A 55952-nucleotide genomic window follows, 5' to 3' on the forward strand; every position below is an offset into this window, starting at 1 on the left:
TGCCGCGACCCTGTTCATGGCGACCTTCCTCGGCGTTCCCGTCTCGACCACCCACACCATCACCGGGGCCATCGTCGGCGTCGGCGCCGCCCGCCGCCTTTCGGCGGTGCGCTGGAACGTCGCCAGCTCGATCGTCTATGCCTGGGTGATCACGATGCCGGCCTCGGCCATCGTCGCCGCGCTGAGCTGGTGGGCGGTCAAGATCTTCCTCAGGTAACCAGCTTCAGCCCGACAATCCCGGCGACGATCAGCCCGATGCTGGCGAGGCGGAACGCGGTGGCCGGCTCGCCGAACAGGACGATGCCGAGCGTCGCGGTACCGACCGCGCCGATGCCGGTCCAGACTGCATAAGCGGTTCCAATCGGCAGCGATTTGAGGGCGAGCCCGAGCAGGATGATGCTGCCGGCCATGGCGCCGAGCGTGAGGACCGACGGAACGAGCTTGCTGAACCCCTCGGTGTATTTGAGGCCGATCGCCCAGGAGACCTCCAGCAGACCGGCGACGAACAGGATGCTCCAGGCCATGACGACCCTCCATTCAAGGCAGGGTCGTCCCCGCGACTGGCGTGCTGTGGGAAGGGAAGGCCGTCCCTCCCAACCTGATCTTGGGCCCGATATGGGACTGGCCGGAAGGCTCCGCAATCACCAGATGAGGCTTGATCAGGCTCATTTTCCCTGCCAAACGCTGCCGCAATGTCCGACATCGCCACCACAGCCGAATCGACGGCCCGTTCCTCGCTTGCCGCTGAAGTGTCGCGGCGGCGTACCTTTGCCATCATCTCGCATCCGGACGCCGGCAAGACCACGCTGACCGAAAAGCTGCTGCTGTTCGGTGGCGCCATCAATCTGGCCGGCCAGGTCAAGGCCAAGGGCGAGAGGCGCAACACGCGTTCGGACTGGATGAAGATCGAGCGCGAGCGCGGAATCTCGGTCGTGACCTCGGTCATGACCTTCGAGTTCGAGGGCCTCGTTTTCAACCTGCTGGACACGCCGGGTCACGAGGACTTTTCGGAAGACACCTATCGCACGCTCACGGCGGTCGATTCCGCCGTCATGGTGATCGACGCCGCCAAGGGCATCGAGGCGCGCACCCGAAAGCTGTTCGAGGTATGTCGTCTTCGCGACATCCCGATCATCACCTTCATCAACAAGATGGACCGCGAGAGCCGCGACGTGTTCGAGCTCCTCGACGAGATCGAGAAGACGCTGGCGCTCGATACCACGCCGATGACCTGGCCTGTCGGCCGCGGCCGCGAGTTCCTCGGCACCTATGACGTCGTCAATGGCGGCGTGCGCCTGCTCGAAGGCGGCGGTGCCAAGACCGGCGCGGCGCAGCAGATCGAGATCGCCGAGCTCGCCAAGCTCAACGCCAATCTCGACGTGTCAGCGGTCAAGGACGAGCTCGAGCTCGTCACCGCGGCTTCAAAGCCGTTCGAGCTCGAAGCGTTTCGCGAGGGCCATCTGACGCCGGTCTATTTCGGCAGCGCGCTACGCAATTTCGGCGTCGGCGACCTGCTGCAAGGGCTCGGCAAGTTCGCGCCCGAGCCGCGCGCGCAGGAGAGCGACCAGCGCAAGGTCGAAGCCACCGACCCGCGCATGAGCGCCTTCGTGTTCAAGATCCAGGCCAACATGGATCCCAACCACCGCGACCGCATCGCCTTCGCGCGGCTGTGCTCCGGCAAGCTGAGCCGCGGCATGAAGGCGAAGCTCGTGCGCACCGGCAAGAGCATGCCGCTGTCGAGCCCGCAATTCTTCTTCGCGCAGGACCGTTCGGTTGCGGACGAAGCCTATGCCGGCGATGTCGTCGGCATTCCCAATCACGGCACGCTGCGCATCGGCGATACGCTGACCGACGGTGAGGATTTCAACTTCGTCGGCGTGCCGAGCTTTGCGCCGGAAATCGTCCGCCGCGTGCGTCTCACCGATGCGATGAAAGCCAAGAAGCTGAAGGAAGCGCTTCAGCAGATGTCGGAAGAGGGCGTGGTGCAGGTGTTCCGCCCGCGCGACGGCGCGCCCGCGTTGGTCGGCGTCGTCGGCGCTCTCCAGCTCGACGTGCTCAAGGCGCGGCTGGATGCGGAATATTCCCTCCCGGTCGAATTCGAGGTCAGCGAGTTCCAGCTCGCGCGTTGGGTCTCCTCGGGCGACCGCAAGAAGCTCGATACCTTCATCGCTGCCAACACCTCCAGCATCGCCGACGATGTCGACGGCGATCCCGTCTATCTGGCGCGGAACGAGTTCTATCTCGGCTACACAAGGGAACGGGCCGAGGGCATCGAGTTCACCAACGTCAAGGACGTCAAGAAGAAGGGCTAGGGTGTGGCTCCGTCCCACCGCTGTCATGCCCCGCGCAGGCGGGGCATCCAGTACGCCGCAGCCTCTCGGCTCAATCACAATCGCCTCTGGGATACTGGGTCGTCCGGTCAAGCCGGACGACGACACCGCGTGTACGCGCGAGCATGTGAACGCTTGCAGGCTTGACGGCTTCTCCGGCGATGCCACGTTCTGGTCATGTGGCGCGGCATCCTTGTTTTCTTCCTGCTGGCGATCTCGACGATCGCCGCGGACGCGCGGCCCAGGCAAATCAACCCAATTCCGTTTTCGCACGAGCCGTGCAGCGTCCTCGACGGCAGGCCCTGCACGCCGTCCTACTGCAGCCCGCTCGAGCCTGGTCCCTGTATTCCCGAGATCGACTATCCCTATGGCCAGAATCTCCAGCTCACGATCCAAAGCGTACCGTCAGAGGCGGATCGCGCCAAATACCAGAAGCCGGATCATGATCTCGACACGATCGGCGATCTCTTCGCCGAACTGCGCAGCTGCTGGTCGCCGCCAACGGACAATGCGCACGCGGGCATGCAGATCGCCGTGCGTTTCAGCTTCAACAAATCGGGCGGCCTGATCGGCCCGCCGCGCCTGACCTTTGCGACCGCAGGCGTCCCCGCCGAGACGAGAACCTCCTACCTCAATGCGATCAATTCATCGTTGAACGCCTGCCTGCCGCTGAAATTCACCGGGGGTCTTGGCGGTGCCCTCGCCGGGCGGCCGATCGCGATCCGATATGTCGACAATCGCGAGATCGGCAAGTAGCGCATCAGTTGCGACCCGCGGCCAATCGATGATACGCCATGGGCTGGGGCGCTGGTTGAGGGGAGAATCTCGTGGGTCTGCTGGTGATGATCCTGGGGCTTGCGCTGTTTTTTGCGGCGCATGTGTTCACGACGAAACGCGAGGCGCGCGCGCAGGCCATCGCGAGACTGGGCGAGGGGACCTACAAAATCCTCTATTCGCTTGCCTCGCTCGCGGGGCTCGCGCTGATCATCTGGGGCTTCGCGCATTACCGTGCGACGGGCTGGATCGACGTCTGGTATCCGCCGAAGGCGCTGAAGCACATCACGCTCGCGCTGATGTTGCCCGCGGTCATCCTGGTGGTTGCGTCCTATCTGCGCGGCCGCATTTACGCGACGCTGAAGCATCCGATGCTGGCCGGCATCAAGCTGTGGGCGGCGGCGCATCTTCTGGCCAATGGCGATCTCGGCTCCATCATCCTGTTCGGCTCCTTCCTGGGCTGGGCGGTGTATGATCGTATCACGCTGAAGCGTCGCACCGATGGCGGCGGTCCGCCGATTCCGGTGGGCGGCGTCACCAACGATCTGATCGCGATCGCGGTCGGGATCGTCGCTTATCTGGCGCTGGCTTTTGCGTTCCATCCGGTCGTGATCGGCGTTCCCGTGATGGGTGGATAGCCGATCAGCACAAGACGGGACCGCATGCCCTGCGCGGAAAGTGACAAAGTAACAAGAGCAACAAGCCAAGGCATTCCGATGGACTGGTCGCATTCTCAGATCCCGCCAATGCGGTTCGAGGCGCGCTTCGGCGATCGGGTCGTGCCGGCATTTTGCGATCGGCCGTCGAGCCTATGGGCGATGATTGCGGACGCCTGCGCCCGCAATCCCGACGGCGAAGCGCTGATCTCAGGCCATGTCCGGCTGAGCTGGCGGCAGGCCGCGGAGCAGGCTGCGCGGATCGCGGCGGGATTTCGCAAGCTCGGATTGCGGCGCGGCGATCGTGTCGCGATCCTGCTCGGCAACCGGGTCGAATTCCCGCTGCTGCTGTTTGCTGCCGCGCATGAGGGGCTCGTCACGGTGCTGCTCAGCACACGGCAGCAGAAGCCGGAAATCGCTTATGTGCTCGCCGACTGCGGCGCCAAAATCCTGATCCACGAGGCGGCGCTCGCGGAGCGGCTGCCGGACGTGCGGGATGTGCCCGATGTGATCCACCGTATCGCGGTCGATGACGATCCGGCTCGGTCGCATTTCGCGGTGCTCGTCGACAGCGCGCCGGCCCCGGCGCCGGTCGAGACGAGCGAGGAGGACACCGCGATGATCCTCTACACCTCGGGCACGACAGGCAAGCCGAAGGGCGCGATGCTGGCCCATTGCAACATCGTCCATTCCTCGATGATCTTCGTGTCCTGCCTGCAATTGACGGCGGCCGACCGTTCGATCGCGGCAGTGCCGCTCGGCCACGTCACCGGCGTCGTCGCCAACATCACGACGATGATCTGCTGCGGCGGCGCGCTGATCATCATGCCGGAGTTCAAGGCCGGCGAATATCTCAAGCTCGCCGCGCGCGAGCGCGTCACCTACACGGTGATGGTGCCGGCGATGTACAATCTCTGCCTGCTCCAGCCCGATTTCGAGAGCTACGATCTGTCGAGCTGGCGCATCGGAGGCTTTGGTGGCGCGCCGATGCCGGTTGCCACCATCGAGAAGCTCAAGGCGATCATTCCGGGCCTCGAGCTGGCGAACTGCTACGGCGCGACCGAGACGACATCGCCGTCCACGATCATGCCGGGCGAGTTGACGGCAACCCACATCGACAGCGTTGGCCTGCCGTGTCCCGGTGCGCGCATTCTGGCAATGGGCGCGGACGGGCGTGAGCTGCCGCCTGGGGAAATCGGCGAGCTCTGGATCCAGAGTGCCTCCGTCATCAAGGGCTATTGGAACAACCCAAAGGCCACGGCCGAAAGCTTCACCAGCGGGTTCTGGCATTCCGGCGATCTCGGCTCGATCGATGTGGAGGGATTTGTCCGGGTGTTCGACCGGCAGAAGGACATGATCAACCGCGGCGGCCTCAAGATCTATTCGGCCGAGGTCGAATCCGTGCTGGCCGGCCACCCGGCCGTGGTCGAGAGCGCGATCGTCGCCAAGGCGTGCCCGGTGTTGGGCGAACGCGTTCACGCCGTGGTGGTGGCGCGCGCGCCGGTGGACAGCGAGGCCTTGCGCGCCTGGTGCGCGGAGCGGCTGTCCGACTACAAGGTCCCGGAGAGCATGATGATCACAGCGGAGCCGCTGCCGCGCAATGCCAATGGCAAGGTACTGAAGCGGCAGCTGCGGGAGCTGTTGGGATCCTGACCCGGGGAGGCGGTCTCTCCGGGCTGTCCCGGGTGGTTAACGCCTTGATCGGGCTCGCTTTGCCTTGCCACCGCCATATCGTTAGGGTACCTCGCCGCCACGTGGGGACGGGATTCCTGACGCGAACGCCTTGGCGCGCGCACCCGGACGGGCATGGGATTAGCATAAGTGTCTGAATTATTTGACGAAGTCGACGAGGAAGTACGTCGCGAACAGCTCAAGAAGCTGTGGGACAAGTATTCGATCGTCTTCATCGCCCTGATGGTGCTGATCGTCGCCGCCGTGGGTGGCTGGCGCGCTTACCAGTATGTGGAGGCCAAGAAGGCCGCCGAGGCCGGCGCCGCCTTCGAAAAGGCCGCCGAGCTGTCCGAGCAGGACAAGCATGCGGAGGCCGAGGCGGCCTTCACCGAGCTCGCCGCAAAGGCTCCATCGGGCTATCGCACCCTGGCGCGGCTGCGTGCTGCGGCCGAGGCGGCGGCCCGCGACACCAAGGCGGGCGCCAAGCTGTATGACGACATCGCCGCCGACCACAGCGTGGGCGGCGAGTGGCAGGATCTGGCGAAGATCCGCGCCGCCGGTCTCCTGCTCGACAGCGCCGGTTATGCCGACATGCAGCAGCGGCTGGACGCCTCCACCGCGCCCAAATCGACCTTTCGTCATACCGCCCGCGAGATGCTGGCGCTGTCGGCCTGGCGCAACAACGACATGACTGCGGCCCGCAAATGGCTCGACGCGATTGCCGAGGATGGCGAAACGCCGCCCGGCTTGCGCTCGCGCGCCGAGGCGCTGCAGGCCCTGCTGCCGCCCGTAGCGAAGAGCTGAGCCGAGAGCTGAGACGAGATACCGATATGCGCCGTACGTCACGCTTGATCGCAGCCGCCGTCCTGATCGCCTTCACGGGCGTGCTGGGCGGTTGCTCCAGCTTCGATCCGAGCGACATGCTCGACTTCCTCGATACCAAGAAGAAGCTGCCGGGCGACCGCAAGCCGGTGTTCCCGGAAGGCGTGCCGGGCCTCGAGCAGGGCGTTCCGAAGGATATGTACAAGGGCGCGCAGCAACGGCCCGATCCGAACGGACCCGCCGTCGCGGCTCTGCCCACCGAGCCTCCGCCCGAGCCGGCCAAGCCGGCGAAGGGTGCCAAGGCGAAAAAGACCAGGCAGCCCGCCAGCGCTGCCGTTGCGCCGGCTGAGGTGCCCGCCGGCGAAGTCGATGGCGAGGCCCAGCCCGAGGCCGCGCCGCCCGCGGCCACGCCGCCGCCCAGGCAGAAGATCGTGCGCAAGCGCACCACCGCGCCGCCGCCCGATCAGCCCGTCCAGCAGGCGCAACCGACCCAGACCACCCAGCAGCAAACGCAGGGCGCCTTCCCGGCGCCGATGCCCAGCGGCAGCTTCTCGCGCTAGAGCATGATCCGGAAAAGTGTGAAGCGGTTTTCCGAAAAGATCATGCTCAAACAATTGTCTTCATTTCATTGACAGGCGCGGCTCCGGCAGCGCACGAATGACCCATGTCCTTTAAGATTGCCATTATCGGCCGACCCAATGTCGGCAAATCGACGCTGTTCAACCGTCTGGTCGGGCAGAAGCTCGCGCTTGTCGATGACCTGCCCGGCGTCACCCGCGATCGCCGCGAGGGCGAGGCCAGGCTCGGCGATCTCGACTTCACGATCATCGACACCGCCGGCCTCGACGAGGGGGCCAAGGGCTCGCTGACCGCCCGCATGCAGGAGCAGACGGAGGCCGCGATCGCACAGGCCGACGCGCTGTTCTTCGTGATCGATGCCCGCATGGGCCTCACGCCCAACGATCGCGCCTTCGCCGATTTCGCCCGCAAGGCCAACAAGCCGGTGCTGCTGGTCGCCAACAAGAGCGAAGGCAAGCATGGCGATGCCGGCGCGATGGAGGCTTTCGCGCTCGGCCTCGGCGATCCCATCCAGATCTCGGCCGAGCACGGCGAGGGCCTCGGTGAGCTCTATGATGCCCTTCGAGAGCTGATGCCGGAGCCCGTCGAGGAGGATGACGTCGAGGACGACGAGCCGCTGACGGAGGAAGAGGCGGCCACGCGTCCGATCCGGGTTGCCATCGTCGGCCGGCCCAACGCCGGCAAGTCGACGATGATCAATCATCTGCTCGGCGAGGAGCGCCTGCTGACGAGCCCGGAGGCCGGCACCACGCGCGATTCCATCGCGGTCGAGATCAACTGGAAGGGTCGCGAGTTTCGCGTGTTCGACACCGCGGGTCTGCGCCGGCGCTCGCGGATCGAGGAGAAGCTCGAGAAGCTCTCGGTCGCCGACGCACTGCGCGCGGTGCGCTTTGCCGAAGTCGTCGTGATGATGATGGATGCGCAGAACCGCTTCGAGGAGCAGGATCTTCGCATCGCCGACCTGATCGAGCGCGAAGGTCGCGCCGTCGTGCTCGCCGTCAACAAATGGGACCTGATGGAGAGCAAAGGCGGCGGCGCGATCTCGAACCTGCGCCGCGATGCCGATCATTTGCTGCCGCAGATCAAAGGCGTGCCGATCGTCGCCGTCTCCGGCTTGATGGGCGAGGGCGTCGATCGATTGATGCAGGCGATCCAGGATGCCTATGCGCTTTGGAACAGACGTGTGTCGACGGCGGCGCTGAACCGCTGGTTCGAGGAGGCGGTCCAGGCCAATCCGCCGCCGGCCGTGTCCGGCCGACGCCTCAAGCTGAATTACATCACGCAGACCAAGGCGCGTCCGCCGAGCTTCGTGCTGTTCTGCTCGCGTGCGGACGCGGTGCCGCAGTCCTATCTGCGCTACCTCACCAACTCGCTGCGTGAGGCCTTCGAGCTGCCGGGCACGCCGGTGCGTATCACCTTGCGCGAGAAGGCCAATCCCTTCGCCCACAAGCGCAAGCGGCCGTCGTGAGCAACCAAGCCGGCGAGGCGATGGCGCAGGGCGCTGCGCCAGTCCGGCGCGGTGCGGTCGCCTTCATCTTCGTCACCATCCTGCTCGACATGCTCGCGCTCGGCGTGATCATGCCGATCCTGCCAAAACTGATCGAGAGCTTCGTCGACAACGACACGGCGCACGCGGCCCGCATCTTCGGCCTGTTCGGCACCGCCTGGGCGCTGATGCAATTCGTGTTCTCGCCGGTGCTCGGCGCGCTGTCGGATCGCTTCGGGCGGCGGCCGGTGGTGCTGCTGTCGAATTTCGGGCTCGCGGCCGACTATGTGCTGATGGCGCTGGCGCCGTCGCTGGTCTGGCTGTTCGTCGGCCGGGTGATCTCAGGCATCACCTCGGCGAGCATCTCGACCGCCTTTGCCTATATCGCCGACATTACGCCGCCGGAGCGGCGCGCAGCGGTGTTCGGCAGGATTGGAGCTGCGTTCGGCGCCGGCTTCGTGCTGGGCCCGGCGCTGGGTGGTCTGCTCGGCGATATCGATCCGCGCCTGCCGTTCTGGGCCTCGGCGGCCCTGAGCTTGGCCAATGCGCTCTATGGGCTCTTCGTCCTGCCGGAATCGCTGGCGCCGGACAAGCGCGCGCCGTTCCGCTGGAGGAGCGCCAATCCGCTCGGAGCGCTCCGCCTGCTGCGTTCGAACGTGGTGCTCGCTGCGTTGTCCGTCGTCAACTTCATCGCGCAGGTCGCGCATGTCGTGCTTCCCTCGACCTTCGTGCTCTACGCCACCTATCGCTACGGCTGGGATTCGAAGACCGTGGGATTGACGCTGGCGATGGTCGGCGTCTGCGCCATGGTGGTGCAGGGGCTCGCGATCGGTCCGATCGTGCGCGTGCTCGGCGAGCGCAACGCCTTGTTGATGGGCCTGTGCTGTGGCGCGGTCGGCTTCGTGATCTTCGGCGCAGCGCCGACCGGACCGCTGTTCTGGATCGGCATTCCCGTGATGTCGCTGTGGGGCATTTCGGGCGCCGCCATGCAATCGCTGATGACGCGGCTGGTCGCGCCCGATCAGCAGGGCCAGTTGCAGGGCGCGACCGCGAGCGTGCAGAGCGTGTCGCAGCTCGTCGGTCCGTTCCTGTTCACGCTGACGTTTTCATACTTCATCGGCGCCAGCGCGCCGTGGCAGCTGCCCGGCGCGCCGTTCCTGCTCGCGGCGGTGTTGATGGTGGCGTGCGTGGCGATCGCGGTGCGGGCGCTGGGAGCGGCGAAGACGGTTGCGTAGGGTGGGCAAAGCGAAGCGTGCCCACCGCCTTGTTCGGTTGTCGAGAGATGGTGAGCACGGCGCTTTTGCGCCTTTGCCCACCCTACGGCACCTATGCTCTTACTTCTTCACCAGCGGGCACTCGCTGTCCTTGAGCGGCTTGGCCGCATCTTCCGCCGGGATGGTCGCGACCAGCTTGTAATAATCCCACGGTCCCTTGGATTCTTCCGGCTTCTTCACCTCGAACAGGAAGGCGGGAATGATCCGGCGTCCGTCCTCGCGCAGCGGGCCCTTGCCGAACAGCGGATCGTCGGTCGGGATCTCCTTCATCTTGGCGACAACTTTGGCGCCGTCGTGCGGATTGCCGCCGAGGGCGTCCATCGCCTTCAGAAGATGCAGCACGGCCGCGTAATTGCCGGCCTGCGTCATCGAGGGCATCGCCTTGTTGGCGACCTTGTCCTGGAAGCGCTTCGAGAAGGCGCGCGTGCCTTCGTTGAGGTCCCAATAGAAGGATTCGGTGAAGGTCAGGCCGTGCGCGGTCTTCAGGCCGAGCGAGTGGACGTCGTTGATGAACAGCAACAGCGCCGCGAGCTTCTGGCCGCCTTCGACGATGCCGAACTCGGCCGCCTGCTTGATCGAGTTGGTGGTGTCGCCGCCGGCATTGGCGAGACCGACGATCTTCGCCTTCGAATTCTGCGCCTGCAGCAGGAAGGAGGAGAAATCCGACGTGTTGAGCGGATGCTTGACGCCGCCGAGCACCTTGCCGCCGTTCGCGGTGACGACCGCGCTGGTGTCACGCTCGAGCGCGGCACCGAAGGCGTAGTCGGCGGTCAGGAAGAACCAGCTGTCGCCGCCGGCCTTGGTCAGCGCCTTGCCGGTACCGTTGGCGAGCATGTAGGTGTCGTAAGTATAGGAAATGGTGTTGGCGTTGCAGGCCTTGCCGGTGAGGTCGGCACTGGCGCCGCCATTGTTGAGCAGGACCGCGTTCTTTTCCTTGACGACGTTGCTGACGGCCAGCGCCACGCCGGAGTTCGGGGTGTCGGCGATCACATCGACCTTCTGGGTGTCGATCCACTGCCGCGCGATGTTGACGCCGACGTCCGGCTTGTTCTGGTGGTCGCCGCTGATCACCTCGATCTTCCAGCCCTTGGCGCGGAGACCGGAATCTTCCACCGCCATGTTGACCGCCGCCACGGCGCCGGGGCCGCCGATGTCGGCATAGAGGCTGGACATGTCGTTGAGCACGCCGATCGTGACGGATTTTTCCTGGGCGAAGGCGGATGTGGCAAAACCGAAGGCGGCACAGGCCAGAAGAGCCGCGGAGCGGCGCGCGAACGTCGTCGTCATAAAAGCTTTCCTCCATTGTCAAACATGCGGACGGCTCTCTTGAATGGGAGCCTTGTTCCGGCTGATGGCTCTACCGTGTCCCACGGCCGGCGGCAATGCGCCTAAAGCCGGATGACGCTGCGTCGCAGCGTCATCCCTCCGTTAACTTTTGGGCAAAATGCGTCGAGACGCTATTTCAGCGCGTCCGATGTCAGCTTGAATTTCTGGATGCGCTTTCCGGTGTCGACCTCGGCGGTATAGACGTTACCCTTGGCGTCGATCGCCATGGCGTGCACCCAGTGGAATTGTCCGGCATTGCGGCCGTTGTGCCCGAAGCTGCCGACCACGCTGCCGTCGTCGCGCCTGATCACCCTGATCTCGTTGTTCTCGCCGTCCGCGCTGAGCAGCCAGGTCTGCTTCGGATCGGGCCAGATTGCGACGTCCCACACCGCGCCATTGCCGAGGGTGTTCTTCTCGAAGAAGAATTCCTTCACGAAGGTGCCGTCCGTCTTGAACACCTGGATGCGGTTGTTGATGCGGTCGCAGACATAGACGAGACCGTCATTGGCGAGCTTCACGCAGTGGACGGGATTGCCGAACTGCTGGGACACCGGCGCCTTGGGATCGTACGCCGCCTGCTTGGTGTCATCAGGCTTGTTGCCGTAGGCGCCCCAGTGCCGCTTGTAGGCGAGGGTCGTTGCGTCGAACACGATGACGCGGCGGTTGCCGTAGCCGTCGGCGACATAGATTTCGTTGGCGGCCTTGTCGATCGCGGTCTCGGCGGGTTTGCCGAGCTGTGTCGTGTCGTTGCTGCCGAGGCTCGGCGCGATCTTGCCGATCTGGGCGACGAACTTGCCGTCGAGCGTGAATTTCAGGATCGCGTTGTCGTTGTCGGCATTGCCGCCGACCCAGACGAAGCCGCGCTCGTCGACCTCGATGCCGTGCTCGCGGCCGACCCATTCATAGCCTTCGCCCGCGCCGCCCCACGATCGCAGCAGATTGCCGTCGCTGTCGAATTCGAGCACCGGCGGCGCCGACACGCAGCATTTCGAACGCGGCGGAGTGAGGCTCGCGCCTTTCTCGTCGTCGGTGAGGGAGCGGGGGCGATGGATCACCCAGATGTGGCCCTGCCAGTCGACGGTGATGCCGCCGACCTGGCCGAGGATCCAGTTGTTCGGCAACGGCTTTGGCCAGGAAGCATCGACTGCGAAGGTCGGGACATCGCTGGCGGTCGCCGCACCCGGAAGCGCAAACGCGACGGCCGCGATCAGGACAGAGAGGACGCGAGAGACATTTGCGAGCGCACGCTTAAAGCTTGCGCGATTCCGCCATGGTGCCATAGCAACCTCCCTTTTTTGGCCTGCGGCTTGCTGCCGCTTGAGCGCGGGCAGTCAATCGCGGGGAGGCCGTCAAGTCAATCAGGCCGGCGAGCGGAAGCTCATCAGGCTGCGGGTCTTGTAGTCGTAGAACTTGCCGGTTTCGGTCCAGTCCGGCGCGCACATCGGCACGATGAATTCGGCGACCTGCTCGGCTGTATCGAGCGTCGCCGGATCTTCGCCCGGCATCAGCGTCGCGCGCATGCGGGTGCGGACGGGGCCCGGATTGAACAAATTGACGCGCAGTTTCGTATTCGCGGTCTCCTGTGCCCAGGCGCGCGCCAGCGTTTCCAGCGCCGCCTTGGACGCCGCGTAGGGACTGACATAGGCGGTCGCCTTGTTGGCAGCGCCGGACGTGACGAACACCGCGCGGCCGGCGTCGGACTGCTTGAGCAGCGGCTCCATGCAGCGGATCAGCTGGAAGTTCGCGGAGACGTTGACCGCCATCACGTCGGTGAAGGCCTTCAGCTCGATATGGCCGATCGGCGAGGAGGGGCCGAGCACGCCGGCATTGCCGACGAGGATGTCGAGCTTGCCGTAACGCTCATGCAGGCCGGCGCCGAGCCGCGCGATGCCGTCGGAATCGGTGAGGTTGAGCGGCACCAGCGTTGCGGTGCCGCCGTCCTTGCGGATCTCGTCGTCGAGCTCTTCCAGCCCGCCCTGCGTGCGCGCCACGGCGACGATATGCGCGCCGGCCTTGGCCAGCGCCCTGGCCGTGGCGAAGCCGATGCCGCGCGAGGCGCCGGTGACGAGAGCGATGCGGTTGGCGAGGGGATTTGTCATCAAGAGGTTCTATCCAGCGTCGTCCTGGCGAAAGCCAGGACCCATACGCCGTGACGTTTATGGCTAGGGAAGATGATTGTCACACCTTCTTCGAACCAGAGAGGCCTGTGGTAATGGGTCCTGGCTTTCGCCAGGACGACGGCCGTCAGCTCGCCTCCGCCAGCAGCGACAATTGCCGCGGCTGCTGCTCGGTCTGGGTCTGGTCGGTGAGGTGGGTCGGATAGGCCCCGGTGAAGCAATGGTCCGAGAATTTCGGATTGGCGGGGTCGCGGCCGGGCTCGCCCATGGCGCGGTACATGCCGTCGATCGAGAGGAAGGCGAGCGAATCGGCGCCGATGATCTCGCGCATCTCTTCGAGCGAATGCGTCGCCGCAAGAAGACCCCCGCGGTCCGGCAGGTCGATGCCGTAATAGTCGGGATAGAGGATCGGCGGCGAGGCGAGGCGGAAATGTACTTCCTTGGCGCCGGCATCGCGCATCATGCGAACGATCTTCTTCGAGGTGGTGCCGCGCACCAGCGAATCGTCGATCAGGATGATGCGCTTGCCTTCGATCGCGGCGCGGTTGGCCGAATGCTTCATGCGCACGCCGGACTCGCGGATCGCCTGGGTCGGCTGGATGAAGGTGCGGCCGACATAGTGGTTGCGGATGATGCCGAGCTCGAACGGCACGCCGGAATGCTGGCTGTAGCCGACCGCGGCGGGCACGCCGGAATCCGGCACCGGCACCACGACGTCGACCGGCACGTGGCTCTCCTTGGCGAGCTGCGCGCCGAAAGCCTTGCGCACCTCATAGACGGAGCGGCCGTGGACGATGGAATCCGGACGTGAGAAGTAGATGTACTCGAAGATGCAGGGCCGCGGCGCAATCGGTGGGAACGGCTTGTGAATGTCCTGGCCGCTCTCGTCGAACACGATGACTTCACCGGGTTCGATGTCGCGCACGAAGCGCGCGCCGATGATGTCGAGGGCGCAGGTCTCGGACGTCAGGATTGGGCAGCCGTCGAGATCGCCAAGCACCAGCGGACGGATGCCGCGCGGGTCGCGCGCGCCGACCAGCTTTTTGTTGGTCAGCGAGACCAGCGCATAGGCGCCCTCGATCTCGCGCAGCGCGTCGACATAGCGCTCAATGAAGCGGCTGCGCCTGGAGCGCGCGACCAAATGCAGGATCACTTCGGTGTCGGTGGTCGACTGCATCATCGCGCCGCTTTTCACGAGCTCGCGACGCAACGTCAGGCCGTTGGTGAGATTGCCGTTGTGGGCGACCGCAAGGCCGCCGGCGTTGAGCTCGGCGAACAGCGGCTGCACGTTGCGCAGGATGGTGGCGCCGGTGGTGGAATAGCGGACATGGCCGACTGCCATTGTGCCGGGGAGGCGGTCGATCACCTCGCGGCGGGAGAAGGTGTCACCGACGAGGCCGAGGCGGCGTTCGGAATGAAAGCGGCCACCGTCATAGGAGACAATGCCGGCTGCTTCCTGACCACGGTGCTGAAGGGCGTGGAGGCCGAGCGCCGTGATGGCGGCGGCATTGGGGTGGCCGTAGATGCCGAAGACGCCGCATTCCTCGCGCAGCGTATCCCCCTCCAGATCGTCTTGAAGTTCCAGCGCGGCCGGGCCGAGATCAAGTAGGGCGTCCTGGTCAGGATTTCGCATCTCGTCCGAGCCTCTCGTTAGGGCTTAATCATCGCGCCGCGGGTTTCTCGATCAGCTTTTTAAGGCTGTCACGAGCCGGTTTGCTGTATCCGTCGCCACTGCCCGAAGGCTGCTGCTCGGAATCAGTTTGCTCTTCATCTGGTTTGTTTTTCTTGAATCTCTTCAAGATGGTGTTCTCGGGGTCGTCAGGCAAGAGGGCCATCAGCCAATCCCCGGTTCCCTGGAGCACCACGCGGGATTTGGCCCCTGTGACCCAATCCGGGCGCTGCTTGTCCGGTACCAGCCAGGTGAAGAACAGGAAGGCGACCACGACGATCAAAAGCCCGCGTGCCAGCCCGAACAGGAAGCCGAGGGTGCGGTCCAGCGCGCCGATGCGCGAATCCAGGATCATGTCGGAGATCCGGACCGTGATCACGGAGACCACGACCAAAGTGCCCACGAACACGCCAGCGACCACGACCACGCTCGCGACGGTATCGTTGTTGAAATAGGTCTTTGCGGTCGGCAGCAGCTTCGAGAATGAGTAAAGGGTGACGATCGCCGCCGTGCCCCAGGCCGCGATCGACAGGATTTCGCGCATGAAGCCGCGAACCATGGCGAGCAGGCCCGAAATCAGCATCACACCGAGCAGGATCAGGTCGAGGATGGTTACTGGCATCGGCTGGTCTGGTCCGCTCGTACTTCAAGGTGCTCAGCGAATCGGTGTTTGGCCGCCCGCCCTAAGTGAGGGCCAGACGACGTTCCCGGCAAGGCCGCAACCACGCAATCCCATGCTGCTTTTGTGACGGCTGTATAGCGGCGAGGGCGGGGCACGTCACCACCGGCTAACCCTCTCCGCGGCGGAATCTTGCCGGTGTGGCATTTTTCTCTGCCGGTGCGCTCGAGTCGCCTCGCCGGGAGCCGCGCGCGGCGATCTCGGCGACCAGCGTCGTCAGGCTGTTGATCGCGTTCAGCGACAGGCCGGCATCGCCGGCGGCTTCGCCCCGAGCCGATTCGGGCAGGACGGCACGCTGAAAGCCGAGTTTTGCCGCTTCTTTCAGCCTGGCCGGGGTCTGCGCCACCGGGCGCACCACGCCGGACAGCGAGATCTCGCCGAAATAGACCGCATCGGTGGGTAACTGCGCATTAACCAGGGAAGACACCAGCGCCGCCGCAGCGGCCAGATCAGCCGCGGGCTCGTGGATGCGCAGGCCGCCCGCGACGTTCAGATAGACGTCGTGGCCCGACAGCTTGACCCCGCAATGGGCTTCCAGCACCGCCAGCACCATCGACAAACGGCTCGGATCCCAGCCGACCACGGCCCGTCGCGGGGTGCCGAGCGAGGTTGGCGCCACCAGCGCCTGCAATTCGACCAGAACGGGCCTTGTGCCCTCGATGCCCGCGAAGACTGCGGTGCCGGGCGTGCCGAGATCGCGCTCGGACAAAAACAGCTCGGAGGGGTTGGTGACTTCGCGCAGGCCGAGCCCCGTCATCTCGAACACGCCGATCTCGTCGGTCGGACCGAAACGGTTCTTCACGGCACGCAGGATGCGGAATTGCTGCGAGCCTTCGCCCTCGAACGACAGCACCGCATCGACCATGTGCTCGACCACGCGGGGGCCTGCGATCTGTCCGTCCTTGGTGACATGGCCGACCAGGATGATGGCCGCGCCGGTCCTCTTGGCAAATCGAATCAGGGCCTGCGCCGAGGCGCGCACCTGCGTCACCGTGCCGGGTGCCGATTCCACCGTGTCGGTCCACATCGTCTGGATCGAATCGATCACGATCAGCCGGGGCACCGCGCCCTCGGACAGCGTCGAGACGATGTCCTCGACCGACGTCTCGGCGGCGAGCTGCACCGGCGCGTCCGACAGCCCGAGCCGTTCGGCGCGCAGCCGAACCTGCGCGACCGCCTCTTCGCCGGAGATGTAGACGACGCGGTGCCCGGCGCGCGCGAGCAGGCTTGTGGCCTGCGTCAGCAGCGTCGACTTGCCGATGCCGGGATCGCCGCCGACCAGCAGCACCGAGCCGCGGACGAAGCCGCCGCCGGTCACGCGATCGAGCTCCGTCATGCCCGAGGACAGGCGCGGAGCGTCCTGGGTTTTTCCGGACAGGCTCTCCAGCGCGAACGTCCGCCCCTTGCGCTTGGAGCGGATCGACACCGGCACGCTGCCGGTCGTGTCCTCCTCCGCGAGCGTATTCCACTCGCCGCAGGACTCGCACTTGCCCTGCCAGCGGTTATAGGCCGCGCCGCAGTTCTGGCAGACGAAGGAAAGTGTGTTCTTGGCCATGGGGACAGCGAGTTAGGGGACAGCGAGTCGGGGGTTTCAGGTTTGCTGATAGCACGGAATGACGGGTCGAGAGCGTGAGTCCGAGCGGACCGCATATCGCAACTCGACCCGCCCGATACACCCTTTGTTAGCTCTATGCCGCCGCGTCCGGCCGGACTTTGCCAAATATTAGCGGACGCGGGTCCAGTTTCGGAACCGATACGGGATGGCGAAACGAATGACCGGACTCTTGCGGATATTGCTGGCTTTCGGCATCGCCTGCGGCGTTGTGATGCCGTCTGGCGGCGCTATTGCGGCCGATGCGAATCGTCTCAACGTCGTCTTCGTCAACCCGGGCAAGACCGGCGAGGTCTATTGGGACATGGTTTCGCTGACCATGCAGGCCGCCGGCCGCAAGCTCGGCGTGCATGTCGAGGTGCTGACCAGCGAGCGCAATTACCGCACCATGCAGGAGCTCGGGTTCGGCGTGGTGGCACGCAGCGACAAGCCCGACTTTCTCATTCTCTCGAACGAGGAATCCGCCGCCGTCCCGATCATGGAGGCAGCCGAGGCCGCCGGGATCAGGACGCTGCTGCTCTCGAACACGCTGATCGGCGACGATGCGGCGCGTCTTGGACCGCCGCGTCAAAAGCTCAAGACCTGGCTCGGCGACATCACGACGGATCTTCAGACCGCGGGCGCGCGGATGGCCAATGCCCTGATCGACGCGGCGCGTGCCGAGAAATGGCAGAGCCCGGACGGCAAGATCCACATTCTCGGCATCGGTGGCGACGAGATCACGCCGGCCTCGATCGCCCGCAACGCGGGTCTCAAGCTCGCGGTGGACACAGCGCCCGACGTCGTGGTGGATCGGATGCTGTTCGCCAACTGGACCCAGTCGGAGGCCGAGCATGTCACCACGAACTATCTGAGCTGGGCCGCGCGCAAGGAGATCCGGCCTGCGGGCATATGGGCCGGAAACGATCCGATGGCGCTCGGGGCGCTTCGCGCGGTGATCGCTGCCGGCCTCAAGCCCGGGTGGAACATCCAATTGGTCGGCCTCAACTGGTCGGAGGATGCGCTGCGCGAGATCAAGGCGGGCCGCCTGCTCCTGACCGACGGTGGGCACTTCCTGCTCGGTGGCTGGTCGATCGTTCTCTTGCGCGACTACGCCGATGGCTGCGATTTTGCGGACGTATCACCCCGTGTCGAGGTCAAGACGTCCGCCATCACGCGCGACAACCTCGCTGCGGTTGGTGACCTCATCACCACGCGTGCCTTCGACCGGATCGATTTCGCGCGTTTCAGGGCCAAGACAGGGCGCTGCGGCCAGTACGACTTCTCCGTCGATGCGCTGATCTCGTCGCTGACTCCTGTGGAAGGTGCTGCCGACTGATGCGAAACGCCGACGACATGACCGATCCGGATCGCAAGCAGCAGGCGGTGCCGCCGCGCTTGCGCTCGGTCGTCCGCGCGATGATCTGGGCCACCGTCCCCGTTCTGTTGCTGGTGCAATTGCTCGCCTCCGCCGGCGTCGAGGCCTCGAGCTTCTGGTCGCAGATCAGGCAGCTCGACGCGCGCATCGCCCGCGTCGCGGAGAGCCGCGCCGAGCTGATCGCCGAACCGCTCTGGAAGATGCGCTACGACCAGGTCACGAGCGTGCTCAACGAGATCATGCACGACGAGAGCATCGCCGCGGCGGCCGTTTACGACGATACCGGAATCGCGATTGCCCGCGTGGTGGCGCGCCCGGCGGGGCAGGCGGTCGCGGAGATCTCGCGTCCGATCAACTACAGCAATGGCAACATGGCGGTGCAGGCCGGCCGCATCGCGATCGTATATTCGCATGCGGCGCTCTATGCGGACACGGGCAGCCGTCTGGTGCTGCTGTTGGTCGTTGGCCTGTTGGCAACGTTTGCGACCCTGATCGCCATGCGGATCTCCGCCAACCTCTTCATCGGCAGGCCGCTGGCGGCAATGATGTCCGCGATCCAGCGCAGCAAGCAGGATGGCCGCGCCTATCCGGCGGAAGTCAAGTCCTCAAACGAGTTCGGTCAGCTCGCGCATGCCTTCAACGCCATGCAGCACACGACGTCGGGTGCGCTCGACCGGCTCGGGCACATGGCCGCGCACGATCCGCTCACGGGGCTGCCCAATCGCCGCTCGCTATCCGAGCACCTCGTGACCCTGAGTCACGATGCCGGCTCGCCGGACGCGCTGATCGCGCTCTGCTTCATCGATCTCGACGACTTCAAGGGTATCAACGACACCTTTGGCCATGATTCCGGCGACAAGTTCCTGGTGCACATTTCCGAGCGCCTTCGTGGTGCGGTCGAACCGCAAGATTGGGTGGCGCGGCTCGGCGGCGATGAATTCGTCGTCATTCGACCCGAGGTCAGCAACGAGGAGGCCGCGCACAAGTTTTCGCGCCACTTGCTGGATGCGATTTCCGAGCCGATCCGGCTTCACGACAAGCAGGTCGTGCCGCGTGCCAGCATCGGTCTTGCCGTGCGCCGTGCCGGAGATCCCGAGCTTTCGCACCTGCCGGCGCTCGCCGACATCGCGCTCTACCATGCCAAGAGCAAGGCGCCCGGCACGGTCGCGGTGCTCGACGAAGCGCTTCAGCGCGACTATCGCCGCCGCCGGGAGCTCGAACTTGCCATTCCCACAGGCTTCGACGAGAGGCAATTCGAGGTCTGGTATCAAAGCCAGGTCGATCTCGAAAGCCATGACATCGTCGGCCTGGAAGCGCTGATCCGCTGGCGCCATCCGGAACACGGCGTGATCGGTCCGGGCGAATTCTTGCCGCTGATCGAGCGCAGCGGCAACAATGCGCGGCTGACGCGCTATGTGCTCACCGACGCCTGCCGCGCCCTGCAACATCTGGCTGCGGCCGGCAGGCCGCATATCCGGATCGCGATCAATCTGCCGCCGTCCGAGCTCGCCGACCATTCGTTCGCCGCCGAGCTGCGCGCGACCTGCGCGCGCTTTGAAGTCGCGGCATCATTGCTGGAGCTCGAGATCACCGAGGGATCGCTGATCAACAACATGACCAGCGCATCCGAGACGCTGCACCGGCTGCGGCGCCTGGGTGCCACCATCGCGCTCGACGATTTCGGCACCGGCTACAGCTCGCTCGCCCATCTCAGGCGGTTTCCGCTGGACAAGGTCAAGATCGACAAGGCCTTCATCAACGAGATCCCTGACAGCGCGGAAGACAAGGCGATTGTTGGCGTGATCGCATCGCTCGCCGGCACGCTGGGCCTCACTTTGGTGGCCGAAGGCATCGAGCGCGCCGAGCAGGCCCAGGCCATGCGCGAGATGGGCGTGAGGTTCGGGCAGGGCTTTCTCTATCATCGGCCGCAGCCACTCGAGGCCGTGTTGCTATGGCTCGAGGGACGGCCGGTCCACCACAGCCGGGTCCTCGACGACAGCCCGTCGATCGCGCCCGAGTTTGCCGTCTGAGGCAGCGCGGCTACGGCTGCGCCGCATTCCACAGCATGGAGAGGCCGGCGGCGATCATGATCGCGTCCATCACCACGCGGAACATCTCCGGCTTCAGGCGCAGCACGAAGCGTTTGGCGATGAAGGCGCCCGCCATCAACGAAGATCCAGCGATCAGGCCTTTGACGAACACATCGCCAGTCAGCGCGCCGAACCGTTCGAAGGTCACGGATTTCGCGGCATAGAGCCCGAGCGAAGAAGCCGCTTCGGTGGCGAGGAAAGCGCCCCGGGACAAGCCATAGAACAGGAATAGCGGGACGCTGAGCGGGCCGGTGGAGACGACGATGCCGGTGAGATAGCCGATGACGACCCCGCCGATCGCCAGATGCCAGAGATTGGCCTTGAGATCGTGCCGCGCCAGCCAGTGTCGCACCGGCACCATCGCGATCAGGAAGACGCCGATGGCGAGATCGACGGCGTGCGAGGGCAGGGCCAGCAGCGTCCGCGCGCCGAGTACGGCGGCTGGAATGCCTGTCACCGAATAGGCCGCGCAGGCCTGCCAGTCGACCTCGCGCCACCAGGCCAGGATCCGTGAGAAGTTGGCCATGACGGCGGCCACCGCAATGATCGGCACCGCCTCCTTTGGCCCGTAAGCATAGACCAGCACCGGCATCAGCATGATCGACGAGCCCGTGCCGACGATGCCGGAAATGGTGCCTGCGACGAGGCCGACGATGAGGACGAAGAGGAAAGCCAAAACGGTCTCCACGAATCGGGAGAGTTTAGACGTGGCCAGCGGCGGGGGCGATCCGCGAGGCGAGGGAACCCAATCTTGCCGACGAGAGCCCGGCGTTAACCATCGCCGACAGTTCCAGTCTGAGCGAAATCGCTTCGAAGTTTCTTAAATCTTACTGGATACCTCTCGTGGGCATAGTGACCTGGGGGACGAGGTATGGGTAAGCGGGTCAAACGCGGAAAGGCGCAGACGTTCGCAATCCCGATGGCCGCGAGACTTGCAATCGGCGCCGTGGCCGTTGCCGCGTTGGGGTACGGTTTGCTGTCTCGACCGACGAACGTGCAAGCGACACGAAAGCCGTCCGCGCGCGAAGCCCAAGCGTCGTCAACTCCGGTTTACGTCGCAACGCCGGTTCATGCATCATCGTCACCTCCCACTCCGGCTTCGGCTCCACCTCCGGCCCCGGCGCCTCTGGTCGAACCGCCCAAAGCTGCCGACGTTCCCGGAGCATTTGTTCGGCAGGTGGTTGACTACGCCAGCCGCCAGACGCCGGGCACCGTGATCATCGATACCAAGAACACCTTCCTCTATTTCGTTCTGAACGACGCACAAGCACTGCGCTACGGCATCGGTGTTGGCCGCGAAGGTTTCACATGGTCCGGTGAGCAGACCGTGGCTCGCAAGGCAGAATGGCCCGATTGGCATCCGCCTGCGGAGATGGTCTCGCGTCAGCCTTATCTGCCGCGGTTCATGGCAGGTGGCCCCGGCAACCCGCTCGGCGCTCGGGCGATGTATCTGGGCGACACCGAATATCGAATTCACGGCACCAACAAGCCCGATACGATCGGGAAGCGGGTCTCGTCCGGCTGCATCCGACTGACCAATGAGGACGTCGTTGACCTCTATGATCGCGTGAAAGTCGGCGCGAAAGTGATCGTGCTTCCGACAACCGTTGCCCGCCGACCACCCCAGGGAGCGCCGGCCGACGCCGCTTTCCGATTGCCGGACCCGGCATCGCCGTCGAACCGGCCATCGGCAACTCGCGCGCAGATGCCGTCGCCTGGACCGAGGATCGCCGAGGCCCAGTAACGCGTCCTCCGTCGCCATCCTGCAACTGAGGACAAGGCGCCAATGCAAGGCGCCTACGAGGTCAGCTCCTGGCCCATCGCACGGTTTGCGTGTCGGGCGAAGTGTCTCGACCGGTGAAAATCTGCGTTTCGCAGTATACGTAACCCATTGATTTGCCAGCGGTCGGCTACTGTGCATGGGGTTGTTTTTCACGTTTTTAGTGGGTTGGCGCGGCAAGTCGGTGCTCGCAGCATGTGGAGCAAGGCCGGCTGCGCGCTGCTGACAGCATGTTGGCAGCAGGGTCCGGCTACGACCATCTCCTGACAAAACGGAGAGCGGGTCATGCCGATCGAGGCAAGCTGTCATTGCGGTGAGACGGTGTTCGAGGTGACGGAGGCGCCCTCGAGCGTGACCCGTTGCACCTGCTCGCTTTGCGCCAAGCGCGGCGCGTTGTGGGCCTATTACACGCCGGCGCAGTTTCGGCTGCTGTCGCCCGCGGAGAACGTCGCGACCTATCTCTGGGGCAGCCGCACGGTCAAACACCATTTCTGCGCAAGCTGCGGCTGCGGTACCTATTCGGAGTCGCCGGACTGGTCGACCGGCAAGCCCGATTTCGACAATCCGAGGGTCGCCGTCAACGCGCGCCTGTTCGACGAATTCGATCTGGAGGCCGTGCCGGTGACCATGATCGACGGCAAGAATTTATGGTGAGCATGCGCTCTCGCGCATGTCTGCTGCTCGTCAGTGCTCTTGAGGCACTCTTGAAAAGCTGATCTGTTTCCGCCCGACAGAAAAGGGGAGGAAGCCGATGATGCGTCTTTTCGCGCGAGTGATGCTCGCGATGTGTCTGGCCGTTGTAGTCGGCTTCCATGCCCAGGCGCAGACCAAGCCCAAGGTCACGACATCAGGACCGGATTTCCCCAAGACCGCGCTGTTCGTCGGCAACAGCTTCTTTTACTACAACAACGGCATGCCCGGGCATCTCTCCTTCATGGAGCGGGCTGCGTATCCTGAAAACAAGGCGGCCTATCGCAACACCATGGCAACGATCGGCGGCTCCGGCCTCGATTGGCACGACATGGAGAACCTGCTGCGGGCGGGCGGCCTCGGCGCCTATTCGTTCGACGAGCAGAATAACGTCGTCTTCAACAAGCCGGGCAGGCAGTACGACGCCGTCGTGATGATGGATTGCAGCCAGTGCCCGATCCATCCGCAATTGAAGGACGCGTTCGCGACCTTCGCGAGGAAGGACAGCGAGATCGTCCGCGCCCACGGCATGCGGCCGGTCCTGTTCATGTCCTGGGCTTACGCCGACAAGCCTGAGATGACGGAAGCGTTGGCCGAGGCCTACACGATCGCAGGCAATGCCAATGATGCGCTGGTGATCCCCGCGGGTCTTGCTTTCGCGCGCGTGCGCAAGCTGCAGCCCGAGCTAAATCTGTATGCGCCGGACAAGCGGCACCCGAGCCCCGCAGGCACGTATCTGGCGACCTGCGTGACGTTCGCCGCGCTGACGGGCCGCTCGCCGGTCGGCAATTCCTACACGATGGGACTGGACGCGCCGACGGTGGAGCTGCTGCAAAAAGCAGCGTGGGACACAGTGCAGGAGTATTACGGGCTTTGACCTAGCGCAGCACGACCCACGCCGGTGCGTGGTCGCTCGCGCCTTCCTCGCCGCGAACCTTCTTGTCCACGCCGGCTTTTGCGAGGCGTGAGGCGAGGGCAGGGCTGAGCAGGAGATGATCGAGCCGCAGGCCCGCATCGCGCGGCCAGCGGTTTCGCTTGTAATCCCAGAAGGTGTAGATGCGCTGCTCCGGGTGCAGTTCGCGGATCGCGTCACACCAGCCTTGTGCCAGCAGCGAGGCAAAAGCCGCACGGCTCTTCGGCTGGATCAAGGCATCCTTGTCCCACGAGCGCGTCGGATAGATGTCGATCTCATCAGGCGCAACGTTGTAGTCGCCGGCGAGCACCACGGGCAGCTCCTGCTTGATCAACGTTTTGGCGTGGCGCTTGAGCCGCGCGAACCAGTCTAGCTTGTAGTCGAATTTCGGTCCCGGCTGCGGATTGCCGTTCGGCAGGTAGATGCTGGTGACGATGACACCGCGTACCGCGGCCTCGATGTAGCGGGCTTCGTGATCGGCAGGCTTTCCCGGCAAGCGATCGCGGGTGAGAACGGGCTCGGCATTGCGGGCCAGAATCGCGACGCCGTTCCAGGTCTTCTGTCCACACCACACAGCGCCGTAACCAGACTTTTCGATCGCGGCTGCCGGAAATTCGCCATCACTTGCCTTCAACTCCTGAAGTGCGACGACATCGGGCTTCGCCGTTCGCATCCATGCCAACAGATTGGGCAGGCGGCGATTGATGTTGTTGATGTTGAACGTCGCGATCTTCATGTAGAGCTACCGGCTCCTGCCTTCCGCTTCCGGAGAAACAATGTCCAAGTTGAGCTTTGCCGTCATAGCCGTCGCCGTTGCGTTCTCCGGGGGCGCCTCGGCACAATCATCCGATCCGCGCGGCGCGTGCAAGGCGGACTATGACAAATTCTGCGCCGGCCTTGCGCCGGGGGGCGGCATCGTCGCCTGCCTCAACGGCAAGCGCGATCAGCTCAGCGCAACTTGCAAGACGGCGCTGGACAGCAGGAAGAAGAAGTAAGCGGCGCGCCGCTCAGCCCCGCAGCGGCGGCGGGCTTGCGGGCTGTTCGATCGGTGGCGGAGCGGGCGCCTGCTGCTCGACTGCCTGCGCGGGAGCCGGCTTGGCCAGCGGCTCCACCACATTCCCGCCTTTGTAGATGCGGGCGTAGCGGCGGCCGAGGCTGGTCAGCACCTCGTAGCCGATCGTTCCGAAATGATGCGCGAGCTCGTCGACGGTGATGCCCTCGCCGAGCAGCGTCACCATGTGGCCGCGCCGCGCCGCGTTCGGCGGCAGATCGGTGATGTCGATCGCGATCAGGTCCATCGAAACGCGGCCCGCGACAGGGCAACGCTTGCCGGCGACGATGACCTCGGCGCCGCGGGTGCCGTCATTGGAGCTTGCCGCGCGGAAATAGCCGTCGGCATAACCGACCGCGATGATTGCGAGTTTCGTCGGCCGCCGTGCGGTCCAGGTGCCGCCATAGCCGACGCTCTCGCCACGCTCGACATTGCGGATTTGCACGATGCGGGCCTTGAGATCGATCACCGGCTGCATCGGATTGTCGGCCTCCGGCGTCGGGTTGACGCCGTAGAGCGCGGCGCCCGGCCGCACCATGTCGAACTGGAAGGGCGCGCCGAGGAAGACGCCGGACGAATTGGCGAGCGCCGCCGGCACGCCGGAGAATTCGCTGGCGATGCCGCGGAAGGCCGCGAGTTGCTTGGCGTTCACCGGGCTGTTGAGCTGCTCGGCCGCAACCAGATGGCTCATCACCAGCGTGATGCCGTGATCGCCGGCGTTGATGCGGGGGATGATGGCCTGCGCTTCCGCAAGCGTCAGGCCGAGCCGGTTCATGCCGGTGTCGATGTGGATGGCGGCGCCACCGGTCCAGCCGGTGCGCCGACAGAATACGTCCCATTCGGCGAGTTCGTTGAGATCGCCGATCACGGGGCGGCAGTTGATCTGGGCGTAGTGCTCGCCGGTGTTCTGGAAATAGCCGCCGAGCACGTAGATCGTGGGCTCTGGCACCGCCGCACGCACCTTGCGCGCTTCTTCGATGGTGGCGACGAAGAAGGTCTTGCAGCCGGCCTTGTTCAGGGCACGCGCGACCTGCTCGGCGCCGCAGCCATAGGCGTCTGCCTTGATCACCGCCGAGCATTCGGCCGGCACCGCCGTCTTCTCGAGCTTGCGCCAATTGGCGATGATGGCATCGAGATCGACCGTGAGCACGCCACCGAAGGTCGCGAGCGCGGCAGCCTGATTGGCCTCCGCGGAGAGAAGGCCGGATTGCGGGATGATTTTCGGGTCGGACGCCATTGTCATGGCGCCGTTTTACGCAAGAGGACGGTCAGGTTCAACCCAGGGAACTCAGTAGTCGCCGCCGCTGCGGTCGGGTACCTGGCTGTCCGGCGCAAGGTCGCCGAACCGTGTGATCGACGCTTCGAAGGCCAGATCGACGGTGCCGGTCGGGCCATGGCGCTGCTTGCCGATGATGACTTCGGCCTTGCCATGCGCAAGATCCATGTCCAGGCGCCATTTTTCGTGCTCGGGTGTGCCCGGGCGCGGCTCCTTGTTTCCGAGATAATATTCCTCGCGGTAGACGAACAGTACGACGTCGGCGTCCTGCTCGATCGAGCCGGATTCGCGCAGGTCCGACAGCTGCGGCCGCTTGTCGTCGCGCGACTCGACTTGGCGCGAGAGCTGCGAGAGCGCAATCACGGGCACGCTCAGTTCCTTGGCGAGCGCTTTCAGACTGGTCGTGATCTCGGTGATTTCCTGCACGCGGTTTTCGCTGCGCTTGCCCGAACCCGACAAGAGCTGGATGTAGTCGATGACGATGAGGTCGAGGCCCTTCTGCCGCTTCAGCCGGCGGGCGCGGGCCATGAGCTGCGCAATCGAGAGACCGCCGGTCTCGTCGACATAGAACGGCAGCGACTGCAGCTCGATCGAGACTTCGCGGATCTTCTCGAAATCGGCCTCCGAGATGCCGCCGCGGCGGATCGACGAGGAGGGAATGCCGGTGCGCTCGGCCACGATACGCGTGGCGAGCTGGTCGGCCGACATTTCGCAGGAGAAGAAGCCGATGACGCCGCCATGGGCTGCCTTCATGGTGCCGTCGGCCTGGAGTTCACCGACATAGGCCCGGGCGACGTTGTAGGCGATATTGGTTGCAAGCGACGTCTTGCCCATGCCGGGACGGCCGGCGACGATGATGAGGTCGGAGTGCTGCAATCCGCCCATCTTGGTGTCGAGGTCGCGCAGGCCGGTCGAGATGCCCGACAGCTTTCCGTCGCGCTGGAACGCTTTTGCGGCCAGATCGACCGCAAGCGTCAGCGCCTGCGAGAATTTCTGGAAGCCTCCGTCGTAGCGGCCGGATTCGGCGAGTTCGTAGAGGCGGCGCTCGGCGTCCTCGATCTGCGCCCGCGGCGCGAAGTCGACCGGGGCGTCGTAGGCGACATTGACCATGTCCTCGCCGATGCCGATCAGGTCGCGCCGCAATGCCAGATCGTAGATGGTGCGCCCATAATCCTGCGCATTGATGATGGTGGTCGCTTCGGCGGCGAGGCGCGCCAGATATTGCCCGATGGTCATGCCGCCGATATCGGTGTCGGCGGGCAGGAAGGTCTTCAGTGTGACGGGCGTCGCGATCTTGCCCATCCGGATCAGGCTCGAGGCAGTCTCGAAGATGGTCTGGTGCAGCGGCTCGAAGTAATGCTTCGGCTCCAGGAAATCGGAGACGCGGTAAAACGCGTCGTTGTTGACCAGGATCGCGCCCAGAAGGCTCTGTTCCGCTTCAATATTATGCGGCGCGCTTCGATAGGCGGGGGTTCCGGCTTCGGGCGCGAGTTTGAGAACGTTCGAATCAGTCAGGGCCATGGGCGAGCGATAGCAATTTTCTGGGGCGGATGCGGGGCCGGGATAAAGCGCCGCCTCAGACCAAAGCGGAAGCAAAAGCTCGCCGCTATCAACCGATCATTAAAATGGTGGATGATTGGCCGCCGCAGCACGCGCCGCGCTTGACGGATTTTGGTGGAACTAGCTCGCGGCCTGGAAGTGGCGGCTACCGCGCCACGGAAAACGCCGGATGAAGTGAACCTAATGTGGGTACGGGCAGACCCATCGAGACGCGCGCGAAATAACGCACGCTGGGCGCTTTCAGCTCGGTTCAGACCAGCAGGAGGTAGACCAGTGCAACCAGGGCCGCCCCGACGCCGGTAGCGATCAGGGCGTAATCGGTGCGGAGGTCGTCCTGCACGTCGAATGAGGTTTTGGTCTCGTTGCTCATGGCGACGGTCTAAGCCAGGGCCGACGAGACTTATGTGAAGCAGATCACATCTCCCCGGATTCTTTCGGGGGTACAGCCGGAACGGGTTAGCAGGCGGGGGGTTGTTTCCCGACCTGCCACCAGGGAACGAGGCAAGCGATGCGGCCAGAACGGCAGCCCCGGAATTGGCGAAGCGAAGCAGGCAGCCGACTTTGGCTGTCGGGGCTGATCGCGGCCATGGAGCACGCTGAGCGGCCGGAAGTGCGTCGGGAACCGGTCGCCCCTGAAATCCTGAAGGCACTGCGGATGCAATTGGCCTTAACGGCCTCTTACCCGTCCGCTCCGATTTCGACCCTGCGCCACTAGGACTTATTCACCAGCCAGCTTCAACCTCGGCGTGGCGCCGGCTTCGACGGCCCGCAGCCGGGCTTCTTCACGCGCGATGTAGTTGCGTGTCGTCGGCACGACGCCTTGACGCCGTGTGAGTTGGATCTGGAAGTTCATCATATCCTGCTTGCGGAAGGTCATCTCGCTGGCTGCCAGATAAAATTCCCACATCAGCGCGAAGCGCTCGTCATACAGCTGCACGGCTTCTTCGCGCCGCGCCATGAAGCGCTCGCGCCATGCCTTCAGCGTTTCGGCGTAATGCAGACGCAGAATCTCGATGTCGCAGACCAGCAGGCCTGCCCGCTCGATCGCCGGCAGCACCTCCGAGAGGGCGGGGATGTAGCCGCCGGGAAAGATGTATTTGGCGATCCAGGGATTGGTGGAATCCGGGCCCTGCGAACGGCCGATCGAGTGCAGCAGCATGACGCCGTCCTTGTCCAGCAACTCGGCGCAGCGCCGGAAGTAGGTGTCGTAGAAGCGGGCGCCGACATGCTCCAACATGCCGACCGAGACGATGCGGTCGAACGGGCCGGCGATGTCGCGATAGTCCTGAAGCAGGAATTTGGCCGATCTGGTCAGGCCCTTTTCGGCTGCGCGCGCATTGGCGATCTGCAACTGCTCGGTCGACAACGTGACGCCGGTGACGTCAGCACCTGCGATCTCGGCGAGATAGAGCCCAAGTCCGCCCCAGCCCGAGCCGATGTCGAGGACGCGCTGGCCGTCGCTGACGAGCAGCTTTGCGGCGATGTGCCGTTTCTTGGCGAGCTGCGCATCGTCGAGCGTGCTCTCCGGCGTCTCGAAATAGGCGCAGCTATATTGCTTGTCGGCATCGAGGAAGAGCGAATAGAGCCTCGCATCGAGATCGTAATGGTGTGCGACGTTGCTGCGGGAGCGCGGGCGCGGATTGAACTGCTTCAGGTGCCGCACCAGATAGCGCAGGTGCCACCAGGGTTTTGCCCAGTGCGGCAATAGATCGGGTTGATCGAGCAGGATCGCGAGGGCATCAGCTATGGTGCCGTGCTCGACGACGAACTCGCCGTCCATGTAGGCCTCGCCAAGCCCGAGCTCGGGATTGACGAGGATCTTCCGCTCTGCGTCCGCGGTGACGAAGCGGACTGCGACCGGTTTGCCCGAGCCATCGCCGACGGTGAACTTCGAGCCCTTCGCCGTGGTCACCGTCATCGACCCGCGGCGGATGAATTGAGACAGGAATTGACGCAACAATCGATCCATCGGCACCCATCCTCTCGAGCGAACCCGAAGAGATGCGACTAACCCGGCCTTCACACCCTACGCCCGGGCATCTCAGCGGTTCCTATGCGTTTGCATCTAGATCTAGGGAGATGTCCCGGGCCCGCTATTGCGCTGTGCTCAAAGCGGATATTCCAAAACCGCTTAATCACATCCTTGCGCGCGGAGCCTGCTTCCATTCGCGGCTCAATCGGATAAAAGGTGACCCGCTGCGGCGCCGCCTGCCGGCTGCACCTCTCGGAATTCAATGGAGATGATGGGAATGTCGAGCCGAGCGCTCAGCCTCGCGATGGTCTTGCTTCTGATCGGCTTCGGCGCGACCGACACCGTTCTCGCGCAGGCGACGAACCTCGAGGCCGGCAAGGCCCCATCCCAGCTTTTCGCGCAGACCTGCAATGCATGTCACAAGAGCCCGCGCGGCCTGTTGAAGACGGTGGCGCCGGGCTCCTTGCCGGGCTTCCTGCGTCAGCATTACACGACCAGCCCCGACATGGCCGGCGTGCTTGCCTCTTACCTGGTCTCCAACGGAGCCACCGACACCCGCTACCAGGCCAAGGACGGCAAGGACAAGAAGGACGGCGCCAAGGACAAGGAAGCCGCTACCAATCCCGCGCAGTCCCCTGAACATCAGGGCCGCCGGCAACGTTCCCAGGAATCCGCCAAGCCGGAAGGCGAGGGTGCCGCTCCCGCGGCCGAGGGCGCGCGTCAGAAGCGCGCTGCGCGGCCGGCCGAAGAAGGAACGAAGGACGGCGCGAAGCCCGAGGGCCAGGCTGCACCCGAAGGGCGCAAGGCGAAGCGTCTCGGCAAGCGCGGCAAGCCGGGAAGTGATGAGGCGCCGAAGGTCGATGCCGCGGCGCCGACAGCAGACGACAAGAAGAGCGAGCCGAACGTCGAGTCCAAGCCCGAGACAAAGCCCGAGACTGCGAAGGTGGATTCCGGCGAGGCTAAATCCGAAGGCAGCAAACCCGAAGGCAGCAAGCCGTCCGAGAAGCCCGCCGAGGCCAAGCCGGAAAGCGCCAAGGTGGAGCCGCGCGGCAGCGAAGCTCCGGCGTTGCGGCCCGATCCGGTGCCGCAGGTGACGCCGGCGGCACCGCCCGCCGCGAAGCCCGCCGAGCCAGCTGCGCCCAAGGCGGCGGAAGAGGCTGCTCCCAAGCCCGCCGTGAAATCCGAACCGCCAGCGAAGTCGCAGGATCCGGCGCCCGCGACCGCTGCGGCCCCGCCAGCGCCGGCCGAATCGTCCGGTCCGCCGACGCCGCCGATTTCGCGATAGGCGACCACATTTTTGGACATGCGAAGGCCGCGCTCTCGCGCGGCCTTCGTCGTCTTGGGTACAAGCTCAATCTGTTGTCGCCCGCGGTCAGCGAGAAACGTGATCAAGCCGGGGCGTCAGGTCTCCGCGGTCGTCGCCGACGTTTTCTGCGTCAGCGACGGCGTCGAGAAGCAACCGGCAACGGCGCTCGCCTCGATCGCGATGCTGAGCGAGGACGTTGCTGCCACAACGAAAAGCCCGGCCGCCTGAGGCGACCGGGCTTCGAAAGCCTGCGCGAACGAGCGCGAGGCTTACTTCTCGGTCTCGTCAGCAGCCGGTGCCGGCTCGGCGTCGTCCTGCTGGGCTTCGGGGTCGAAGAACTCGCCGGCGGCTGCAATCGCTTCGGCCGCAGCATCCCGGTCTTCGTTACGGCTCGAGATGTCCTCGCCGCGGTTGATGCGCTCGGCCTCGTCCTGGCTGCGCGCCACGGTGACACTGATCTCGATCTCGACCTCGGGGTGGATGGCGACCGTGATGGTGTGCTTGCCGATGGTCTTGATCGGCGCGTCGAGCTGAACCTGCGGGCGGGACAGTGAAACGCCGTCGGCTTCGAACGCCACGACGATGTCGCGCACGTTGACCGAGCCGAACAGTTGGCCGGCTTCCGAAGCCTGACGGATCACGATGATGTTCTTGCCCTGGATCTTCTCGGCGACCTTGGACGCCTCGCCCTTGGACTCAAGGTTGCGAGCCTCGAGCTCGGCCTTCATGCCGTCGTACTTGGCACGGTTGTCGGCGGTGGCGCGCAGCGCCTTGCCGCGCTTGAGCAGGAAATTGCGGGCATAGCCGTCGCGAACCTTCACGACTTCGCCCATGTGACCGAGCTTATTGACGCGTTCCAGCAAAATGACTTCCATATTCGTTCTCCTTTGATGTGTTGAGTGAGTTGGAATTTCGAACTTGAACTTTCGGACTTGAACTCAAGAGGTCGGCAGCGGCGGTGGCTGGCGCGTACGAAGGAAGCGTTCGCGGAGGCCGAACACGGCGTCGGCAAGGCCGAGGATCACCATCGCGATGACGGGCCATCCGAACACGACCACGACGGCGTAGGTCGAGCCGAGCCAGAATGTGCGGCTCTTCAGCGCCAGCGTCAGCGTATGCAACACGGCAAAGCCGGTCAGTGCGTATCCCATCATTAGCGCCGCCGTCGCGATCTGCGCCACGATCGCAAGCAGTCCGCCGGTGAAGCAGAAGGCGAGCGCGATGCAGAGCGCCACGAGCGTCATCGGCGGCAGCTCCGCCGTCATCAGGTCCGGCCAGGGGCGCCGCAGCCGGCCGGACGTCGCCGTCACCTTGGTGCTGAGCCAGAGGTTGAGGGTCAGCGTCATCATCGCGACGATGGTGGCGCCGGCCGGCAAGATCCGCACCAGTGCGCCGACGAATTGGTCGGTCTCGCCGGAGCTCTGCGGGTCGGCGGCTCGGAGGAGGCGCATCAGGCCACGGCGCAGCGTGCCCGTGATGGTCTCGGCGTCTGTGCCGATCGTGAGCAGGGCGGCGATCGTGGTCAGTGTGGCGAAGCCTGCGATCCACAGCAGGATGCGGCCGACCGGATACCACTCGAGCGCTGGCTCAGTGGCGGCCTCCGGCGCGGCGGGTCCGACCTGCCGGCTGAGCAGGACGAGATGGCCGAGCCACCAGGCCGGCAATGCGACGGTGAGGGCAAAGGCGATGCAGTAGGGCAGGCCGAACAGGGCGCCGAGGCCAACCGCGGCGGCGATGCCGCCGAGGGTCGCGCAAAGCGGTCCCCAGCCGATCGAAGCGACCATCAGCGGCAGCGGTGCGAGATAGAACAGGACGAGCGAGATCAGCGCGCCCGAAGCGATCGAGGCGAACATCAGGGCCGACGCAGCGCCGGCGATCAGGGCTATCAGTCCAAAGGCCATCATCAGCTGTCCCGCTCCCTTCGAGCGGTTAGAGGCATCTCGCCCCAACCATCGGCGACCGGACGATCCGGAAGCCTTATGAGAAACTAGGTCGTACGGCCGGCGGCGATGTCGTCGCCGGCCGTATTCGTCTTAGCGAATGACGTAGGGCAGCAGGCCTAGGAACCGCGCGCGCTTGATGGCGCGGGCAAGCTCACGCTGCTTCTTCGCGGACACCGCGGTGATGCGGCTCGGCACGATCTTGCCGCGCTCGGAGACGTAGCGCATCAGCAGCTTGGAGTCCTTGTAGTCGATCTTCGGAGCATTCGCGCCCGTGAACGGGCAGCTCTTGCGGCGACGGAAAAACGGGCGGCGTGCACCGGCTTCAGCCATTGTTCTTACTCCCCATCCGTCGTGGTGGTGGTGGTGGTTTCAACGTCTTCGCGCGGACGGCGCGGACCGCGGTCACCGCGGAAGCCGCCACCTTCACGATCGCCACCACGGAAACCACCCTCGCGGTCGCCACGGAAGCCACCGCCTTCGCGATCGCCACGGAAGCCGCCGCCACGGTCGTCACGCTCGCGGTCACGATCGGCCTTGCGCATCATCGCGGACGGGCCTTCCTCGAGTTCCTCGACGCGAACGCTGAGATAGCGGATCACGTCTTCGCTGATGCGCTCCTGGCGCTCGATCTCGGCGATCGCCGCGGACGGCGCGTCGATGTTGAGCAGCACGAAATGCGCCTTGCGGTTCTTGTTCATGCGGTAGGTGAGGGAGCGTACGCCCCAATTCTCAGTCTTGGTGACCTTGCCGCCGAGACCTTCGACGATGCCGGTCATCTGCGCAGTCAGCTCTTCGACCTGCTGCGTGCTCGCGTCTTGGCGCGCGAGAAAAACATGCTCATAGAGAGCCATGGAAGTCCTTTCCTCATGTTGGCGCATCGCCCGGCGTCAAGCCCTTAAGAGGCCTTCGGAAAGGACTCTGGGATTAAGCTCAGAAGGCGGAAACACGGGACGACGGGCCGACTGGCCCTGCCACACCAAAATCACGAATGATTTGCTGAGACCGTCCGTTCAGCTCCCGGCCGGGGTCTGCGGATGGGCGCGTTATACGGATTTCGGCTGGCTTGGCAAGGTTGCAGGCGGCGGTTTCGGCGCGGATGGTCCCGATGCGGGCGGCTGGAACCACCGCGGACCACCATACCGGCTTGATTTATTTGTTTGTATGTCATACAAATAAGTCTAACGGGAGCGAACCCCAATGGCAGAAAAGCCGGCCCATGAGCCGCTCGAGGCGGCAGGCGACCCCAAGCACGCCGCCCGCGCCACGCGGTCGGCCGGCCGCAAAATGCGCTCGCTGCTGCTGGATGCCGCGAGCCCGCTGTTTCGGGAGCGGGGGCTGTCGGGTACGGCGATCACCGACATCGCAGCCGCTGCGAACGCATTCCCGAGCCAGATCACCTATTATTTCCGCACCAAAGAGGCGCTGTTCGTCGAATGCGCCTGCCGCGAACTGCTGTACCTGGCGCGGGCGACCGAGCAGGCGGCGCTGAAGGCGCGCACGCCGCAGGATTATACCCACGCGCTGGCCGAGACCGTCACAGCTAGCGATTCGGTCGCCTTCTTCGCCGAGGCGCTGACGCTGACGCGGCGGCGCCAGGATCTCGCGCCGCTGGTCGAGCGCACCATCGAGCGCCTGCACAGTGAAGGTGCGCGGGCCTATGCGAGCCAGGTCGCGCGGCACGGCTGGCGCTCCCTGCGCGCGCCCGATGAGAGCTCGCGGCGGTTCTGGGCCGTCGCCATCGGAATCATCCTCGAAGGCTACGCCATGGGCCGTTCGCCCGAGGCGCTGTGCGCCGAGATGCTGCGCGTGCTGGGCGAGCAAGCGAAATCCAATCATGACGCTGCGCGCTTGCGCCTCGTCGACGCGCGCGACGCATCGAGCAATTCGAATGAGGAGAGTTAGGCCATGACTGCGCTTCGCATGCGTGCCCGCGATTTCCTGACCGACGATCAACTTGCCGACGTGCGCCGGCGCGTGACCTGGAAAGGCGTCGCGCTGATCGCGCACGCCTGGGCGCTCATCCTCGCCGCAATCGCCTTGGTCGCGTGGTGGCCCAATCCGATCACCTATATTGTCGCGGTCGCCATCATCGGCTCGCGCCAGCTCGGGCTCGCGATCCTCATGCATGACGGCGCGCATGGCTGCCTGTCCGCCGACGAGAAAACCAATCTGACCTTGAGCCAGTGGTTCTGTGCCTATCCTCTGTTTGCGGAGACGCGCAGCTACCGGCGCTATCACCTTCAGCATCATGCGCGCACGCAGCAGGAGAATGATCCCGATCTCGTGCTGTCGGCGCCGTTTCCGATCACGAAGCTCAGCTATCGCCGCAAGTTCATTCGCGATCTCGCCGGGCAGACCGGCTACCAGCAGCGCAAGGCGCAGTTGCTCAATGCGCTGGGGCCGAAGGACTGGCCGTTGCGACAGCGCGCGGCGCATTTTTGGGAGAAGCTCGGCCCGCAATGTCTGGTCAATGGCGCGATGTTCGCCGCGCTCACGGCCGCCGGCGTGTGGTGGGCCTATCCGCTGCTATGGCTGGTGCCGCTCCTGACCTGGATGATGGTCATCACCCGCATCCGCAACATTGCCGAGCACGCGGTCGTGCCCGACAGCAGCGATCCCTTGCGCAATACCCGCACCACGTACGCCAATTTCTTCGAGCGTCTGTTCATCGCGCCGTATTACGTGAACTACCACCTCGAACATCATCTCCTGTTCTACGTGCCCTGCTACAATCTGCCCAAGGTGCACCGCCTGCTGAGCGAGAGCCGGCATGCGGGCCGCATGGAGGTGCAACCGAGTTACGCAGCCGTGCTGCGACTTGCGACCGCGAAGCCGAACCGCGATGACCGGCCGGGGCAATTGGTCAACAGCGCGCGCCGCGCGCAGGCGGGGTCCGAGGTCGACGCCAACCAGACGGCCGGCGGATTCTAGGGACCCGTCTCTCCAGTCGAAGGCTGCTAGGTGAGTGCTGATCGAAGTTCCTATCTTGGCTTGACATTCCGGCCCCGGACAGTGTCTACGGCCCCCTTTGGAGCATGATCCGGAACCATGGCCTAAGGCCGTGCGTCATCGGCTGCCGGTTCTCGCAGGGATCACGTCCGACAAGCAGGGAGCGCCGATGACGGCAGCATTCACATTTCCGGGGCAGGGTTCCCAGGCGGTCGGCATGGGCAAGGCCCTGGCGGATGCCTTTCCGGCGGCGCGCGCCGTGTTCGACGAGGTCGATGCCGCGCTGGGGGAGAAGCTGACGGCGACTATCTGGGATGGTCCGGCCGAAACCCTCCAGCTCACCCAAAACGCCCAGCCGGCCCTGATGGCGGTGTCTGTCGCCACGCTGCGCGTGCTGGAGACCGAAGCCGGGTTTTCCGTGGGGCGGGATGCGGCCTTCGTCGCCGGCCACTCGCTCGGGGAATATTCGGCGCTGGCCGCGGCCGGCAGCCTGACGATTTCCGACACCGCGCGGCTGCTTCGCATTCGCGGTCTCGCAATGCAAAAAGCCGTGCCCGTAGGCGTCGGTGCGATGGCCGCTCTGCTCGGCCTCGACTACGAGGCCGCCGTGGCGGTGGCGGACGAGGCCGCTCAGGGGCAGGTCTGCCAGGCCGCCAACGACAATGGCGGCGGGCAAGTGGTCGTCTCCGGCGACAAGGCCGCGGTCGACCGCGCCGTCGAGATCGCCAAAACCAAGGGCGCCAAGCGCGCGATGTTGCTGCCGGTGTCCGCCCCGTTCCATTGCAAGCTGATGCAGCCGGCTGCCGACGCGATGGCGGAGGCGCTGGCCAAGGTCACGATCAAGGCGCCGGCGGCCCCGTTGGTGTCGAACGTGCTGGCGGGCGCGATCACCGATCCCGACGAGATCCGCCGCCGCCTGGTCGAGCAGGTCACCGGCACCGTGCGCTGGCGCGAGTCGGTTGCCTATATGGCGGGGCAGGGCGTCACGCGTTTCTTCGAGATCGGGGCCGGCAAGGTGCTGACCGGCCTCGTCAAGCGTATTGCGGACGGCGCCGTCGGCGTTGCGGTCGGCGGTCCCAACGACATTGCTGCCGCCAAAGATGCATTGGCCGCTGCGAAGCAGGCCTGAGGCGCGATGATTCGTCGTCGCGCGCGAGTTCTTTAGTTGACGCACGATCCTTTCGGAAAATCGCTGCGCATTTTCCCGGATCGTGCCTTGGAGGAGTTATCGATGTTCGATCTGACTGGCAAAAGGGCGCTCGTCACCGGCGCAACCGGCGGCATCGGCGGCGCGATCGCACAAGCGCTTCACGCGCAGGGCGCCACCGTCGCGATATCGGGGACGCGCAAGGAAGTGCTGGATGAGCTTGCCGGCAAGCTCGGCGAGCGCACCCATGTGCTGCCCTGCAATCTCTCCAAGGCCGACGAGGTCGAGGCGCTGGTGCCCGCTGCGGAAGCGGCGATGGGACAGGTCGACATCCTCGTCGCCAATGCCGGCATCACGCGCGACAATCTCTTCGTGCAGCTCCGTGACGAGGACTGGGAGGAGGTCATCAACATCAATTTGACCTCGACCTTCCGGCTTGCCCGCGCCGCCACCAAATTGATGATGCGCAAGCGCTTCGGCCGCATCATCGCCATCACCTCGGTGGTCGGCGTCACCGGTAACCCGGGGCAGGGCAATTATACCGCATCGAAGGCGGGCCTGATCGGCATGATCAAGACGCTGGGTGCCGAATACGCCAAGCGCGGCGTCACCGCAAACTGCATCGCTCCCGGCTTCATCAAGACACCGATGACCGATGCGCTCAACGACAAGCAGCGCGAAACGATTCTGACCAAGGTTCCGGCCAATCGCCTGGGGACGCCAGAGGACATCGCGGCGGCCGCCGTCTACCTGAGTTCGAACGAAGCGGCCTATGTCACCGGCCAAACCATCCACGTCAACGGCGGCATGGCCATGATCTGACGCCTCATGCCGCACCGCCCCCTTGGGCAGCCGAATGCGGCAAACGGCCGTTTCCGGAGCGAAATGAGGCTTGTAGTCAACGCAATTGAAGTATGATAACCGGACCTTCAACGGATGGGCAAAGAACGCCATTGCAGGTTTTTGAAACCCTGTATATTGGCGATGCGGAGCCTTGGCCGTCATTCGCCGGGCCTGCATCGGTTAGGATGGGGCCAAATCAAAGTTCGTAAGCGAAGGCAGTCAACGACCACGACGGCTCGTATCGTCCCGGGGGGTCGGGTCTACAGGGAACAACACGAGGTTATGCAATGAGTGAGATTGGCGAGCGGGTTAAGAAGATCGTGGTCGAACACCTTGGTGTTGAACCCGAGAAGGTTGTCGATGCTGCGAGCTTCATCGACGACCTCGGCGCCGACAGTCTGGACACCGTCGAGCTGGTGATGGCGTTCGAAGAGGAATTCGGTTGCGAGATTCCGGACGATGCCGCGGAAACGATTCTTACCGTCGGCGATGCCACCAAGTTTCTCGAGAAGAACGCGAAGAGCTAAGGCTCTTCATTTTCGCGGGGACAACATTGAAACCGGACGGACCGCCCAACAGCGGTCAGCCGGTTTCTTGTTATTGGCCGTGAATATTTCGATGCGGAGTTTTCGGATATGAGACGGGTTGTCGTCACGGGTCTTGGCATGGTTTCGCCACTCGGCTGCGGTGTCGAGCCGACCTGGAAACGCATCCTCGACGGCCAAAGCGGCGCACGCAGGATCGAGAGCTTCGATGTCTCCGATCTTCAGACCAAGATCGGCTGCACGGTCGTGCGCGGCGACGGCACCAACGACACTTTCAATCCCGACATCTGGATGGAGCCGAAGGACCAGCGCAAGGTCGACGACTTCATCATCTTCGGCATGGCCGCGGCCGGCCAGGCACTCGACGATGCCAACTGGCACCCCGAGACCGAAGAGGACAAATGCGCTACCGGCACCATGATCGGATCCGGCATCGGCGGCCTCAACGGCATCGCCGAGACCGCGGTCCTGCTGAAGGAACGCGGGCCGCGCCGGGTCTCGCCGTTCTTCATTCCGGGGCGACTGATCAATCTCGCCTCCGGCTATGTCTCGATCAAGCATGGGCTGAAGGGGCCGAACCATTCGGTGGTAACGGCCTGCTCGACGGGTGCTCACGCGGTCGGCGATGCCGCCCGCCTGATCGCGCTCGGCGATGCCGACGTCATGGTTGCCGGCGGCGCGGAATCGCCGATCGGCCGCATCGGCATTGCCGGCTTCAACGCCGCGCGTGCGCTCTCGACAGCCTTCAACGAAACGCCTGAGAAGGCCTCGCGTCCCTACGACAAGGACCGGGACGGCTTCGTGATGGGCGAGGGCGCCGGCGTTCTCGTCCTTGAAGAGCTCGAACATGCCAAGCGCCGCGGCGCGAAGATCTATGCCGAGGTGATCGGCTACGGTCTCTCGGGCGATGCCTACCACATCACCTCGCCGTCACCCGACGGCGACGGCGGCTTCCGCAGCATGGCGGCGGCGCTCAAGCGCGCCGGCCTCACCGCGTCCGATCTCGACTACATCAACGCGCACGGCACCTCGACACCGCTCGGTGACGAGATCGAGCTCGGTGCGGTTGAACGCCTGCTCGGCAATGCCGCTTCGAAGGTCGCGATGTCTTCGACCAAGTCGTCGACCGGTCACCTCTTGGGCGCGGCCGGCGCGATCGAGGCGATCTTCGCCATTCTCGCGATTCGCGATAATGTCGTGCCGCCGACCATCAACCTGGACAATCCGTCGGTCGAAACTGCGATCGATCTCGTGCCGCATCAGGCGAAGAAGCGCGAGGTTAACGTCGCGTTGTCGAATTCTTTTGGTTTTGGCGGTACCAACGCATCGGTCATCTTCCGGCGTCTGGTCCATTAGTTTGTCGTTGCGACGAATCCACCGTTTTGCCGTATTCGGCGATAGTCATGGAAGCGGGCGCGTGCATTTGGCTCGGCAAGCGATTGTCAGGTCGCGATTGAACCGGCAGGATTCAGGTTGCTTCGATGAGTGAAAGGCCGCCCATTTCGCCCCGGAGTCCGCGGGCAGCGCTCGAGCCCGAGCAGGTCCCGCCGCCGCCGAGGCGATCGGACCGCGCGCGCAATCCGTTCGTGATCGTCGGCAACGCCATCATCACCCTGCTGCTGATTGCGATGATCGGCGCGGGCGGCGTGTACTATTACGGCCGGCAGGTGCTCGAGGCGCCGGGACCGCTGAAGGAAGACAAGATCGTCAACATCCCGCAGCGCGCCGGCAAGCGCGACATCGCCGAGACGCTGAACCGGGAAGGCGTGACCGACGTCAATCCGTGGGCGTTCATTGCCAGCGTCGCTGCGCTAAAGGCGAGCTCGGACCTCAAGCCCGGTGAATACTCGTTCCAGAAGAACGCATCCTTGCGCGACGTCATTGCCACCATGGTCGAGGGCAAGGTGGTACAGCATGCCGTGACAATCCCGGAGGGCCTGACCTCCGAGCAGATCGTGGCGCGCCTGTCCGACAACGATATCTTCACCGGCAGCGTGCGTGAGCTGCCGCGCGAGGGCACGCTGCTGCCCGAGACCTACAAGTTCCCGCGTGGCACCCCGCGCGATCAGGTGATCCAGCGCATGCAGCAGGCGCACAAGCGCGTACTGACCGAGATCTGGGAGCGCCGCAGTCAGGACATTCCGGTCAAGAGTCCGGAGCAATTGGTGACGCTGGCCTCGATCGTCGAGAAAGAGACCGGCAAGCCGGACGAGCGCAGCCGCGTCGCCGCGGTGTTCGTCAATCGCCTGAAGCAGAGGATCAAGCTGCAGTCCGATCCCACGATCATCTATGGCCTCGTCGGCGGCAAGGGCACGCTCGGCCGTCCGATCAAGCGCAGCGAGATCACGCAGCCTTCGCCCTACAACACCTATGTGATCGAGGGCCTGCCGCCGGGCCCGATCTCGAACCCCGGCCGCGCTTCGCTCGAGGCTGCCGCCAACCCGGCCCGCACCCGCGACCTCTATTTCGTCGCGGACGGCACCGGCGGGCATTCCTTCACCGAGACCTACGACGCGCACCAGAAGAATGTCGCCAAGCTGCGCGCGATGGAAAAGCAGATCCAGAACGACACGGTCGAGCCGGCCGAGGACGCGCAGCCGCCGGCCGCCGCCGCGCCCGGTGCCGCCGATACGCCGACGGCGACCACGCCGGCGCGGCCCAACCAGCAGAAAAAGCCGCCGGCCGCTCGCCCCGCGGGTCCGCCGCCGGCCCGCCAAGGCGCGGTGCAGCCCTCGCCCCCGGTGGTCCAGCGCTAGGCCTGCGCGCAGACCTGCCCCGCGGGACTTTGCGGATTACATTTTCCTGCAAAATAGTCTTAAGATTCGCGTGGCTTGATGGCCGCGCGAATCCCGTGCTTCTGGAGAAATTGACCTGATGGCGTTGTCGTCCATGACCGGCTTTGCCCGAAGCCACGGCGCGAGTGGGCCGTATACGTTCGAATGGGAATTGAAGTCGGTCAACGCCAAGGGCTTTGATCTCAGGGTACGGCTGCCGCAGGGGTTCGACGAGCTCGAGGCTCATGCCAAGAAACGCGCCGCCGAGCTGCTCTCGCGAGGCACCGTCTACGCCAATCTGACCGTGAAGCGCGCCAATGCGGCCGCCAGCGTCCGCGTCAACGAGGACGTGCTCAACGCCGTCCTCAAGGCCGCCGCCGTGATCGCCGGCAAGGTCGATGCGGTCGCGCCGAGCGTCGACGGGCTTTTGGCCATCAAGGGTGTCATTGAGGTCGCCGAGCCCGAGGGCGACGAGGAAGAGGACAAGGCCGCGCGCGCCGCCGCCGCGGATGCCTTCGACAAGGCGCTCGCCGAACTCGTCGAGATGCGCAAGCGTGAGGGGACCTCGCTCGGGCAGATCCTGATCCAGCGCGTGGACGAGGTCGAGCAGCTGGCGAAGAAGGCCGAGGCTGCGCCCGGTCGCAAGCCCGAGGCGATCAAGGCCAGGCTCGCCGAGCAGATCGCGAGCCTGCTCGACACCTCCGACCGTTTCGATTCCGACCGCCTGATGCAGGAAGCGATCCTGATTGCGACCAGGGCCGACATCCGCGAGGAGCTCGACCGCATCGCCTCGCACATCGCGCAGGCGCGCGAGCTGATCGGCAAGGGCGGCCCGGTCGGGCGCAAGCTCGACTTCCTGGCGCAGGAGTTTCACCGCGAGGTCAACACCTGTTGCTCGAAGTCGAACGACATCGAGCTCACCAATACGGGGCTCGCCATGAAGAACGTGGTCGAGCAGTTCCGCGAGCAGGTCCAGAATCTGGAGTGATCGATGACGATTGGCGGTCACGGAACTGATGGTGTCGAGCGGCGCGGATTGATGTTCGTGCTGTCCTCGCCGTCAGGCGCGGGCAAGACGACGCTGTCGCGCATGTTGCTCGAGCGGGAGCCCGGCCTGAAGATGTCAGTGTCGGCGACCACGCGTGAGAAGCGGCCGGCAGAGGTCGAGGGGCGCGACTATTTTTTCGTCGACAAGCCCAGGTTCGAGACGATGGTGGAGCAAGGCGAACTGCTCGAATGGGCCACCGTGTTTGACAATCTCTACGGGACGCCACGTGCTCCTGTGGAGGCCGCGTTATCGGCCGGGCAGGATGTGCTGTTCGACATCGACTGGCAGGGCACACAGCAATTGCACCAGAAGGCGAGCGCCGACGTCGTTCGCGTTTTCATCCTGCCGCCCTCGGCCGCCGATCTCGAAAAGAGGCTGCATTCGCGCGCACAGGATTCCGATGAGGTGATCCGCAAGCGCATGAGCCGCGCGAGCCACGAGATGAGCCACTGGGCCGAGTATGACTACATCGTCATCAACCACGACGTCGACCAGGCCTTTGCCGAGGTGCAGTCGATCCTGAAGGCCGAACGCCTCAAGCGCGAGCGGCGGATTGGCCTCGTGGGCTTCGTGCGAAGTCTGCAAGGTCAGCTTCAAGGTTAGGCTGCGTCAGCCTCGGCCCGTCCTTCGCGAGCCGTTCCAGCATCGTCGTGATCACGTCGATGTCGATGCCGTCCTCGACTCCCGCATCGTCATCGCGATCGGCCGGCTCTTCGTCATCGACGTCGTTGGCCGCGAGCTGCGGTGCGGCCTCGATCTGGAATTCTCCGTTGAAGACATCGGCATCGTCGAGCTCTGCGGCATCTTGGTGCGCTTGCGGGGTGCGCTCGTCGATCACATCAATCTCGCGATCGATCGCGGCGAGCTGCGCGGTCTTGAGCTGGACTGTCTGCGGACGCAGGGCATCGAAATCCACCGGGCGCGGCTGCCGAGCGTGCGGCGTGCCGGCCGGCGCTGCTTTGAGCCAGGGTGCACGGCCATCGTCGTGATCGTGCGGCTCAAAATTGTCCCAGTTGACGCGGCGCTGGTCGCCGGCGTGGACGCGGCCACCAGCGAAGCGGTACACGACGCTGGCGAGGATGCCGGCCAGTGCCAACGCGCCGCCGATCACGAGCAGCAGCATCTGGAGCGAGCCGGTCTGCTTGTCGGCGGTGCTGTCGGCCGCGGCCAGAGCCATCGGAGCAGGGGACTTCGCCGGCTTCGTGGTCGTCGGCTGCGCAGCGGCCGCCACAGGCGCAGGCGATGGCTGCTCTGTGGGCGCGGCGGACGCCGTGGTGGCGTCGGGCCAGCGCCCGGCGACGGCGGCCTGCTGAGCGTTGACGTCGGCGGAGGGGCTCGCAGCCTGTTGCGTCGGCGCCGGTCCCGCCTGTGCAGGCGTCTTCACAGTGGCGATGCTCTGCGGCGTCAGATATTCGGCGCGCGCGTCCTGGACCGAGTGCTGCTGCGGCACCGCTGAATCCGCTGCAGGGGTATCGAGCGTAGCCTGTGCGGTTTGAGTGGGCTTGCCGCCTTCGGCACGCAGATACCAGCACTGCCGCTTGGTCGCGCGTTCGAGGCGGTAATGCCAATGCTGGCCCTGCGGTGCGGCGCCCTTTGGCGAGCCAAGGCAGTCGTTCGCGGCATTTGCCGTGCTCGGTGGCGTCGATGCATTCTGCGACACGGCGGCCAATGGCGCACCGGCAATGATGCTGCCTACGAGGGCCGATAAGAATTTCGCGGTGCGGTTGCCCATCCTGGTCTCCCGATTACGCATGACGCAACTCGTTACCTTCCCTTTCTCGTCAAAGACTTGGGTGGCAATGAGCCGCAAATCCGGAGAGGATGTGGCCTGAATCGGGCCTGCGCGGCGTTGGTTCCCCCGCGAAATCAGACTTTTTCGCGCTACTGCTTGGTCGAAGTCCAGGTTCCGCCGCAGCCGTCGGAGCGACGGAAGGATCCGGAACCGCTGCGGGCAGCGAGGCGGCCGGAGCCGGTGAAGGTCACGCCATCGCCTTGACCGAACGTGCTGACCGCTCCGCTCGCGCTGACGGTACCCGTGACGCCTTGGCCTATGACCTTGCCTGAGGAGACCACGACCGCGCCGGACGTGGTGCCGCCGCAGCCGACGCTGACGACCATCCAGGCGCCGTCGAAACTCCCGCCACCTCCACCACCGCGTCGCGAGGAACTGCGCGGCTCCTCGGCCGGCTTGCTGCGGCGCGCCGAGGGCGCTGGCTCGGCGGAACGATCCGATCGCGAGCCGGACAGCGACTTCTCGTCATTGCCGATCGAGCCGCCGGCGCTGCCGGACTGCGCGACGGCGGACGGTGGAGCGACGGTGACGGAAAGGAAGAGGGCCAGGCCAATCGCAGGGATGACGGAATTGCGCATGAGCAAAAATCCAGAATGAAAAATCGTATCAACGGCCGGAGCCGTCGGCACAGACGGAACCGATAATGCGGCAAGCTTTGCCAGCCTTGCCGCATTCGTCAAGCGCGGCGTCTTTCGCGCGCTGCACGCTGTCGCGCTGGACCAGCGACCAGGATTTGTCGGAGATCGCGAACGCGCCGCAGCGGTTGCCATAGAAGGACAGCTCGATCGGACATTTGGCGCCGGCACAATTGCCACGCGCATCCGCCACCGCCGCGCGCCGCGAGGCGTGGTTCCAGGAGATGCCCCATTTGCTGCCGTCGGGCCCGTAGACGATCGAGCCCCATGGTTTCAGGTCCTCCATCTTGCGCATGCGCAGCAGCAGGCCTTCGGTCGCTTCGCCCGTCGGCGCCATGGAAATCCGCTGCTGGAGCTTTGTGATCGCGCGGGTCATTCCGTCAGGGCTGTCAGGATCGAAATTGAGCTCGTAGAGCCGCTCGCTGAGCTCGCTCAGCAGGGCGGCATCGCGCAAGGGGACGCGGTCTGGATCGGCGCGCAGCCGATCCGCCGGCAAAGGATCTGGCTGCATCGCTGCGACCTGCGGCGGGGCGGTTTGCGTCGGGGCTACGAAATAGAAGGTGCCGTCGATCGGCGAGGACGACACCCAGGGCTGCTGCGCGCCGGAGGTGGCGCGCTTCACCGCGAGGCCGACCTGGTTGAAGGTCTGGAACACGTCGAGGCCCGCGGTCCGGACCGTCGCGGCCAATGCTTTTGTGTAGGGGCTGTGGCCGTCGCTTCCGTCCTGGGCGACATTGCCGGGTTGCGTTGCGTAGGAGATCAGCGTGCCCTCGGGCGCGCGCATCTGCGCGAGACCGCCATCGGAGGCGCGCAGGCCGCGCGAGCCGAACGGGTTGTTGCGGCAGGCGTCCAGGATCACGAGGTTGAGGCGGGTGCCCGATCCCTGCATCTGGCGCAGCACGAGGTTGACATCGGTCATCTGGAAGTCGACGTCGGCTTCGCGCGTCGGGTTCGCGCCGACCGGCACGAGATAGTTGGCGCCCGAGACCTGCACGCCATGGCCGGCATAATAGAACAGCGCGACGTCGGCGCCCTGCACCTGCCGGCCAAAGCTCTGCACCGCCAGATCCATAGCGCCCTTGTCGAGATCGAGCTGGGCGCGGCCTCCGACCAGCGTGAAGCCGAGCAAGCCAAGCGTGTCCGCCATCAGGCTCGCGTCCTTGGATGGATTGTCGAGCGGCGTGATGTTCTTGTAGGCGGAGTTGCCGACCACGAGCGCGATGCGCTTCTCGGCCGATGCCGGTTGCGTGGCGACGACGAGCAGGGCTGCGACCAGCGTCGCCAGCCCCGGGACGCGATTGAAAATCCTCGCGCGCATCAAAATTCCCCAAAAATAATGACGCCAGTCTAACAGTCCGGCGCGCCGGCGAAAAGCGGCGCCACATGCGTACTGTCCGTCATGCCCGGGCTCGTCCCGGCCATCCACGTTCTTCGTGCCGCGTGGCAAGGCGTGGATGGCCGGGACGAGCCCGGCCATGACGCGGATAGGCCGCGTTGCATATTTCGCAGGCGAGGGGCCATGGCCGCGCGTTCCCGCGGCAGGTTCTGCCCGAGCCTTGCTGCCGTTCATCGCCCAATGGAAGCCAAAGGGCGCAGGGAAGGCCGGGCGCCGGCGGCACCCGTTTGGTCCGTGCGCTACAGGAATGCACACGGGGTGGACCGATTGGGTGGCCGATCGCCCGGCCTTCCCTGCGCGGATGGTTTTAACGGTGTCCTTCGTGCTCTCCCCGGGGAGCGATGCACTATTGCCCCCGTCGCCCCGCCGATCGCTGATGCGCGCGCCCGGTTGGGCCGCCACATCACCGCGAGGCTTGACGCACAGACCCCGGGCGTCAGGACCACACGACTTCTCCGTCCGCGGACGGTCCCGCCGAAATCGTCGAGGGCTTGCGTGTGCTCACCCCCGATGACCGACAAGCCCGCTCTCCAGCGCCGTGTCGTACGCGTCGCGTGAGGACTCACGGTTGCCCGCCCGGTCATCACGCCGCCCGCGCCGTCGCTGCCGCGTCCACCGCCACCCGGCCCGCATGTCGTGACGGTCGCGAACGCCCCTTTGGCAGGGCCAGGATGCGGGCTGTATGCCACAAATCCGAAATTCGGAAAAGCGAAATGTTTTTGCGCCGATGGCTTGACGGGGTGTTTTGCCCGACGGATCGCGAGGGGCGCCCCGATCTCCGCCCTGTCATTCCGGCTTGCGTGAGTCCGTAGGATGGGTAGAGCCCTTGCGAAACCCATCTTTTCCTCCTTTAATCATTCTCCATATGACGGGTTATCGTCGCAACTTTATCCCCGGAGGCAGCTTCTTCTTCACCGTCAATCTGGCGGAGCGGAGGCATTCCTTACTGACGGATCATGTCGAGATATTGCGCGCCGCGTTTCGCGAAACGCGCCAGCGTCATCCATTTACGATTGATGGCATCGTTGTGCTGCCCGATCATCTCCATGCGGTCTGGACACTGCCTGAAGGCGATGCCAACTACGCCACGCGCTGGCGGTTGATTAAATCGACATTTTCACGCGGCGTCGCGCGCGGCGAGCGCATATCTTCGAGCCGTGCCGCCAAGGGTGAGCGCGGTATCTGGCAGCGCCGCTATTGGGAGCATACCATTCGGGACGAGGGCGACTTCGCTCGGCATGTCGACTATGTCCACATCAACCCGGTCAAGCATGGTCTCGTCACGCGGGTGAGCGATTGGGCATTGTCGTCGTTTCATCGCCATGTGAAACTTGGAAATTACCCGGTGGACTGGGCGGGCGACCATTCCGACGGCATCCACGACTATGGTGAAAGAGGATAGAAGCAAATGATGGGTATCGCGGAGCAAAACCCTTTCTATGCGCTGATAGCAGGGACTTAATACGATGCATCCCGTCGACGACGATCCTATGATGGCATCCGCCATCGGGCGATGCTCCAACAACTGGACGCACGCTGAGGCCGCGCTCGCATGGATTTTCGCGAGTCTTACTCAGATGGACCACACTATCGCTGTGACGGTCTTCAGTTTTTTCAAATCAACGAGTACTCAGAGCGCCGTTCTAAAGAAACTCGCCAAAATCTCGCCCTTCATGACGCAGGATTTGCGGGACCGTCTTACTCACGCCCTCAAGACATATGCAGCCCTTGCTGAGGGCCGTAATCAGCTTTTGCACAATCCGATTGGAAGAAGCTTTAATGACCAAGTTTATATTATGCTGCGAACTCCCGTGCCCAGGACCGGTGGGATACCTTATGAAGCCAAACCAATTTCTCCATCTGAAATTGATGGTCTGTCTGCCGAGATAAGGGCGTTTGTTCTTGAGCTTGTCGATCTCCAAAAAGAGATCATGAAAGCGCAGCATCCGGGCACTTCACTGTTCGGTGGGCTATTCCCCAGAGAATAAGCGAGAGGCCGCCGGGTGGATTGAGCCTTTGCGAAACGCATCATCCTCGCGCGTGGTGACGTAGCGTCAATACCGCACCGTCGCAACTTCGCCCCGGCTGGACGCTTCTTTCTTTGCCGGCAATCTTGCTGACGAGAGTGTCTGGATGTTCTGGTGCGGCGTCTCGGGCTGGTGGCTATTCGTTAGCGATGGGTTTCGCAAGGGCTCAACCCATCCTACGGCTCTGAATCTCCGTTGCCAACGGAGATGAGTCCCACCCGGCCCCAGCTTGAGAAACTTATCACCTCGGCCGCCGTTTAATTGCGGCTGAGGAGACGCCATGCCGATCAAGGACCAGATCAAAAATCTCGCCAAGAAGCTCGTCGAGGATCACCCCGACGCGGCAACGCTGCGGGCGCTCGTGCGGGCTCGGAAGCCGACAGCCATCCGTTTTCAGGACGATGGCATCGTGCCGAATAACCCGCATTTTCCCGTGTTGCTCTATCGCGGCGCGGTGAACCTGAAGACCCGGCGTTTTGCTCCAGAGGTCATCGTCGACACGCTGTTCGATAGTCATGGCTGGGGCCGCTCTTGGCGCGATACGGTTTATGATTTTGTCCACTATCATTCGCAGATCCACGAAGTGATGGGCGTGGCACGCGGCACGGCCAGGATCGAGTGCGGCGGGATCAAGGGGCGAATCCTGAGCGTGAAGGCCGGAGACGTTCTGGTTCTTCCCGCAGGGACCGGACACCGGCTGATCGAGTCCAGCCGGGACTTCCTGGTCGTCGGAGCGTATCCGCAGGAGGGGACGTATGACGAGTGCACCGACACGCGAGAGCGTCCTGACGCCAGCAAACGCATCGCCAAGGTCCGTAAGCCGAAGACCGATCCCGTGCTGGGTGCCGGCGGCCCGTTGCTCAAATCATGGCGGATAAAGCCATCGCGATCGTGACGCGGGGGATCGCTTTCGCTGTGCCGGTTCGAGGTGTCGTTCGTTGGAACGCCGCCCGTCTCGGTCAGGTCAGATAATCCGGCGTGAAATCGGCGAGCGCGCGGAGCTCGTCGGGTTGCAACAGCTCGATCTCGCTTCCCTCCCAGGCAATCAATCGGCGCCCTCTCAGCTCCTGGATGGTGCGATTGACGTGGACGATCGACAGTCCGCAGGCATCGGCGACATGCCGCTGCGTCATCGGCATTTGGAAGCGGCCGTTCTTGACGAGGCCCACGACCTCCAGCCTTGCGGCGAGTTCGCAGATCAGATGCGCCACCTTTGGCAGCGCCGCCTGTGCGCCGAGTCGCGCGATCCATTGCCGCGAGATCGCCGCATCGATCAGCGTCTCGCGCCAGAACGCGCGCGTCAGGTGAATGGAGCTGTCGAGCAGCTGCTTGAGTTGGCTGTGTGCGACGTAGCCGACGATGGTGGGGCCAAGACCGACGAGGTCCGCATCCATCGGCGAGACCAGCAGCGTGTGCAGGCACGGCATGTCGCCGGGAACGTGGAAGGCGAGGATCTGGCTGCGATCGCCGACGATGCGAGCCTGGTAGAGGAAGCCGCTGACGACGAAAACGCAGCGGGAGACATCTTCACCCTGGCGCAGCACGATCTCGCCGTCGGAGACCTGGCGCAGCGTGGACGGCAGACCCGCGATCTGGCGGCGTTCGTCTTCTGAGAGGCCTTCAATCGCCTGGAGATGCGCGATGAACTTCGGGTGCGGCATGGTGAGGAGGAGGGGTTTCAGTCGTCACGCGGCACGGCCGGTTCGAGCAGGCGTTGGGAGAGTTTTGCGATGGTCCAATCGGACAGGGGGACCGCCTGGAACTCGCGGATGGCGTGCGCAAGCTCCTGATCCGACATCGGCCGCGCCGGCTCCTTCAACCTGCCTTGCAGGAAGGCAGCGCTGATACTGTCCAGGTGCTCGCCCGAATCCGTAGCGAACAGGTGGCGAATGCGTTTCAGGATCGTCGTAGGGCTCATGCGAAGGGCGGGGGCAGTCAGCAATCGAGGGATGGTGGGGCTGCGACCCTGTACCGTCGCAAACCGGTAGCAACCTGTGCTTCCGTCTCGCGTTCTAGTCCGCTGGATACGGGCTAGATGTATCATTTGATCGAACCGGCAGGATTTTTGGCGGGACGCATGGAACGGGACACATGGAAAAAGCCCATGACGTGCTGATCCGGAACCTGGGCGAGCACACCGCGCTCGCACAGGAGGATGTCGCCGAAATTCGCGGGCTGACTTTTGTGCAGCGCGAGTTCGCGCCGAATGAGGATTTCATCCGTCAGGGCGACGAACCCGAGCATTCGGCGCTGGTCGTCTCCGGCATGATCGCCCGCTACCATCTGCTCGACAGCGGCAGGCGGCAATATCTCGCGTTCCATTTGTCTGGAGACCTGCCGGACTCCCAGGGACTGTTCATCGACCAGATGGACCATGGGCTGTGCGCGCTCGGGCCTGCCTCGGTGGCGTTCATCCCGCATCGCGAATTGTTCATTGCCTTTCGGCGACGACCGACCTTCGCACTGTCGGTCTGGCGCGAGACGCTGCTCGATGCCGCTATCTTTCGCGAGGCCATCACCAACAATAGCGCCCGGCCGATGCACGCGCGCATGGCGCACCTGTTCTGCGAGCTGTTCTACCGCGCCCGCGCCGCGCAGCTCGTCCGCGGCAATCGCTGCCGTCTGCCGATCAGCCTGGCGCAGCTCGGCGAGACGCTGGGCATGGCGATCGCGACGGTGAACCGGACGCTCGCCGAGCTCAGGCGGAGCGGGACCATGGACATGCGCGACGGCGAGCTGATCGTCCTGAAATGGCGCGAACTGCAGCGGCTCGGAGGCTTCAGTCCGACCTATCTGCACTTGAAGCGCCAATCGCCGCCGCATGCGTGAGGCCTAAAGCGAACCGTCCGCGGCCGTACGTCCCATCACCTCGTCAAAGTGCTTCTTCACCCAGTCGTTGCAGGAGCAGGCTCTGGCTTTGAGCGCCGGCGCATCCAGGATCAGGATGGCGCCACGGCGTGTCGCGAGGATCTGCCTCGCCTTGAACATCTGGATGACGCGGCTGGCATAGCTGCGGGACACGCCGAGCATGCCGGCAAGCTGCTCATGGGTGAGGGGGATCTCGGGGCCGCCGACGTGCTCCTGCGCGGAGATGATCCACTTGGCGGCGCGCTGCTCGATCGAATGCGCGGCATTGCAGGCCGCGATCTGGAGCAGCTGTGCGAACTGGCAGTCGCCATAGCGCGAGAAGACCTGGTGGAGCGTGGCCGACCTCTGCTGGGCCTGCTCGAGCGCGCGGTGCGGCAACCGCATCAGGGTCCCGCCCAGCTTCACGACGATGCGCGAATAGGCCAGCGAGGCGCTGCGGCCGGCGGCAATGCCCACCGCGCCCTCGCGCCCGACCAGCAGGCTTTCAACCTCGCGATCGTCCTCGACTGGCACGGCGAACGACACGAGCGTGGAGCGGCAGGGAAAATGGACCGCCGCGACCTCGTCGCCGGCGTGATACAGGATGTGGTTCGCCTCGAGTTCGACCGGCTGGAGGTGCGGCGCGAACAGTTCGAAATCCGTGCGGCTGAGCCGCTGGAGAAGATCGTTCTGGGGCCGACCGGTCACATGTCTTGCTCTGGCCGGGAATCGGCGCCGGCCAGAACCCTACGTTTCCGTGACGGAGCCGACGGTTCCAAAGTGCACACAAGGCGTTTTTCAAGCGTTGAAAAGATGGCCTCCGGCTTACGGAATTCCGGAAAATTCTGGCACGGCGCATGGCACGCGAGGCAAATGGCGCAGCCGAACCCAGCGGCCTTCAACTTTACGAGCTCTGTGCAGGAGTGCACACAGCAGGAGCGCGGATCAGCGTAGCGTGCTCGTCGCGGAGCGCCGCAGCCCGTGCGCTCTGCCCGACGGACCGCTGGCCTATATCTCAAACGCCGCCGGGCCGGCGGGCCCGAGGGCGGCCAGGATGTTCATCACCCGACGTTCGTCACCCGAAGCGTGCTTCGCAATCGTGCGCGGGCCGGCTTTTTTCCGCGTGGGCGCGATAGGCATCGATCGCCCTGTTGGCGAGCATCAGTTGCCGGCGTTCACCGGTCCTGAGCTGGGCCTCAATGGCGTCGAGCAGGACGTTCGCCGTCTCGTCCGGAGAGCCGAGCTCTCCGCTCTGCTCCAGGAAGCTCCAGGCGATGAAGAATGCGTTCTCGACGGTGCAGCGAATGGACATGGCTGCCAACGCGGCGCGGCCATTGCCGTTCCGCGGGACAGACGAATGCCGTGAATTGGCGCGCGTGCCCGCGTTACTTCAGCGAGCTGCTGATCGAGGTGAACTTCTTGTTCAGCGTCGCGCCGAGATTGTTGACGAGGGCGAGGACCATAATCTGCAGAGATCAGGTTCCCCAATTTGGAACACCGGCTTGCGTCAATTTCGAGTGAATCGCGATGATTGAAGCCGGCGGCGAGATGACCCCGCCGCCTCGCGCTTCTCGCGCATGCTAATTCTTGAGCACGATGCGGCCGACGACCTTGCCGGCGCGAAGCTCGTCGATCCAGGTCTGCACGTCGCCCATCGGCTCCTCGCGCATCGGCGTCGGCTTGATCTTGCCGGCGCGGGCGAGCGCCATCAGCTCGTGAGCCTCGGTGAGCGTGCCGACCATGAAGCCCTCGATGGTCATGCGCTTGTAGACCCATTGCACCATCGGCAACGTGAACTGGCCGCCCATCAGGCCGGAGACCACGATCTTGCCGCCGCGCGCGGCGACGGCGACCGCGAAAGCCATGGACTTCTCGTTGCCCGCGAAATCGACGATCTCGTCGAAGCCGCCATCGGTTTCCTTGAGGATGCGCTTGATCACGTCGGGCTCGGCCGGATTGTAGGCCGCCGCCGCGCCGTTCTTCAGCGCGGTTTCCCGCGCGGCACCGCTGAGGTCGGCGACCGTGATCGGCTGCTTGAACATGGCCGCCGCGAAGGAAAGGCCCATCATGCCGACACCGCCGAGGCCGATCAGCAGGAGATTGCGCTGGCGCGGTCGGTCGACCAGGCGCTTGAGCGCGCCATAGGCGGTGACGCCGGAGCACATCAGCGTCGCGGCCTGGTTGACGGGCAGGGGATCGTAGTCGAGCAGATATTTCGCGTCAGGCACCAGCACGTGGGTGGCGAAGCCGCCGTCGATGGAGACGCCAAGAAAGCGCTGCCTGGCGCAGAGGTTCTCGTCGCCATTGGCGCAGTCGCGACACTGGCCGCAACCGATCCACGGAAACACCGCCTTCTTGCTACCGACGAGACCGGCGAACACTTCGGGGCCGACTTCGTCGACCACGCCTGCGATCTCGTGGCCGAGCGTGAAGGGCAGCGTCATGCCGCGCGTGGTGTCGAGCTTCTTGCCGCCGCCGAGATCGGCGTAGCCGTCCTGGATGTGCAGATCGGAGTGGCAGAGGCCGCAGCGCTCGATGCGCACCAGCACCTCGCGTCCTTGCGGCTTCGGCGTGTCGACGATGGTCTCGCAGAGCGGCGCATCGAACTTGACGAGGGACTGCCGACGCATCAACGCCATATTTCTTCCTCCGAAATTATCTCTCTGTTTCGCTGCGTATATTGGCCAATTCACGGGCCATGGCAACAAAGCCGGAAATCGGAACGGTCTCGGCGCGCCGCGTCGCATCGACGCCGGCAGCTGCGGCGAGCCGCGCGGGATCGGCGCCGAGCGACTTCAGACTTTGTCGCAGCATCTTGCGGCGCTGGCCGAACGCGGCGGCGGCGACCTGTTCGAGCAGCTTGCGATCGCAGGCGAGAGGGTTTTCGCGCGGGATCAGTCGCACGACGGAAGACGTGACCTTCGGCGGCGGCACGAAGGCGGACGGCGCGATGTCGAACAGGATCTTGGTCTCGCAGCGCCAGTTGGCGAGCACGCCGAGCCGGCCGAAGGCCTCCTCGTCCTCGCGCGCCACGATACGCTCGCCGACCTCGCGCTGGAACATCAGGACCATCATGTCGTACCAGGGCGGCCAGGGCTCGGTGGTGAGCCAGCCGACGAGGAGGTGGGTCGCGATGTTGTAGGGCAGGTTCGCGACGATTTTTGCTCTTTCGCCGGATAGCAGCGGGCGCGGGTCGAAGCTCATGGCGTCGCCATGCACGATATCGAGACGGCCGGGATAGCGCGCTGAAATTTCCTGCAAGGCAGGGATCGCCCGCTCGTCGTGCTCGATGGCGATGACGCGTCTGGCGCCGAGCGCGAGCAAGGCGCGCGTCAACCCGCCCGGGCCGGGGCCGATCTCGATGATGGTGGAATCCTCGAGCGGAGCCGCCGCACGCGCGATGCGCGCGGTGAGATTGAGGTCGAGGAGGAAGTTCTGGCCCAGCGATTTGCGCGCCGACAAGGCGTGCTGGCGAATGACCTCGCGAAGCGGCGGGAGGTCGTCGATCGCGCTCATCGGGTTTTCGCAGCCGCCATCCGGCTCGCGAGCCTCAACGCAGCGATCAGGCTTGCCGGATTGGCCTTGCCGGTGCCGGCGATGTCGAAGGCGGTGCCGTGATCGGGCGAGGTGCGGATGAAGGGCAGGCCGAGCGTGACGTTGACCGCGTCGTCAAAGGCCACCGTCTTGATCGGGATCAGCGCCTGGTCGTGGTACATGCAGACGGCGCAGTCATAGCTGTTTCGCGCGGCTTCGTGGAACATGGTGTCGGCGGGGAGCGGTCCCTTCGCCTCGATCCCGTCGCTGCGCAACGTCTTGATCGCCGGCGCGATCATGGTCTGCTCCTCGTGGCCGAGCGAGCCGTCCTCGCCCGCGTGCGGATTGAGGCCGGAAATCGCGATGCGCGGATTCGCGATGCCGAAGCGGGATTTGAGTTCGGTCGCGACGATGCGCACGGTCGAGACGATCAGCTCGCTGGTGAGCTGGGCCAGTGCATCGCGCAAGGAGACGTGGATGGTCACGGGCACCACGGCGAGCCGGGGCGACCACAGCATCATCACCGGCTGCGGCACGCGACCGTCTTCCGCGGCGAGCTCGGCGAGGAATTCGGTATGTCCGGGATGGCGGAAGCCGGCGCGATAGAGCACGCTCTTGGCGATCGGATTGGTGACGACGGCACCGGCGCGGCCCTCGCGGACATCCGTGACCGCCTGGCGGATCGAGGCGAGGGCGGCGGGCGCGCTCGATGCGTCCGGCTTGCCGGGCTCGGCGCTCGCGGGCTCGCCGGTCGCAACCACGGGCAGCGCCTCGGGGAAGGCGGCCTTGGCCTCGCCCGCGCTTACCGAAGCAATCCTGATATTGGCGCCGAGCGCCTTGGCGCGGCGGGCGATCAGCGCCTCGTCGCCGAGCAGATAAAAGGCAGGCAGGTCCAGTTCGCTGCGCTTGAGCCAGGCTGCGATGGTGATGTCGGGGCCGATGCCGGCAGGCTCTCCCAGCGTCAGGGCGAGGGGCTTGGCGGGCTGCTGGGCCATCAGCGGTTGCGATACTCGATCATCGCCGCCTTGCGGAGCTCCTCGAGATAGGCCTTCTGGGTCTTCTCGTACTTCTCCTGATACATCTTCTCGCGGACCTCGCGCTTCTTCGGCGTGTCGATCATGGTCGGCTTGCGCGAGCACAGCACCACCATCTCGATGCCCGCCTTGGTCGTCTCGGGAGCGGTCAGGTGGCCGATCGGCGTGTCGTCGAGGACCTTGCGCAACGCCTCGGGCAATTCCGCCGTGGTCTTGGTAACGGTGTCGCGGATCGTGGCGTTCGGCGTGGAGCGGAACAATGAATTGGCTTCTTCGCAGCTTCCGACGCGCGAGCGATATTGCTCGGCTTCCTTATGCCGCGTCTCCAGGAACGCCGGCGACGAGCCGCGCGGCACGAGCAGCACGATCGGCTGCATCTTGTATTCGGTCCCCTCGATCTGCAGCTTGTCGCCGGTCTGGGCCTGCACGGCCTGCGCGACGTCCTTCT

Annotated in this window: 56 protein-coding genes and 1 pseudogene (2 of these 57 only partly in view); 30 read left to right on the forward strand and 27 right to left on the reverse strand. The window is 64.8% G+C overall.

What is annotated here, in order from left to right:
• Positions 1-217: the 3' end of an inorganic phosphate transporter gene (locus tag ABIB90_RS26965; protein WP_354163824.1), read on the forward strand. The gene continues 791 nt to the left of window position 1, outside the view; the window shows 217 of its 1008 coding nt (coding positions 792-1008); its start codon lies beyond the left edge, outside the window; its stop codon occupies positions 215-217.
• Here the strand turns inward: ABIB90_RS26965 and sugE are convergent.
• Positions 210-524 (reverse strand): quaternary ammonium compound efflux SMR transporter SugE, encoded by a 315-nt coding sequence (sugE, locus tag ABIB90_RS26970; protein ID WP_354163822.1) that lies wholly within the window; start codon positions 522-524, stop codon positions 210-212. The genes ABIB90_RS26965 and sugE overlap by 8 nt on opposite strands.
• 168 nt (positions 525-692) lie before the next feature.
• Between sugE and ABIB90_RS26975 the strand changes: the two genes are divergently transcribed.
• The 8 genes from ABIB90_RS26975 (at position 693) to ABIB90_RS27010 (ending at position 9553) form a co-directional block, all read left to right on the forward strand.
• Positions 693-2312, forward strand: coding sequence for a peptide chain release factor 3 (locus tag ABIB90_RS26975; protein ID WP_354163820.1), 1620 nt, complete (start codon positions 693-695; stop codon positions 2310-2312).
• 195 nt (positions 2313-2507) lie between these two features.
• Entirely contained in the window at positions 2508-3086 is a 579-nt protein-coding gene (locus ABIB90_RS26980) for a UCP034077 family protein (RefSeq protein ID WP_354163818.1), read from the forward strand.
• A gap of 71 nt (positions 3087-3157) precedes the next feature.
• A complete protein-coding gene (locus tag ABIB90_RS26985) occupies positions 3158-3742 on the forward strand; it encodes an NnrU family protein (RefSeq protein ID WP_219683215.1) in 585 nt (194 codons plus the stop codon).
• 78 nt (positions 3743-3820) lie between these two features.
• On the forward strand, positions 3821-5413 hold the full coding sequence (locus ABIB90_RS26990) for a class I adenylate-forming enzyme family protein (RefSeq protein WP_354201684.1): 1593 nt from the start codon (positions 3821-3823) through the stop codon (positions 5411-5413).
• 168 nt (positions 5414-5581) lie between these two features.
• On the forward strand, positions 5582-6235 hold the full coding sequence (locus ABIB90_RS26995) for a tetratricopeptide repeat protein (RefSeq protein WP_354163556.1): 654 nt from the start codon (positions 5582-5584) through the stop codon (positions 6233-6235).
• Positions 6236-6261: 26 nt separating this feature from the next.
• Positions 6262-6813 (forward strand): hypothetical protein, encoded by a 552-nt coding sequence (locus ABIB90_RS27000; RefSeq protein WP_354163554.1) that lies wholly within the window; start codon positions 6262-6264, stop codon positions 6811-6813.
• A gap of 104 nt (positions 6814-6917) precedes the next feature.
• Positions 6918-8300: a ribosome biogenesis GTPase Der gene (gene der / locus ABIB90_RS27005; RefSeq protein ID WP_354163552.1), complete on the forward strand. Its 1383-nt coding sequence runs from the start codon at positions 6918-6920 to the stop codon at positions 8298-8300.
• A complete protein-coding gene (locus ABIB90_RS27010) occupies positions 8297-9553 on the forward strand; it encodes a TCR/Tet family MFS transporter (RefSeq protein ID WP_354201686.1) in 1257 nt (418 codons plus the stop codon). The genes der and ABIB90_RS27010 overlap by 4 nt, the downstream gene beginning before the upstream one ends.
• A gap of 99 nt (positions 9554-9652) precedes the next feature.
• Here ABIB90_RS27010 and ABIB90_RS27015 read toward each other — a convergent pair whose 3' ends face one another.
• The 6 genes from ABIB90_RS27015 to radA all read right to left on the reverse strand — a co-directional run bounded on the left by ABIB90_RS27015 (position 9653) and on the right by radA (position 16938).
• The gene (locus tag ABIB90_RS27015; protein ID WP_354163547.1) at positions 9653-10879 is read right to left on the reverse strand and encodes an ABC transporter substrate-binding protein; all 1227 of its coding nucleotides are present in this window, start codon (positions 10877-10879) and stop codon (positions 9653-9655) included.
• A 170-nt stretch (positions 10880-11049) separates the two neighbouring features.
• Positions 11050-12198, reverse strand: a complete 1149-nt coding sequence (locus tag ABIB90_RS27020; protein ID WP_354163545.1) for an NHL repeat-containing protein — start codon at positions 12196-12198, stop codon at positions 11050-11052.
• 78 nt (positions 12199-12276) lie between these two features.
• Positions 12277-13017 carry an SDR family NAD(P)-dependent oxidoreductase gene (locus ABIB90_RS27025; RefSeq protein ID WP_354163543.1) on the reverse strand — a complete coding sequence of 247 codons (741 nt, stop codon included), beginning with the start codon at positions 13015-13017 and terminating at the stop codon, positions 12277-12279.
• A gap of 145 nt (positions 13018-13162) precedes the next feature.
• Positions 13163-14668, reverse strand: a complete 1506-nt coding sequence (gene purF, locus ABIB90_RS27030) for an amidophosphoribosyltransferase (protein ID WP_219683207.1) — start codon at positions 14666-14668, stop codon at positions 13163-13165.
• Positions 14669-14696: 28 nt separating this feature from the next.
• Entirely contained in the window at positions 14697-15326 is a 630-nt protein-coding gene (locus tag ABIB90_RS27035; protein WP_007592055.1) for a CvpA family protein, read from the reverse strand.
• 166 nt (positions 15327-15492) lie between these two features.
• Positions 15493-16938, reverse strand: coding sequence for a DNA repair protein RadA (radA, locus tag ABIB90_RS27040; protein ID WP_007592053.1), 1446 nt, complete (start codon positions 16936-16938; stop codon positions 15493-15495).
• Positions 16939-17155: 217 nt separating this feature from the next.
• On the opposite strand from radA, the gene ABIB90_RS27045 reads away from it, so the two are divergent.
• Both ABIB90_RS27045 and ABIB90_RS27050 read left to right on the forward strand, forming a co-directional pair.
• Positions 17156-18313 carry an ABC transporter substrate-binding protein gene (locus ABIB90_RS27045; protein ID WP_354163540.1) on the forward strand — a complete coding sequence of 386 codons (1158 nt, stop codon included), beginning with the start codon at positions 17156-17158 and terminating at the stop codon, positions 18311-18313.
• Positions 18313-20382, forward strand: a complete 2070-nt coding sequence (locus ABIB90_RS27050) for a putative bifunctional diguanylate cyclase/phosphodiesterase (protein ID WP_354163538.1) — start codon at positions 18313-18315, stop codon at positions 20380-20382. The genes ABIB90_RS27045 and ABIB90_RS27050 overlap by 1 nt, the downstream gene beginning before the upstream one ends.
• 10 nt (positions 20383-20392) lie before the next feature.
• Here ABIB90_RS27050 and ABIB90_RS27055 read toward each other — a convergent pair whose 3' ends face one another.
• Positions 20393-21118 (reverse strand): sulfite exporter TauE/SafE family protein, encoded by a 726-nt coding sequence (locus ABIB90_RS27055; protein ID WP_354163536.1) that lies wholly within the window; start codon positions 21116-21118, stop codon positions 20393-20395.
• Between the two features lie 195 nt (positions 21119-21313).
• Here ABIB90_RS27055 and ABIB90_RS27060 point away from each other — a divergent pair, with 195 nt between their 5' ends.
• From ABIB90_RS27060 to ABIB90_RS27070, 3 genes are all read left to right on the forward strand, one after another.
• On the forward strand, positions 21314-22186 hold the full coding sequence (locus tag ABIB90_RS27060) for a L,D-transpeptidase (protein WP_354163534.1): 873 nt from the start codon (positions 21314-21316) through the stop codon (positions 22184-22186).
• Between the two features lie 321 nt (positions 22187-22507).
• Positions 22508-22876, forward strand: a complete 369-nt coding sequence (locus ABIB90_RS27065) for a GFA family protein (protein WP_007609295.1) — start codon at positions 22508-22510, stop codon at positions 22874-22876.
• Between the two features lie 97 nt (positions 22877-22973).
• Positions 22974-23789 (forward strand): DUF4886 domain-containing protein, encoded by an 816-nt coding sequence (locus ABIB90_RS27070; protein WP_354163532.1) that lies wholly within the window; start codon positions 22974-22976, stop codon positions 23787-23789.
• A 1-nt stretch (position 23790) separates the two neighbouring features.
• Here the strand turns inward: ABIB90_RS27070 and ABIB90_RS27075 are convergent, their stop codons facing one another.
• Entirely contained in the window at positions 23791-24561 is a 771-nt protein-coding gene (locus ABIB90_RS27075; RefSeq protein WP_219683202.1) for an exodeoxyribonuclease III, read from the reverse strand.
• A gap of 40 nt (positions 24562-24601) precedes the next feature.
• Here ABIB90_RS27075 and ABIB90_RS27080 point away from each other — a divergent pair, with 40 nt between their 5' ends.
• Positions 24602-24820 carry a hypothetical protein gene (locus ABIB90_RS27080; protein WP_354163530.1) on the forward strand — a complete coding sequence of 73 codons (219 nt, stop codon included), beginning with the start codon at positions 24602-24604 and terminating at the stop codon, positions 24818-24820.
• Positions 24821-24832: 12 nt separating this feature from the next.
• Here ABIB90_RS27080 and alr read toward each other — a convergent pair whose 3' ends face one another.
• The 3 genes from alr to ABIB90_RS27095 all read right to left on the reverse strand — a co-directional run bounded on the left by alr (position 24833) and on the right by ABIB90_RS27095 (position 29681).
• Positions 24833-26113: an alanine racemase gene (gene alr, locus ABIB90_RS27085; protein WP_354163919.1), complete on the reverse strand. Its 1281-nt coding sequence runs from the start codon at positions 26111-26113 to the stop codon at positions 24833-24835.
• Between the two features lie 51 nt (positions 26114-26164).
• On the reverse strand, positions 26165-27673 hold the full coding sequence (locus ABIB90_RS27090) for a replicative DNA helicase (protein ID WP_219683201.1): 1509 nt from the start codon (positions 27671-27673) through the stop codon (positions 26165-26167).
• A gap of 757 nt (positions 27674-28430) precedes the next feature.
• Complete coding sequence (locus ABIB90_RS27095; RefSeq protein ID WP_354163528.1) at positions 28431-29681, reverse strand: cyclopropane fatty acid synthase; 1251 nt, start codon at positions 29679-29681, stop codon at positions 28431-28433.
• Positions 29682-29961: 280 nt separating this feature from the next.
• Here ABIB90_RS27095 and ABIB90_RS27100 point away from each other — a divergent pair, with 280 nt between their 5' ends.
• Both ABIB90_RS27100 and ABIB90_RS27105 read left to right on the forward strand, forming a co-directional pair.
• Positions 29962-30969: a hypothetical protein gene (locus tag ABIB90_RS27100; RefSeq protein ID WP_354163526.1), complete on the forward strand. Its 1008-nt coding sequence runs from the start codon at positions 29962-29964 to the stop codon at positions 30967-30969.
• Positions 30970-30995: 26 nt separating this feature from the next.
• Positions 30996-31218, forward strand: a pseudogene (locus ABIB90_RS27105) (PaaI family thioesterase); the annotation flags it as partial.
• A 41-nt stretch (positions 31219-31259) separates the two neighbouring features.
• On the opposite strand, the gene rplI reads toward ABIB90_RS27105, so the two are convergent.
• From rplI to rpsF, 4 genes are all read right to left on the reverse strand, one after another.
• Positions 31260-31865 carry a 50S ribosomal protein L9 gene (gene rplI, locus ABIB90_RS27110; RefSeq protein WP_354163524.1) on the reverse strand — a complete coding sequence of 202 codons (606 nt, stop codon included), beginning with the start codon at positions 31863-31865 and terminating at the stop codon, positions 31260-31262.
• A 63-nt stretch (positions 31866-31928) separates the two neighbouring features.
• Positions 31929-32894, reverse strand: coding sequence for a hypothetical protein (locus ABIB90_RS27115; protein WP_354163522.1), 966 nt, complete (start codon positions 32892-32894; stop codon positions 31929-31931).
• Positions 32895-33023: 129 nt separating this feature from the next.
• Complete coding sequence (rpsR, locus tag ABIB90_RS27120; RefSeq protein ID WP_007592020.1) at positions 33024-33263, reverse strand: 30S ribosomal protein S18; 240 nt, start codon at positions 33261-33263, stop codon at positions 33024-33026.
• A 5-nt stretch (positions 33264-33268) separates the two neighbouring features.
• Complete coding sequence (gene rpsF / locus ABIB90_RS27125) at positions 33269-33784, reverse strand: 30S ribosomal protein S6 (RefSeq protein WP_007592015.1); 516 nt, start codon at positions 33782-33784, stop codon at positions 33269-33271.
• 346 nt (positions 33785-34130) lie between these two features.
• On the opposite strand from rpsF, the gene ABIB90_RS27130 reads away from it, so the two are divergent.
• The 9 genes from ABIB90_RS27130 to gmk all read left to right on the forward strand — a co-directional run bounded on the left by ABIB90_RS27130 (position 34131) and on the right by gmk (position 42842).
• Positions 34131-34835, forward strand: coding sequence for a TetR/AcrR family transcriptional regulator C-terminal domain-containing protein (locus ABIB90_RS27130; RefSeq protein WP_354163518.1), 705 nt, complete (start codon positions 34131-34133; stop codon positions 34833-34835).
• 3 nt (positions 34836-34838) lie between these two features.
• Positions 34839-35864: a fatty acid desaturase family protein gene (locus ABIB90_RS27135; protein WP_354163516.1), complete on the forward strand. Its 1026-nt coding sequence runs from the start codon at positions 34839-34841 to the stop codon at positions 35862-35864.
• Between the two features lie 187 nt (positions 35865-36051).
• Positions 36052-37011: an ACP S-malonyltransferase gene (gene fabD, locus ABIB90_RS27140; RefSeq protein ID WP_007592008.1), complete on the forward strand. Its 960-nt coding sequence runs from the start codon at positions 36052-36054 to the stop codon at positions 37009-37011.
• A 102-nt stretch (positions 37012-37113) separates the two neighbouring features.
• The gene (gene fabG, locus ABIB90_RS27145) at positions 37114-37851 is read left to right on the forward strand and encodes a 3-oxoacyl-[acyl-carrier-protein] reductase (RefSeq protein WP_354163514.1); all 738 of its coding nucleotides are present in this window, start codon (positions 37114-37116) and stop codon (positions 37849-37851) included.
• A gap of 308 nt (positions 37852-38159) precedes the next feature.
• The gene (locus ABIB90_RS27150) at positions 38160-38399 is read left to right on the forward strand and encodes an acyl carrier protein (protein ID WP_006020277.1); all 240 of its coding nucleotides are present in this window, start codon (positions 38160-38162) and stop codon (positions 38397-38399) included.
• A 108-nt stretch (positions 38400-38507) separates the two neighbouring features.
• A complete protein-coding gene (gene fabF, locus ABIB90_RS27155) occupies positions 38508-39773 on the forward strand; it encodes a beta-ketoacyl-ACP synthase II (RefSeq protein ID WP_219683193.1) in 1266 nt (421 codons plus the stop codon).
• A gap of 125 nt (positions 39774-39898) precedes the next feature.
• Entirely contained in the window at positions 39899-41173 is a 1275-nt protein-coding gene (gene mltG / locus ABIB90_RS27160; RefSeq protein WP_007592003.1) for an endolytic transglycosylase MltG, read from the forward strand.
• Between the two features lie 118 nt (positions 41174-41291).
• The gene (locus ABIB90_RS27165) at positions 41292-42179 is read left to right on the forward strand and encodes a YicC/YloC family endoribonuclease (RefSeq protein ID WP_247499525.1); all 888 of its coding nucleotides are present in this window, start codon (positions 41292-41294) and stop codon (positions 42177-42179) included.
• 3 nt (positions 42180-42182) lie between these two features.
• Entirely contained in the window at positions 42183-42842 is a 660-nt protein-coding gene (gmk, locus tag ABIB90_RS27170; RefSeq protein WP_354163510.1) for a guanylate kinase, read from the forward strand.
• Here gmk and ABIB90_RS27175 read toward each other — a convergent pair.
• The 3 genes from ABIB90_RS27175 to ABIB90_RS27185 form a co-directional block, all read right to left on the reverse strand.
• A complete protein-coding gene (locus tag ABIB90_RS27175; RefSeq protein WP_354163508.1) occupies positions 42775-43971 on the reverse strand; it encodes a hypothetical protein in 1197 nt (398 codons plus the stop codon). The two genes, gmk and ABIB90_RS27175, sit on opposite strands and share 68 nt — an antisense overlap.
• 149 nt (positions 43972-44120) lie before the next feature.
• Complete coding sequence (locus tag ABIB90_RS27180; RefSeq protein WP_354163506.1) at positions 44121-44609, reverse strand: hypothetical protein; 489 nt, start codon at positions 44607-44609, stop codon at positions 44121-44123.
• A 28-nt stretch (positions 44610-44637) separates the two neighbouring features.
• Positions 44638-45984 (reverse strand): caspase family protein, encoded by a 1347-nt coding sequence (locus tag ABIB90_RS27185; RefSeq protein ID WP_007591998.1) that lies wholly within the window; start codon positions 45982-45984, stop codon positions 44638-44640.
• A 943-nt stretch (positions 45985-46927) separates the two neighbouring features.
• Between ABIB90_RS27185 and ABIB90_RS27190 the strand changes: the two genes are divergently transcribed.
• The 3 genes from ABIB90_RS27190 to ABIB90_RS27200 all read left to right on the forward strand — a co-directional run bounded on the left by ABIB90_RS27190 (position 46928) and on the right by ABIB90_RS27200 (position 48984).
• Positions 46928-47464, forward strand: coding sequence for an REP-associated tyrosine transposase (locus ABIB90_RS27190; protein ID WP_354163504.1), 537 nt, complete (start codon positions 46928-46930; stop codon positions 47462-47464).
• Between the two features lie 64 nt (positions 47465-47528).
• Positions 47529-48050, forward strand: coding sequence for a hypothetical protein (locus ABIB90_RS27195; protein ID WP_354163502.1), 522 nt, complete (start codon positions 47529-47531; stop codon positions 48048-48050).
• A 319-nt stretch (positions 48051-48369) separates the two neighbouring features.
• On the forward strand, positions 48370-48984 hold the full coding sequence (locus ABIB90_RS27200; RefSeq protein WP_219683186.1) for a cupin: 615 nt from the start codon (positions 48370-48372) through the stop codon (positions 48982-48984).
• 64 nt (positions 48985-49048) lie between these two features.
• Here ABIB90_RS27200 and ABIB90_RS27205 read toward each other — a convergent pair whose 3' ends face one another.
• Both ABIB90_RS27205 and ABIB90_RS27210 read right to left on the reverse strand, forming a co-directional pair.
• Entirely contained in the window at positions 49049-49750 is a 702-nt protein-coding gene (locus tag ABIB90_RS27205; protein WP_354163500.1) for a Crp/Fnr family transcriptional regulator, read from the reverse strand.
• Between the two features lie 17 nt (positions 49751-49767).
• Complete coding sequence (locus ABIB90_RS27210; protein WP_354163498.1) at positions 49768-50007, reverse strand: hypothetical protein; 240 nt, start codon at positions 50005-50007, stop codon at positions 49768-49770.
• 173 nt (positions 50008-50180) lie between these two features.
• Between ABIB90_RS27210 and ABIB90_RS27215 the strand changes: the two genes are divergently transcribed.
• On the forward strand, positions 50181-50918 hold the full coding sequence (locus ABIB90_RS27215; protein ID WP_007591982.1) for a Crp/Fnr family transcriptional regulator: 738 nt from the start codon (positions 50181-50183) through the stop codon (positions 50916-50918).
• Between the two features lie 3 nt (positions 50919-50921).
• Here ABIB90_RS27215 and ABIB90_RS27220 read toward each other — a convergent pair whose 3' ends face one another.
• The 6 genes from ABIB90_RS27220 to ABIB90_RS27245 form a co-directional block, all read right to left on the reverse strand.
• Positions 50922-51644, reverse strand: coding sequence for a Crp/Fnr family transcriptional regulator (locus tag ABIB90_RS27220; protein ID WP_354163495.1), 723 nt, complete (start codon positions 51642-51644; stop codon positions 50922-50924).
• Positions 51645-52011: 367 nt separating this feature from the next.
• Positions 52012-52248, reverse strand: coding sequence for a hypothetical protein (locus tag ABIB90_RS27225; protein ID WP_007609339.1), 237 nt, complete (start codon positions 52246-52248; stop codon positions 52012-52014).
• Between the two features lie 268 nt (positions 52249-52516).
• A complete protein-coding gene (locus ABIB90_RS27230) occupies positions 52517-53575 on the reverse strand; it encodes an alcohol dehydrogenase (protein ID WP_007591976.1) in 1059 nt (352 codons plus the stop codon).
• 16 nt (positions 53576-53591) lie between these two features.
• Positions 53592-54452 (reverse strand): 16S rRNA (adenine(1518)-N(6)/adenine(1519)-N(6))-dimethyltransferase RsmA, encoded by an 861-nt coding sequence (rsmA, locus tag ABIB90_RS27235; protein WP_219683185.1) that lies wholly within the window; start codon positions 54450-54452, stop codon positions 53592-53594.
• Complete coding sequence (pdxA, locus tag ABIB90_RS27240) at positions 54449-55465, reverse strand: 4-hydroxythreonine-4-phosphate dehydrogenase PdxA (protein WP_354163492.1); 1017 nt, start codon at positions 55463-55465, stop codon at positions 54449-54451. Before pdxA ends, rsmA begins: the two co-directional genes overlap by 4 nt.
• Positions 55465-55952 carry the 3' portion of a peptidylprolyl isomerase family protein gene (locus ABIB90_RS27245; protein ID WP_354201688.1) on the reverse strand. 439 nt of this gene lie beyond the right edge of the window, so 488 of the gene's 927 nt are visible here — the last part of the coding sequence; the start codon falls outside the window, past its right edge; it ends in the stop codon at positions 55465-55467. Before ABIB90_RS27245 ends, pdxA begins: the two co-directional genes overlap by 1 nt.

This window comes from Bradyrhizobium sp. JR4.1, from assembly GCF_040548605.1.
Lineage (GTDB): Bacteria > Pseudomonadota > Alphaproteobacteria > Rhizobiales > Xanthobacteraceae > Bradyrhizobium > Bradyrhizobium canariense.

Bases quoted from the DNA above. Each gene is read 5' to 3' on its own strand.
- rsmA (WP_219683185.1), bottom strand. From the start codon at position 54,452: ATGAGCGCGATCGACGACCTCCCGCCGCTTCGCGAGGTCATTCGCCAG.
- ABIB90_RS27200 (WP_219683186.1), top strand. From the start codon at position 48,370: ATGCCGATCAAGGACCAGATCAAAAATCTCGCCAAGAAGCTCGTCGAG.
- rpsR (WP_007592020.1), bottom strand. From the start codon at position 33,263: ATGGCTGAAGCCGGTGCACGCCGCCCGTTTTTCCGTCGCCGCAAGAGC.
- ABIB90_RS27210 (WP_354163498.1), bottom strand. From the start codon at position 50,007: ATGAGCCCTACGACGATCCTGAAACGCATTCGCCACCTGTTCGCTACG.
- fabF (WP_219683193.1), top strand. From the start codon at position 38,508: ATGAGACGGGTTGTCGTCACGGGTCTTGGCATGGTTTCGCCACTCGGC.
- purF (WP_219683207.1), bottom strand. From the start codon at position 14,668: ATGCGAAATCCTGACCAGGACGCCCTACTTGATCTCGGCCCGGCCGCG.
- sugE (WP_354163822.1), bottom strand. From the start codon at position 524: ATGGCCTGGAGCATCCTGTTCGTCGCCGGTCTGCTGGAGGTCTCCTGG.
- ABIB90_RS27130 (WP_354163518.1), top strand. From the start codon at position 34,131: ATGGCAGAAAAGCCGGCCCATGAGCCGCTCGAGGCGGCAGGCGACCCC.
- radA (WP_007592053.1), bottom strand. From the start codon at position 16,938: ATGGCCAAGAACACACTTTCCTTCGTCTGCCAGAACTGCGGCGCGGCC.
- ABIB90_RS26975 (WP_354163820.1), top strand. From the start codon at position 693: ATGTCCGACATCGCCACCACAGCCGAATCGACGGCCCGTTCCTCGCTT.
- alr (WP_354163919.1), bottom strand. From the start codon at position 26,113: ATGGCGTCCGACCCGAAAATCATCCCGCAATCCGGCCTTCTCTCCGCG.
- ABIB90_RS27075 (WP_219683202.1), bottom strand. From the start codon at position 24,561: ATGAAGATCGCGACGTTCAACATCAACAACATCAATCGCCGCCTGCCC.
- ABIB90_RS27185 (WP_007591998.1), bottom strand. From the start codon at position 45,984: ATGCGCGCGAGGATTTTCAATCGCGTCCCGGGGCTGGCGACGCTGGTC.
- ABIB90_RS26980 (WP_354163818.1), top strand. From the start codon at position 2,508: ATGTGGCGCGGCATCCTTGTTTTCTTCCTGCTGGCGATCTCGACGATC.
- ABIB90_RS27080 (WP_354163530.1), top strand. From the start codon at position 24,602: ATGTCCAAGTTGAGCTTTGCCGTCATAGCCGTCGCCGTTGCGTTCTCC.
- fabD (WP_007592008.1), top strand. From the start codon at position 36,052: ATGACGGCAGCATTCACATTTCCGGGGCAGGGTTCCCAGGCGGTCGGC.
- ABIB90_RS27175 (WP_354163508.1), bottom strand. From the start codon at position 43,971: ATGGGCAACCGCACCGCGAAATTCTTATCGGCCCTCGTAGGCAGCATC.
- ABIB90_RS27050 (WP_354163538.1), top strand. From the start codon at position 18,313: ATGCGAAACGCCGACGACATGACCGATCCGGATCGCAAGCAGCAGGCG.
- ABIB90_RS27045 (WP_354163540.1), top strand. From the start codon at position 17,156: ATGACCGGACTCTTGCGGATATTGCTGGCTTTCGGCATCGCCTGCGGC.
- ABIB90_RS27025 (WP_354163543.1), bottom strand. From the start codon at position 13,017: ATGACAAATCCCCTCGCCAACCGCATCGCTCTCGTCACCGGCGCCTCG.
- ABIB90_RS27150 (WP_006020277.1), top strand. From the start codon at position 38,160: ATGAGTGAGATTGGCGAGCGGGTTAAGAAGATCGTGGTCGAACACCTT.
- ABIB90_RS27000 (WP_354163554.1), top strand. From the start codon at position 6,262: ATGCGCCGTACGTCACGCTTGATCGCAGCCGCCGTCCTGATCGCCTTC.
- mltG (WP_007592003.1), top strand. From the start codon at position 39,899: ATGAGTGAAAGGCCGCCCATTTCGCCCCGGAGTCCGCGGGCAGCGCTC.
- ABIB90_RS27100 (WP_354163526.1), top strand. From the start codon at position 29,962: ATGTCGAGCCGAGCGCTCAGCCTCGCGATGGTCTTGCTTCTGATCGGC.
- ABIB90_RS27115 (WP_354163522.1), bottom strand. From the start codon at position 32,894: ATGATGGCCTTTGGACTGATAGCCCTGATCGCCGGCGCTGCGTCGGCC.
- ABIB90_RS27195 (WP_354163502.1), top strand. From the start codon at position 47,529: ATGCATCCCGTCGACGACGATCCTATGATGGCATCCGCCATCGGGCGA.
- ABIB90_RS27205 (WP_354163500.1), bottom strand. From the start codon at position 49,750: ATGCCGCACCCGAAGTTCATCGCGCATCTCCAGGCGATTGAAGGCCTC.
- rpsF (WP_007592015.1), bottom strand. From the start codon at position 33,784: ATGGCTCTCTATGAGCATGTTTTTCTCGCGCGCCAAGACGCGAGCACG.
- fabG (WP_354163514.1), top strand. From the start codon at position 37,114: ATGTTCGATCTGACTGGCAAAAGGGCGCTCGTCACCGGCGCAACCGGC.
- ABIB90_RS27190 (WP_354163504.1), top strand. From the start codon at position 46,928: ATGACGGGTTATCGTCGCAACTTTATCCCCGGAGGCAGCTTCTTCTTC.
- rplI (WP_354163524.1), bottom strand. From the start codon at position 31,865: ATGGAAGTCATTTTGCTGGAACGCGTCAATAAGCTCGGTCACATGGGC.
- der (WP_354163552.1), top strand. From the start codon at position 6,918: ATGTCCTTTAAGATTGCCATTATCGGCCGACCCAATGTCGGCAAATCG.
- ABIB90_RS27020 (WP_354163545.1), bottom strand. From the start codon at position 12,198: ATGGCACCATGGCGGAATCGCGCAAGCTTTAAGCGTGCGCTCGCAAAT.
- ABIB90_RS27065 (WP_007609295.1), top strand. From the start codon at position 22,508: ATGCCGATCGAGGCAAGCTGTCATTGCGGTGAGACGGTGTTCGAGGTG.
- ABIB90_RS27035 (WP_007592055.1), bottom strand. From the start codon at position 15,326: ATGCCAGTAACCATCCTCGACCTGATCCTGCTCGGTGTGATGCTGATT.
- ABIB90_RS27180 (WP_354163506.1), bottom strand. From the start codon at position 44,609: ATGCGCAATTCCGTCATCCCTGCGATTGGCCTGGCCCTCTTCCTTTCC.
- ABIB90_RS27165 (WP_247499525.1), top strand. From the start codon at position 41,292: ATGGCGTTGTCGTCCATGACCGGCTTTGCCCGAAGCCACGGCGCGAGT.
- ABIB90_RS27090 (WP_219683201.1), bottom strand. From the start codon at position 27,673: ATGGCCCTGACTGATTCGAACGTTCTCAAACTCGCGCCCGAAGCCGGA.
- gmk (WP_354163510.1), top strand. From the start codon at position 42,183: ATGACGATTGGCGGTCACGGAACTGATGGTGTCGAGCGGCGCGGATTG.
- ABIB90_RS27060 (WP_354163534.1), top strand. From the start codon at position 21,314: ATGGGTAAGCGGGTCAAACGCGGAAAGGCGCAGACGTTCGCAATCCCG.
- ABIB90_RS27215 (WP_007591982.1), top strand. From the start codon at position 50,181: ATGGAAAAAGCCCATGACGTGCTGATCCGGAACCTGGGCGAGCACACC.
- ABIB90_RS27135 (WP_354163516.1), top strand. From the start codon at position 34,839: ATGACTGCGCTTCGCATGCGTGCCCGCGATTTCCTGACCGACGATCAA.
- ABIB90_RS27095 (WP_354163528.1), bottom strand. From the start codon at position 29,681: ATGGATCGATTGTTGCGTCAATTCCTGTCTCAATTCATCCGCCGCGGG.
- ABIB90_RS27015 (WP_354163547.1), bottom strand. From the start codon at position 10,879: ATGACGACGACGTTCGCGCGCCGCTCCGCGGCTCTTCTGGCCTGTGCC.
- ABIB90_RS27230 (WP_007591976.1), bottom strand. From the start codon at position 53,575: ATGGCGTTGATGCGTCGGCAGTCCCTCGTCAAGTTCGATGCGCCGCTC.
- ABIB90_RS27070 (WP_354163532.1), top strand. From the start codon at position 22,974: ATGATGCGTCTTTTCGCGCGAGTGATGCTCGCGATGTGTCTGGCCGTT.
- ABIB90_RS27225 (WP_007609339.1), bottom strand. From the start codon at position 52,248: ATGTCCATTCGCTGCACCGTCGAGAACGCATTCTTCATCGCCTGGAGC.
- ABIB90_RS26990 (WP_354201684.1), top strand. From the start codon at position 3,821: ATGGACTGGTCGCATTCTCAGATCCCGCCAATGCGGTTCGAGGCGCGC.
- pdxA (WP_354163492.1), bottom strand. From the start codon at position 55,465: ATGGCCCAGCAGCCCGCCAAGCCCCTCGCCCTGACGCTGGGAGAGCCT.